The following is a 57025-nucleotide window of genomic DNA, read 5'->3' as shown; positions in this document are numbered from 1 at the left end:
GCTGTGGGGCGAATCGCTCGATCAGGTGCGCGACATCACCACCCGCGTGCGGGCCGCCGCCGCAGTGCACGGCCGTACGCCACGCTTCTCCGTGTCGTTCCGCCCGGTGCTGGCCGAGACGGAAGCGAAGGCATGGGAACGTGCCGACAAGATTCTGGCGCAAGCCAAGGCGATCCGCGAAGCCGCCGGTGTACCGCAAGGCTCGGCGCTGCAAAGCGAAGGCGCACGACGTCTGCTCGCGGCGGCCGACAAGGGCACGCGTCTGGACAAAGTGTTGTGGACGGAGATCGCCAAACTGATCGGCGGACGCTCGAACTCGACGGCCCTCGTCGGCACGCCGGAGCAAGTCGCCGACGCCCTGCTCGACTACTACGACCTCGGCGTGACCACGTTCCTCATTCGCGGCTTCGATCCGCTGGGCGACGCCATCGACTACGGCCGCGAACTGATTCCGCGTCTGCGCACGCTGGTCGCCGAGCGCGACCGTCAGAACGACGCCACGCGCCGCGCTGCCTGAGCGGCGTCCCCACACAACACGGAGAAAACACAATGGCTGCCGTTCTGCCCGTCGACACACACAGTTTCGGACGTACCACGTCCACCCTACCCGCCCAGACCAGGACCACGCCCACCGGCCTCGTGCTCAACGCTGCGCCGCAGCAGCGGTTCTGGTTCGACGCACCGCCCGTGCGCAACGACATCCTCACTGAGCGCCGCCATCGTCAGACGCGGCTCGCCGCAGCGTTCCGAATCTTCGCGCGTCACGGCTTCGACCTCGGGCTCGCCGGTCACATCACCGCGCGCGATCCCGAGTTGCCCGATCACTTCTGGGTCAATCCGCTGGGCGTGCACTTCTCGCGCATCAAGGTCTCCGATCTGCTGCTCGTGAACGCCAAAGGCGAGACCGTGGTCGGCGACCGTCCCCTGAACAAGGCGGCGTTTGCCATTCACGCGGCGATTCATGAAGCTCATCCGCATCTGGTCGCCGCCGCGCACACACACTCGACCTACGGCAAAGCATGGTCGACGCTGGGTCGTCCGCTCGATCCGCTCACGCAGGATTCCTGCGGCTTCTTCGAGGACCACGCGCTGTTCGACGACTTCACCGGCATGGTGGTCGACGGCAGCGAGGGCGACCGCATTGCGCAGGCACTGAACAAGCCCGACGGCAGCGGCACAGTCAAAGGCGTGATCCTGAAAAACCACGGCATTCTCACCGCCGGTCCGAGCGTCGAAGCCGCCGCGTGGTGGTACATCGCGCTGGAGAACGTGGCGCACACGCAATTGCTCGCCGAGGCGGCAGGCACGCCGCAGCCCATCGACGAAGCGACGGCACGTCACACACACAGTCAGGTCGGCGGCCCGGAAGGCGCGCTGTATTCGTTCGAGAGCCTCTACGAAGGTCTCGTCGAAGCCGAGCCCGATCTACTCGACTGAGGTCATCGACTGAAGCGCCAGACACATAAACATCAGAAATCAACAGGGGAGTCTTACCCATGAAGTTCCGCCACACCGACAAGACCACCGGCATTACCGGTATCAGCAGCACCGCCACCAAGGCCGACGTGCACGCCGGTCGCCGCAAGGTGCTGCGTGCGGGCACCGCTGTCGCGCTTGCCGCGCCCGCGCTGCTACTCGGCCGTCAGGCATGGTCGCAGCCGAAGAAGCTCACCTTCGCGTGGAACCAGAACTCGTTCTGCCTGACGCCCATCGTCGCCGCACAGGAGCGTGGCTTCTTCGAGAAGAACGGTCTGCAAGTCGACCTGATCAACTACAGCGGCTCGACGGACCAGTTGCTCGAATCGATCGCTACCGGCAAGGCCGACGCGGCCGTGGGCATGATCCACCGCTGGCTCAAGCCGCTCGAATCGGGCTTCGACGTGAAGATCATCGGCAGCTCGCATGGCGGCTGCGTGCGCCTGCTCGGCTCGAAGGCGGCGGGCATTACGTCGCTCGCCTCGCTCAAGGGCAAGACGGTCGGTGTGTCGGATCTGGCCGCACCGGGCAAGCACTTCTTCCAGATTCTGCTGGCAAAGAACGGCATCGACGCCGAGCGCGACATCACATGGCGTCAGTACCCGGCCGACCTGCTCGGTGTCGCCGTCGACAAGGGCGAGATTCAGGCCATTGCCGACGGCGATCCGAACCTCTATCTGCTGGAGAAGCGCACCAACGGTGCTTACGTCGAGCTGGCGACGAACCTCACCGGCGAGTACGCCCGCAAGGTGTGCTGCGTGATCGGTGCGCGCGGCGATCTGGTGCGCAACGACCGTGCGGCCTCGAGTGCGCTGGCACGCTCCATCGTGCAGGCCACCGAGTTCGTCAACGAGAACCCGAACGAGGCCGCAAAGATCTTTGCGAAGTATTCGCCGAAGATCAGCCCCGAGGATCTGCGCCGCCTCTACGCCACGCTCACCTATTCCCATCACCCGACCGGCGTGGACCTGCGCGATGAGATCGCGTACTTCGCCGACGACTTCCGGCGCATCGGTGTGCTCAAGAAGTCGACCGATCCGCAGAAACTCGCGCAACACGTCTACGCCAACGTGCTGGGCTGAGCGCACCTCCCGGACAAGTGATCATGAGTGCCATTCTCGACAACGCCGCACTGCGCGGTGCATCGCCCGCCAGTGCGCTTGAACTGACGGAACAGACCGAAGGGTCCGCGCTGCGGACAAGTGCAGCGAGCGCCGCTTCCGTGCCGCGCATCCCGGCCTTCGACGAAACTGAGATCGACCAGTTGTTTGCCGCCCCGCGTACGTCTGCGCTGTGGGGTGTGGGCTTCGCCGCCGCGCTGGCGTGGGCGGCCTTCGGCACGCTCACACTGCGCTGGCCGAACAAGGTCGTCGGCTTCTCCGACTGGGCCTTCACCGACGAGTTGGGCGTGTTCGCACTGGCTGTGGCCGCCCTCCTCGCCGTGCTGTCGGTTGCTGGCCGCGCAACGCCGCCGCTGCTGCGGTTGCGTGAGGCCCTGACGGGTGCGGGGCCGTGGCTTGTGGCCATTGCGGTGGCGCTCTCCGTCTGGGAAATCCTCACCGCGAAGACCGGCTCGCTGCCCACGCCGTTCTTCGCACCGCCGCAAGCGCTCATTGAGGTCTACACGGAGGACTGGCGACGTCTCGGCGACAGCGCCGCGAACACGCTCAAGCTGCTCGGTCTGGGCTTCGGCTTCGGTGCGATTGCAGGCTTTCTGATCGGCGTCTCGATCGGATGGTCGCGCGCCATTGGCTACTGGGTGCATCCGGTGCTTCGTGTGCTCGGCCCCGTGCCCGCTACGGCACTGTTGCCGCTCACGTTCTACTTCTTCCCGTCGAGCTATTCGGCGGCGGCCTTCCTCATCGCATTGTCGACAGCCTTTCCCGTCGCCGTGCTCACGTGGTCGGGCGTCGCTGGCGTCAACAAGAGCTATTACGACGTGGCACGCACGCTGGGCGCGTCCGAAGCGTTTCTGGTGCTGCGCGTGGCGATTCCCGCCGCACTGCCGAATGTCTTCGTCGGCCTGTTCATGGGGCTGGGGGCGTCGTTCTCGGTGCTGGTGACGGCCGAAATGATGGGCGTGAAGTCCGGTCTCGGCTGGTATCTCACGTGGGCGCAAGGCTGGGCGTCGTACGTGAATATGTACGCCGCGCTGATCGTCATGGCCCTGCTCTTCTCCGGCGTCATCACGCTGCTCTTCACCGTGCGCGACCGTGCACTCGCCTGGCAGAAAGGAACCGTCAAATGGTAAGCGCCGCCGCTTCTTCCCCAACTTCTTCCCCCACGTTCGCAGGTGCGGATGCCACTTTGACATCGCCGTCGATTCACGACGGCGCACACCCGGCCAACGATACCGGCGCGCAGATCGATATCCAGGGGGTGAGCCACTGGTTCGGCTCGCGTCAGTCGCCATTGCAGGTGCTCGACGGCGTCGACCTGAAAGTCGCGCCCGGTGAATTCGTCGCGCTGCTCGGCCCGAGCGGGTGCGGCAAGTCGACGTTGCTGCGCCTTGTCGCCGGTCTGGAGACGGCCACACGCGGCACCATCACGCAGGACGGCACGGCCATCACACGCCCCGATCCCTCGCGCATCGTGGTGTTTCAGGACCCGACGCTCTACCCCTGGCGAACTGTGCGCGACAACGTCTCGCTCGGTCTGCAAGCGCGCGGCGTGCTCGGGAAGGAACGTCATCGTGTCGATGCGGCGCTCGCGCGCGTGGGCCTCTCCGAGTTCGCGGACGCCTTCCCGCACCAACTCTCGGGGGGCATGGCGCAACGGGTCGCGCTTGCGCGTGCGCTTGTGAACGACCCGCGTCTGCTCGTGCTCGACGAACCGCTCGGCAAGCTCGACTCACTCACGCGGCTGGCGATGCAAAGCGAACTGGTCGAGCTTTGGCAGCGTGCGGGCTTCTCTTCGCTGCTCGTCACACACGACGTGGAGGAGGCATTGTTCCTCGCGCAACGCGTGATCGTGTTCAGCCCGCGTCCGGCAAAGATCGTGGCTGAGTTGCATGTAGACCTGCCCTATCCGCGTCATCGTGGCGACGCCCGTATCACCGAACTGCGCCACGAAGCGCTCCGACATCTGGGGCTCGATGCAAGCTGGTAATTCTGAATTGCGTGCTGTCGTTAGCCGAATGGTTCGCCGTACTGCGATGTCGTTGAAGTCGCCTCTGCACCGATGACCTCGCCGCCTTCCCATCTCTGGCTCAATGCGTTGCTGCAGACCTTGCAGTTCGTTCAATCGACGTGGCTCGGCACGCTCTATGCGCTCGGCATTACCGACGATTCGCACGGCGCGCCCGCGTGGCCGTGGGCCCAGCGCATCGCGGGTGAGAACCTCGTCATCGACGTGGCGCTCGCCCGACAATTCGCGTGGATGCTCGCCGCTATCGCGTTCGCCGTCGTCTGCCTGCTGCTCGCCGTGTGCTGGCGACGTGCGTGGCGTTGGCTGACGGTGGCGGCCATCGGTGCGCTCGTCCTCGCGCCGTGGCCATCGCCCCGGTTGTGGCTAACGGCAGCCGTGCCGACCAGTTTTCATACGAGTCCGACGGGCTTCACGGTCGACAGCATCGCGCGCGGCGCACGTATCTACTCGGCGCAATGTGCCGCCTGCCACGGCACGGATGGACGCGGCGAGGGACCGCTCGCCACCACGCTCAGGCGCTGGCCACCCACGATGGCGAGTGCGCTGCTGAGCCGTCGCGCCGACGGGGAGCTGTTCTGGCACGTGCTGTACGGCATGCGCGACGATCAGGGCGTCACCATGCCCGGTTTCCTCGGCCGTCTGAGCGACCGTGAAGTATGGGCCGCCCTCGATTACATGCGCGTGTTGTCCGCGTCCGCAGGCATGGCCGCCGGGGGTAGCTGGCCCGTGCCGATTGCGTTGCCGTCGGTCGCCGTGAAATGCGCGGGCCGTCCCGACCGTACGCTGGACGCATGGCGCGGCAATCAGCGCGTTCGTGTAGTCGCGGTCGACGCCGCCCATCCGCCGCCGTTCGAAGATCCCCGATTCCTCACGCTGCTGATCCGGCGCGACGATGTTCTGGCGACGGGACCGGCGGCCGTGTCCGTGCGCAAGGTGGCTACTGTGGCCACACCGCGCACGCCCGGCAACGTCACGCCGCTGTTCGGTACCCGTGCGGACTGTGTCGCCGATGCGGGCGAAGCGTGGCAAGTCTTCGCGCAGATCGCGGGCGCGTCGGCATCCGGTCTGGCGGGCACCGAGTGGCTGGCGGATCGCGACGGCTGGCTGCGCGCGCTCGCCCCGGCAGGACGTCGCGGCTGGGCCGACGGCGGCCTGATGTGCACGACGTCGACTTCGCTGCAAGACGGCGACAAATCGTCTGCACGCGACCCGCTCACCGCCACGCTGCGCGAGATGGATGGCGACCCGGTGCGCTTCGTCAAAGGCGGCTTCGTGCACTAACGCCCGTTTGCACGCACCGCCAACACCTCAACCTCAAGACCGTTTCGATCCATCACAGGCTTTCAACATGACGATTTCCCGACGCCGTTTCCTGCAGTACGTCACGACTTCCAGCGCCGCCGGTGCGCTGACCACGCTCGCACTGCCGGGCACCTCGTTCGCTCAATCGGGACGCCCTGTCCTCAAGGCAGGCGACCAGAAAGGCGGACTGCGCGCGCTGCTCGAAGCGGCCGACGAACTGAAGCAGTTGCCGTACGACATCCAATGGACGGAATTCCCCGCCGCCGCACCGCTGGCCGAAGCGCTCAACGCCGGTGCCGTCGACTGCGGACCGATTGGCGACGCCCCGGTGATCTTCGCGCTGTCCGCCGGTGCGGCCATCAAGATCATCGGCGCCAATCGCTCGGACGCTTTCGGCACCGCCGTGCTCGTGCGTCCCGACGCGACGCTGCGCACCGCCGCCGACCTCAAGGGCAAGAACATCGGCACGACGCGCGGCTCCATCGGGCACTTCGTCACGCTCAAAGCGATCACGGCGGCAGGGCTTGCGCCGAGCGACGTCAATTTCCGCTTCCTCCCTCCGGCCGATACGATCACCGCATTGGCGAGTGGCTCGGTCGACGCCTGGGCCACTTGGGAGCCCTATACAGCCGTCGCCGAGACGACCGGACGCGCACGGGTGCTGGTGAACGGTCGTGGACTCTGGTCGGGCCTGAGCTATCTCGCCGCGACGGACGCCGCCATCGCCGCCAAACAGGAAGTGCTGCGCGACTTTCTGGCCCGGGTGGTGCGCGCACAAGTCTGGTCGTACCAGCATGTGGACGCGTACTCGGCCGCAATGGCGCGCATCATCGGCATTCCCGTCGAAGCGGCGAAGCTCCAGTTCTCGCGGCGCGCGACGAAGTGGCGCAACATCGACGACGCACTCGTTGCCGAGCAGCAACGCACGGCAGACTTCTACGCGCAGGTCGGGTTGCTACGTCAGCCGCTCGACGTCAGGCCGACGTTCGACCGGCGCTTTCCGGTCAAGGTGTGAGGTGTAACGAGGCGGAACGCTTAGGCGGACGGGCGTAGGGCGGACCCACAGCGAACTGGCACGGTAGAAATCACGCGAACTGTCTATGGCGCGAGGCGAGGCGCGCCCCGACACTCTGACCATTCCCCATCAGAGTGCCCGTCTGCTTGCCCCTCACCGGGTATCGGTCATCGGGCTTAAGGTCCATAGGGTCCGCCATGATCGTCAGCACCGCGCTCTCCGCCCATCTTCTGGTCGCCTTCACGGCGTACTTCGTCAACGCCGCGAGTCCCGGTCCGAGCAATCTCGCGATCATGTCCATTGCCGCCAACCACGGTCGCCGTCCAGCGCTCACGTTCGCCCTGGGCGTCATGTCCGGCTCATTGTTCTGGGCGACGGTCGCCATGCTCGGCATCTCTGCCACGCTGCTGGCCTACGCGCAGTTCCTCGTCGCGCTCAAGCTCTTCGGCGGTGCGTATCTGCTATGGCTGGCGTTCAAGTCGGGGCGTGCAGCGCTGCGTCCGTCAAAGGCCGTAACGTTCGTGCCGACGGACGCCAATGGGGTGTTGTCCCTCAAGCGCCTCTATGTGCGCGGCACGCTGTTCCATCTCACCAATCCGAAGGCGGTGCTGGGGTGGATGTCCGTGGTCGCGTTGTCGTCCGGGCCTGACGGGAGCATGCCGGTGACCGTCGTGCCCGGTTGCGCGGTGCTCGGGCTGATGATCTTCTGCGGCTACGCGATGTTGTTTTCGACGCAAACCGCGCGGCGCGTGTACCTCAGAATTCGCCGCTGGCTCGACGGCTGTCTGGCCGTCGTCTTCGGTGCGGCGGGGTGGCAGTTGCTGACGTCGCGAGTTTGAGCTATACCTGCGCTCATGCTTAATTTCGACGCCGACGCGCTGATGCGCCTCGTAACCACGCCCATGCCCTACGGCAAGCACAAGGGCACGATGATCGCCGACCTGCCGGGCAACTACCTCAGTTGGTTCGCCCGCGAAGGCTTCCCGCCCAACGAGATCGGCCGTCTGCTCGCGCTGATGCACGAGATCGACCATAACGCGCTCGGCGACTTGCTCAAGCCGCTGCGGGCACGCGCGCAGGCGTCACGTCCTAAGTAGGACGTTTGCCTGCGCGACGTGTCAGCACCCTGCCAGCATCGGCGGCAAACGACGCCGCACCCACTGGGTCTGCTGCTCGTGCGCATGCGCGAGTTGCAGCACCGCGAGATCGGCCTGCGCGGGGCCGATAATCTGCAAGCCCATCGGCAGCCCGCGTGCGTCGAACCCGACCGGCACACTGATTGCAGGCAAGCCTGCGAGCGTCGGCCCGATCACGACCTCCATCCAGCGGTGATAGGTGTCCATCGACTTGCCTGCGACCTCGGACGGCCAGTGCGTCTGTGCGTCGAATGGGAACACCTGCGCCGACGGCAGCAGCAGGAAGTCATAACGCTCGAACAGACGCGCCAGCGACCGGTACCATTCACTGCGGTCGACGGATGCACGGAAGACGTCGGTCGCACGCAGTGACGCACCGCCCTCCACTTCCCATCGCGCTTCCGGCTTGAGCTTCTCGCGACGCGCCGGATCGGCGTACATCTCGCCGAGCGAGCCGTTCACCATCCAGTGACGCAGCGTGAGCCACGTTTGCCACAGCCGGTCCGGGGCAAAGTCGGGCGCGCACGCCTCGACTTCGCATCCGATCGCGCTGAAATCCTTCAGTGAGGCCTCGCACAGCGCCATCACACCGTCTTCCATCGGCAGATAGCCACCGTAGTCACCGAGCCAGCCGAGCTTCAGTCCCTTGACATCACGCTGCAAGGCACCGGCGAAGCGGGACGCGCCGTTCGCCATCGACAGCGGGCTGCGTTTGTCGTAGCCGGACTGCGTGTCGAGCAGTTGCGCGACGTCGGCGACCGTGCGTCCCATCGGTCCTTCGGTGCTCATTTGCTGTACGAAGACTTCCGGTGCCGGGCCGTACGGTACACGGCCTTGCGACGGCCGGAATCCGTAGACGTTGCCGAACGCCGCCGGGTTGCGTAGCGAGCCCATGAAGTCGCTTCCGTCGGCCACCGGCAACAGGCGCAGCGCCAGTGCGCTGCCCGCGCCGCCGCTGCTGCCACCGGCAATGCGCGTGGGGTCATAGGCGTTGCCCGTGGTGCCGAAAACAGGGTTGTAGCTGTGCGAACCGAGTCCGAACTCGGAGACGTTCGTCTTGCCAATGAAGATGGCCCCGGCCGCGCGAATGCGCGACACACTGATGCTGTCCTGCGTGTCCGGCGCGGCGGATGTCAACGGCGACCCCTTGCGCGTAGGCAATCCGGCGCACGACGCGATGTCCTTCACCGCATGCGGCATGCCGTGCATCCAGCCGAGCGATTCGCCACTGACCAGTTGACGGTCGCGTGCGTCGGCTTCGGCAAGCAGCGTCTGCGCGTCGCGCAGCGACACGATGGCGTTGACCTCGGGGTTGTACTGCGCGATGTGCGCGAGATACGCCTGCATCACCTCGCGGCAGGACACGCGACGACGGTGAATGGCGTCGGACAGCGCCAGCGCGTCAAGTGCGGCGATGTCGTTCAGGTTCGGCACGGCGGCCATGTCTCTCTCCTCGCTATCGATGGAATCGATGGTATCGACGTCGTCCGATGCGACGTCTCTATCTGATGCGTCATTGTCGGCCAATCCAGCCCCGATACCGAAGCGAAAAAATTATTTCACATATTCGCTATCTGAGTTTGCTCATCCGCACCGACGCTGCGAGGCACAAAAAAACGCGGCCCGACGTTGATCGGGCCGCGTTGGCTTTCCTGCGAAACAACCACCGAATCAGTGGGTCAGCGGATCAAGACCGGTCGATTCAACATCTTTCGCCACGGACGGTGCCGCCATATACGTCAGCAACTTCTTGCCTTCTTCCGGGTGCGGTGCGCTCACGGGTACACCACCGGCGAAGCGCGTGACCGATTGCAGCGACTCGGGAATCTTGCCCGCGAAGGCGATGCCCTTGACCGGCAGCAATTCGCTGACCTGTTGCAGACCCAGTGCGTAATCGCCCGCCGCCACTTTCTCTGCCACTGGTGTCTTCTGCACCATCACCGCCTTGCCTTGCATCTGCTCGGCAATACCCAGTTTCTTGAACAGTTCGCGCTCGACATAGACGCCGCTCGCGCTGTCCGAGTACGCGACCGATTTCGCTGCGAGCAGTGCAGCTTTCAGCTTTTCAGGCGTACTGACGTCGGGCACAACTTCACCGGCTTTGACCACGACGCCGATGCGCGAGTCGGCCAGATCGACGCGCGAGTCCGCACGCACCTTGCCAGCCTTGATGAGGTCGTCGAGCGCGTAACCGACCATGATGACCACGTCGGCCGATTCGCCGCGCGCGAGCCGGTTCGGGATCGCCTCGGGCGCCTTGCCCATCGACGGCCCCCACGCCGTGTCGACGTGATCGCCACTGGCCGCTTCGAACTTCGGCAGCAGCAACTTGTACGCCGCCGTGAATCCGCCGGAGTTCATGACGTTCAGATTTTCTGCGCTCGCCGGTGCAGCGGCGAGCGTCGCCGTCAGGACGATGCCCGCGCCTAGTGCGCTCAGCAGACGTCGCGTCGAAATGCCTTTCATGGTGTGACCTGTCTCTCGTTATTGTGAATTGGGACGATGCGGACGCCGTCGTTTTGCGGCGTCCGGTATCCGGTGATATCAGCCAGCCGCAAGGCCTGCGTTGTTCTTGCCACCACTGCGACCACGATAGAGCGCGAGCGTCGCGCAGATGGCGCACAGCGCGGCAAAGCTCATCCAGTAGCCCGGTGCGGCCTTGTCGCCCGTCGCGTGAATCAGGTACGTCGACAGGGCAGGCGTGAAGCCACCGAAAAGCGCCGTCGCGAGGCTATACGCGAGCGAGAAACCGGCGACGCGCACGTCCGGCGGCATGACTTCCGTCAGTGCCGGGATCATTGCGCCGTTGTACATGCCGTACAGGAACGAGAGCCACAGCAGGGCGACCAGCATGCGCGTGAAGCTCGGGGCCTGCACGAGGAACGACAGCACCGGGTAAGCCGTCAGCAGTGTGAGGCCTGCGAACAGCAGCAACACCGGACGACGGCCGATACGGTCCGACAGCGTGCCGCCGATCGGCAGCCAGATGAAGTTCGACACACCCACGCACAGCGTGACGAGCAGCGCATCGGCGCTCGACAGGTGCAGCACGCTCTTGCCGAACGTCGGGGCGTAGACGGTGATGAGGTAGAACGCCGTCGTGGTCAGCGCCACGAGCATGGTGCCGCCGATCACGACGCCAAGGTTCGCCGCCATCGAACGGAACACTTCGCGCACGGACGGGTGACGCTTGCGTGCCTTGAACTCGTCGCTTTCCTGAAGCGAGCGGCGCAGTGCGAAGATCACCGGCACGATCATGCAGCCCACGAGGAACGGCAGACGCCAGCCCCACGCCGCGATCTGTTGTGCGGTGAGCGTGAGCGACAGCGTGAAGCCGAGCCCCGCCGAGACGACGATGGCGACCTGCTGGCTGGCCGACTGCCAGCTCGTATAGAAGCCCTTGCGGCCCGGCGTCGCGATTTCCGCGAGATACACGGACACGCCGCCGAGTTCGGCACCGGCCGAGAAGCCTTGCAGCAAGCGGCCGATCAGCACCAGCACGGGGGCGGCGAGACCGATGGTCTCGTAGCCAGGCACGAAGGCAATGAGGATCGTGCCGCTCGCCATGATGGCCAGCGTCGTGACCAGCCCTTTGCGGCGGCCGACGTTGTCGATGTAAGCCCCGAGCACGATGGCGCCGAGCGGACGCATCAGGAAGCCTGCGCCGAAGACGGCGAAGGTCAGCATGAGCGACGCAAACTCGCTGTCCGTCGGGAAGAAGACGCGGGAAATCTGGGTGGCGTAGAAACCGAACAGGAAGAAATCGAATTGTTCGAGGAAGTTACCGGCGGTGACGCGAATGACCGCGCCGACTTTCGAGGGTTGACGCGAAACCGCATCTTGGGGGCGCTGTGACATGCGCTGTCTCCGTGTTGCCTGCGGCCCGGGGGGTCGGGCCGAGATTAATCGTCGCACTGCGTCTCTGCCAGGGACGTGTCGAGCCGTCACGGACGCTTGATGAAGCCGCTAATGTTGCGCCGGAAGTTCCGCGCTTGTGAATTGCAATTTTTGGAAAGATTGATGCGCATACGCTATCAATGGCAGGATGCTTATGCACCTACCGAGCGGTAACACGTTACACTCTGCGCCGCACCGGTATCTGCCCTCGCTCCCTTGCCATCAAGGGTTTCAGGGTCCGTCGTGTGCTTGTACGGCATTCATCCCCTCATGTCATGGCGATCAACTTCGATCTGAACGATCTGCAGGCCTTCCGCGCAGTCGCGCAACTCGCGAGCTTTCGTCGCGCGGCCGAGTCGATCCATCTCTCCCAGCCCGCGTTGTCGCGTCGCATCGATAAGTTAGAGGAGGCCTTGGGCGTCAAACTCTTCGAGCGCAGTACGCGCCGCGTGGCGTTGACCAACGTCGGTCGTGCTTTCGCCCGCGATGCGGAACGGATCCTCGACGACCTCGACAATGCGCTGCTGGGCATTCGCGACGTCGCGTCTTCCAGTCTAGGTCACGTGACGATTGCCTGCGTGCCTTCGGCCGCCTACTACTTCATGCCGCAAGTGATCTCGCGCTATCACCGTGCGTTCCCACGCATTCGTGTGTCGGTGCTCGACGCGAGCGCCAACGAGGTGCTGGCGGCCGTGGTGAACGGCGATGCCGATTTCGGGCTGAATTTCATCGGCAGTCAGGAGCCGAACATCGAGTTCAAGCTGCTGTTGCAGGAGCGGTACGTGGCGGCGTGCCGTCGCGATCATCCGCTGGCGGGCAAGAAGCGGGTGACGTGGCGTGAGCTATACGAATACGACTACATCACCGTCGGCAAGGCTTCGGGCAACCGGCTGTTGCTCGATCAGGCGCTGACCGGGTTGCCGCAACGTCCGCCGAGCATTTGCGAGACGCAGCACGTCACGACGATGATCGGGCTGGTGGAAGCGGGCCTCGGGGTCGCGGCAGTGCCGACGATGGCGATGCCGGGCGGCGGTCATCCGCTGCTCACGAGTGTGCCGCTGGTCGATCCGGTGGTGACGCGCCGCATGGGGATGATTCGCAGCAAGGCGCGTCCGCTCTCACCGGCGGCGGCGCAGCTGTATCGCTTCGTGGCTGAAATGAGGGTGGCGTCGCGACGGCGCGCGGGCGCAACGGAGACGCCCGACGTCGATGGCACCGAGAACGGCGATAGCGTCGATGTGACGTGATTGCACGCACCGAAACACTTTGTTACCCGTCTTACGAGAAGTGAAACATTGGGGAGACGGCGGCGCGGCGGGGTCTCTTTATACTTGCGTCGCGTTAATCCGAATTCTCATCAAGACTCATGTTCAAGCGAATTTTTCCGATTGTGGCGATGGCCACGCTGGCTGCAACGACTTCCCTGACGGCAAGCGCCAGCGATATGAACAATGCCCTCGGCGGTGCGCTGGGCGGCGTAGCAGGCGCGGCCGTGGGCGGCGCGCTGGGGGGTAGCACCGGTGCGGTGCTGGGCGGTGCGGTCGGCGGTGGCGCTGGCGGCGCAATCACGTCGAACCGTCGTGAGCGCACGGGCGCAATCCTCGGCGGTGCCCTGGGTGGCGGCGCAGGCACGGCCGCAGGCAATGCCATGGGCGGACGCTCGGGCGGCCTGATCGGCGCGGCTGTCGGCGGCGGTGCCGGTGCGGCACTCGGCGGCAACATGTCCCGCTCCAGCTCGTACGACGACGATCACTATCGCGGCAAGCGTCGCGGTCATCGCAAACACCATCATTGATGCTGGCTGTCGGGCGTGTCTGATCTCAGACCGCCCGAACCTCAAGTCGTTTTCCTAGTACCGCGAACGCGGACTCCACGGCATCGAGTCGCGATGCATATCCGAGCTTTAGCAGGCGATCCACTTGCACCTGGTTCACGTGCATGCGTCTGGCCAGCTCGGCCTTGCGCACATTCTGGGCAATCATCTCGTTGGCAAGCAGGACTTTGATCGACGCCATGATCGGCAGCGTAATCGTCGCCTGCCCCCGCTTCGGACGTGACGGCCAAGGAATCGGCGTCTTCTGTGCGAAGTAGAACTCCAACGCCGCTTCAAGCGCTTCGAGCGCTTGTTCGCGCGCGTCCGCTTCGTTCTCGCCGACCGTAATCGCTTCAGGCACGTCAGGGAACGTCACCAGCAACGTGCCATTGGTATCTCGCTTAAGCGTGATGGGATAGGTCAACATGGTGCACCTCGAATGTATGTTGTGCCCTCAGGGTGTTTGCCGGACTCACTTCAGCCCCAACTGCTTCTTGATGGCTTCCACGAGACCCCGCCCCATTTCCTTTGCTCCGTGATCGGGAAAGACCGTGGAACGTCCATTGAGCGTCACGCGAAAATGGCTGGAACCGGCTCGATGCTGTTCGAAAGTGGCCCCCTGCCGACGGAGCCACCTTCTGAACTCGCTGTACTTCATAAGTCACCCGCGATGGATTTGAATAATACAACAGATTTGTTGCAATTTTTATCGTGAAAACAGCAACACATTTGTTGTAAATCCGTAGAGCGCCGCTCCTGCCCACTGGGACAGGCCGGTGACATCATCTCCGACCGTCGGCTGCCAAGGTGCGGGGTCGTCGATTTATCGGAATGGCCCTACGGAAACGAAAAAAGCCGCAGCGGGTAGCTGCGGCTTTTCCGATTGACGCGAGTGTTGGCGGTGTTAGCGGCCGCCCGGCTCAGGCAGGTACGGACCGATGCCCGTGGGGTAGCTGCCCGGGATCAGCATCGACGGGTCCAGTCGGTCGACGGTCGTGCGACCCGTGAGCGCCATCGTCACGTCCATCTCCTTCGCGATCACCTCCAGCGCACGGCGCACACCGGCCTCGCCCATCGCGCCCAGACCGTACAGGAACGGACGCCCGATCAGCGTGCCCTTCGCGCCCAGCGCCATCGCCTTGATCACGTCCTGCCCCGAACGGATACCGCCGTCGAGCCAGACTTCCGTATCGCGGCCCACCGCCGCGACGATGTCCGGCAACGCACGGATCGACGACATTGCACCGTCGAGTTGCCGTCCGCCGTGATTGCTCACCACAATGGCGTCCGCCCCGGTGTCGCGTGCCGCGCGCGCATCCTCCGGATCGAGCACGCCCTTGAGCACCAGCTTGCCGCCCCAGCGCTTCTTGATCCACTCGACGTCGTCCCACGACAGACACGGATCGAACTGCGCCGCCGACCATGCGGCCAGCGAACCGATGTCGTCCACCCCCTTCGCATGCCCGACGATGTTGCCGAACGTGCGACGACGCGTGCCCAACATCCCCATGCACCAGCGCGGCTTGGTCATCATGTTGGCGATGTTCGGCAGCGTGAGCTTCGGCGGTGCCGACAGCCCGTTCTTGATGTCCTTGTGACGCTGGCCGCTGATCTGCAGATCCATCGTCACCATCAACGCCGAACATCCGGCCGCTTTCGCCCGGTCGATCAGACGCTCGATGAAGTCGCGATCGCGCATGACATACAGCTGAAACCAGAACGGCGCTTTCGTGTGCGCCGCCACGTCCTCGATGGAACAGATCGACACGGTCGAGAGCGTGAACGGCACACCGAAGGCTTCCGCCGCGCGTGCCGCCAGAATCTCCCCGTCGGCATGCTGCATGCCGGTCATGCCCGTGGGCGCCAGCGCGACCGGCATGGCCACCGGCTGGCCGAGCATCGTCGTGCCCGTGCTGCGATGCTCGATATTGACCGCCACCCGCTGACGGAAACCGATGCCACCGAAATCGTCGGCGTTGGCCCGATACGTGGACTCGGTCCACGAGCCGGAATCGACATACTCGTAAAACATGCGCGGTACGCGCCGCTGCGCGAGAACCCGCAAGTCCTCGATGGTGGTGATCACTGCCATGCTGCGTCTCTTCTTTTAAGAATTCTCTCTCGTACTTTGAGAATAGTTAATATGTTCTAGATTTTTTATTTCTGCTTCACGAGGTCGACAAGCGACTGTGTGTTCTTGATTGTCTTTAGGACAATGTTCGATTGAATTGACATAACGGCCGGTGCGCGGTACAGCTCATTGACGATAAAGTCGGAGTAATGCGCGAGGTTGCGCGCTCTTACCGTCAAGATGTAATTCGCCGATCCGGTGACGATGCGCGCGGTGACCACTTCGGGCCAGTTCTGCACGGCCGCAAGAAACTTTTCGTGCCACTGATCGACGTCCGGACGCAGCGTGATTTGCACTAGCGCTTCGAACTCCAGCCCGATATGCTGTGCGTCCACGATGCAGCGGTATCCGGAAATCACTCCCCGATCCTCCAGCAATTTCACCCGGCGCAGGCATGCCGACGGCGACAGGCCGACGGCGTCCGCCAACTCCTGGTTGGATATACGGCCATTGAGTTCGAGATGGCGGAGGATGCGCAGATCGGCAAGGTCGAGGTTCATCGGCAGAATCCATCAAGTTTCCCAGGATTCTGGCAGATCCTTCGATTTACCGCCAGTTGCTTGATAGAAATAGCAAGCAAATTCAATTTTTGCGTTGATATGATAGCCCTCGGCCCCGCGCCGGGAGCTTGAGACATTCCCGGTCGGGTGCTTTCAGATATTGCAGTCGTCGTGCCGAGAAGAATCCGCTGTCTCCTATATCGGAAGGAATGGCGGATCGTTTTAAAGAGCATTCATAAAACGTCTACAAGGCGTCACCAGGAGACCCATGAAGTCTGCAATTCCGGCCAGTCTGGCCATCCTCTCGGCCGCTTGCGGCCTCGCCTTCAGCACCACCGCCGCAGCACAAAGCTCGGGCAACGTCACCCTGTACGGGATCGTCGACCAGAGCGTGCGCTATCAGACCAACTCGAACGCCAATAACGACGCCCTGTGGCAAGTCGCCAACGGTGCCGTGACCAACAGCCGCTTCGGCTTCAAGGGCACGGAAGACCTCGGCGGCGGCATGAAGGCGATCTTCCAGTTGGAATCGGGTATCAATCCGCAAAACGGCACGCTCGCCAACGGTCCGCGTCTGTTCGACCGTTATGCGTTTGTCGGCCTGCAGAACCAGTACGGCACGATCAAGATCGGCCGTCAGGCCACCGAGGCGTTCAACGTCTACGGCGACTTCGACCCGCTCACCATCGGCAACTACGCGAACAACTCGTGGATGTACAACATCACGCGCGGTCGTGTGGATAACGCCGTAAGCTACGCCGGTACGTTCAGCGGCCTGTCGGTCGGCGCAACCTACGGCTTCGGCAACACTGCGGGCACGATGGCCGCCAGCAACTACTGGGGCGCACGCGCCGCGTATGCGATGGGTCCGTTCCAGGTCGCCGGTGTGTATCAGCAAGCGCGCGACGCAGCCAAGCGTGTGCAGCAGATGTGGGGCCTCGGCGGTATTTACAGCGTCTCCATCGCCAAGGTGTTCGTGGGCTACATGGGCGGACGCGATCGCAGCGGCTGGCTCGACGGCACGCTCAACGATCCGGCGCACACGGTCACGACGGGCAACCTGAACGACAACCCGCGCAAGGACACGACGTTCTACCTCGGCACGACCATTCAGGCCATGCCGAACCTCGCGATCACTGGCGCGGCGTACTTCGACGACATCAAGAACATCAACGCACAAGCGGGCGATGCCGGTTCGGGTCGTCGCTACACGTATGTGCTGCTCGCCGAGTACGCGCTGTCCAAGCGCACGCAACTCTACGGCACGGTCGATTACAACAAGGTCAGCGGCGCAGCGCGCGTCGAACTGCCGGGTAACTCGACGCAAGTCGGTGTAGGCACGGGTATCCGCCACATCTTCTAAGCGGCAGGCGCGAGCGTCGTTCTGTTTCGGACGGGCTCGCGCCCTCCCTCCTCCCCGCAGCACGCTTCAACTTTTTGTAGTGAAAGGTGTGTCATGACGCGTACTCCCCAGCCCCCTTCGTCTTCGTCCCCCTCGTCCGGCAAGCGCGATTTTTCGCACATCACGCGCCGCGAACAAGGCTTGCGACGCTCCCTCACCGCCAGCCAGATGGCCATGATCGCCATTGGCGGCGCCATCGGCACCGGACTCTTTCTCGGCAGCGGTTTCGCCATCGGCTTCGCCGGGCCGAGTGTGCTGATCTCCTATGCCATCGGTGCGCTCATCGCGCTCATGCTCATGGGATGCCTTGCCGAGATGACCGTCGCGCATCCGACGTCGGGCTCGTTCGGCGCTTACGCGGAGCATTACATCGGACCGTGGGCGGGTTTTCTCGTGCGTTATGCGTACTGGTCGTGCATCGTGCTGGCCGTGGGCACCGAGGTCAGCGCCATCGCCGTCTACATGAAGTACTGGTTCCCGCAGGTACCGGGCTGGTATTGGGTCGCCGGTTTCTCCGCCGCGCTCGTGCTTGTGAACGCCATGTCGGTGAATCTGTTCGGCGCGATCGAATACGGCTTCTCACTCATCAAGATCACGGCCATCGTCGTGTTCATTCTGATCGGCGCTTACGTGGTGTTCATTGCACCGGGTTCCGTGGCCGACGGCGCGCATTCGCCCGCCGGATTCGCGAACTACACCGCACATGGCGGGTTCTTCCCGAAGGGACTCTGGGGCATGTGGGTGGCTGTGATCATTTCGATCTTCAGCTACCTGTCCATCGAAATGATCGCCGTGGCCGCCGGTGAAGCCGAGAACCCGGAACGCGCCGTGACACGCGCCTTCCGCTCGACGGTCGTGCGCCTCGTGCTGTTCTATCTGCTCACGCTCGCGCTGATGCTCGCCATCGTGCCGTGGACCGCCGCCGGACAAGACGAAAGTCCGTTCGTAAAGGTGATGCAGGCCATCAACATTCCGGGCGCCGCAGGCGTGATCAACTTCGTGGTGCTGATTGCAGCGCTCTCGTCGATGAATAGCCAGCTCTACATCACGACCCGCATGATGTTCTCGCTCTCGCGCGCCGGTTACGCCCCTGCCCGCTTCGGTGAAGTGAACAAGCGCGGCGTGCCGCTGGCCGCCCTGCTGCTCTCGACGGTCGGCATTGCGCTGGCGACGCTCGTGAACTTCCTGTACCCCGAGTCGTCGTTCACATTCATGATGGCGATCTCGATGTTCGGCGCAATGCTCACGTGGATGATGATCTTCGTCACGCACTTCTTCTTCCGTCGCGCATGGCGACGCGAGAACCACCCGCCGCTGGCGTTTCGCATGTGGGGTTTTCCGTGGCTCACGCTGCTGGGGGCCGCACTCATGGCCGCCATCATGCTCACGACGCTCCTGACCGGCGTGTTCCGCATGACGATGATCTTCGGTGTGCCGTTCGTGGCCGCCGTGCTGCTGATCTACTTCCTTTGGTATCGCAAGCGCGACGGCGAGCCGCAAGCGCGCACGGCGACGCAATCGTAAGCGTTCACCGCACGCAGAGATGAAAAGAGACGGGGCACCTATGGGTGCCCCGTCTCCTTTTCGACTCACGCACTGCAACACGCATCGGCGCATGTTGCGCCGCTCAGCCCATCACGACTTCGCGGCAGCCTTGCGCTGCCGCACCGTGCGCTCCAGCAAGTAACGCGTCTGCTCCAGCACGGCTTCGCGCACCATCCGGTTGCGCTCCGGATTCGGCTCCGAGTCCCATCCCATCGAGCTGTCGACGGAACGGCGCATCACACGAAACGCCATCCCGAGCGTGCTGATGCACACGGCGCGTATCCGCATGGCCTCGTCGTCGGGCGCAACGCCCGCGAGCCGCGTCACGATGTTCGCGCCAACCGACGCCAGACGGCGTGAAAAGCGATCGTGAAACACCTTGAATCCCGCCTCCGGCCCGAGCCCCGCCTGCTCGCGGGCCATGAACATGTTCCAGCCCTCGATCTCGGGCACTTCTTCCATGAAGCCCGCTTTGCGATTCTGTAACTCGCAGAAGGCGTCGATCAGTTGCTTGTCGGTGGCGTCGGGATCGGCCATCACCCGCTCAGCCGACTCGATGGCCTCACCCATCTGCCCGAGCACCAGCCCCAGGATGTACTCGACGCACGCCTTGTACACCCCTTCCTTGTTGTCGAAGTAGTACTGAAGCGCAGGCGCGTTCACGCCCGCCACGTTCGCGATGTCGCGCGTGGACGCCCCGGCGAAACCGAACTCGCCGAAACACTTGATCGCCGCGAGGATGATGCGCGCACGCGTTTCCTCGCCGCGCTGATAGCCGGTATCGACCGCATGCCGCGGGCGCGTGGCTGTGCTCTGCATGCGAACGCGCCCGGCACGTGATGTCCCTGTCATGACTCTCCTTGCTTCCCAAAACTTTCGTCAAAAATATAACACTTGACATAAATCGATCAACTGGAATAATTCTGCCAATTGGAATAATTTGGGGAATTTCCCATGAATACGGCAACACAGGTCAAACCGTCGGAACCGGTCCACACGATGGAGCGTCCGGCAGACGCCCCCACCGCCAAAGCGATGGAAAGCGCCGGAAAGCCCGGCCAGACGAAGGCCCCGGCCAATCCGCGCCGCAAGAAACTGCTGCTGGGCGCGCTTGCGCTGGGCGTCATTGCGGGTCTGGGCTGGGGGGCGCACTGGTGGCTGGTTGGCCGCTTCATTGAATCCACCGACGACGCCTATCTGCAAGCCGACAGCATGACCGTCGCGCCGAAGGTCGGCGGCTACGTCACCGAAGTGTTGGTGCGCGACAACGAAACGGTGACGGTCGGACAACCGCTGGTGCGGCTGGACGGGCGTCAGTATCAGGCCGCGTACGATGAGGCGACGGCGACCGTCGTGGCGCGTGAGGCGGACGTCGCTCGTGCGCAGGCCGAGCTTTCGCAACACGCTGCGACCATTGCGCAAGCCCGCGCCGAACTCGATAGCGCAAAGGCGAACGCCGCTTACTCTGCCGGTCAGGTCAAGCGCTACGCCCCGCTCGTGGCCACCGGTGCGGAGACGGACGAACGTCTGGCCGAGCTGCGCAACACCAGCACCCGTGCCGACGCCTCGCTCAAGAGCAACGAAGCCAGCCTTCAGTCGACCGAACGTCAGACCGATACGCTGACCGCGGCGCTCGCTCAGGCCAAAGCTCAACTGGCCGTGGCGCAGGCCAGCGCGCGCAAGGCCGAGCTCGATCTCGCCGACACCGTGGTCAAGAGCACGCTGGCCGGACGCGTCGGCGACCGTGCCGTTCGCGTGGGTCAGTTCGCGCAGCCCGGCACCCGCCTGCTGACGGTGGTGCCGGTGCAGAACGTGTATCTGACGGCGAACTTCAAGGAAACGCAGGTCGGTCATATGCGCCCCGGTCAGCCAGTGTCGATTCACGTCGACGCGCTCCCTGGCGAGCCGATCCACGGCGTGGTCGATTCCGTCTCCCCGGGCACCGGCTCGCAGTTCGCGCTGCTGCCCGCCCAGAACGCGACGGGTAACTTCACGAAGATCGTGCAGCGCGTGCCGGTGCGTATCCATCTCGACGCGCCGGAATCGCTGCGCGCCGTGCTACTGCCGGGACTGTCGGTCACGGCAGACGTCGACACGCACGCAACGCCCCAAAAGACCGCGTCGACGCCGACGAAGGTGTCGCTCAGCGCACCGCTCGGCTCGGGCGTCGGTCCCGCGATGACCATGCCGTCGAACGCCAGCACGGCGCCGGCCAACGGAGTCCAACGTGGCTAACGCCGGTGCCGCTGGCATCGCCAGCGCAGCAGCCAAACCGGCCAACGCGAACGCGTCGGACTGGATCGCCGTCGCCGCCGGGGCGCTCGGCGCACTGCTCGCCACGCTCGACATTTCGATTACCAACTCGGCACTGCCACAGATTCAGGGGCAGATCGGGGCGTCGGGCACCGAGGGCACGTGGATTTCCACGGGCTATCTGATGTCCGAAATCGTCATGATTCCGCTCGCCGCGTGGCTCACACGCGTGCTCGGATTGCGTCGCTTTCTGATGCTAAATGCCGTCTTCTTCACGCTGTTCTCGATGATGTGCGGTGTGTCGAGCAGCCTGACCGAGATGGTGGTCGGCCGCATCGGCCAAGGCTTCGCAGGCGGCGCGATGATTCCGACAGCGCAGATGATCATTCGCACGCGTCTGCCCCGGCATCAGATGGGGGTGGGCATGGCGATGTTCGGCCTGATCGTGTTGCTCGGCCCGTTGCTCGGTCCGGTAGTGGGCGGCTGGCTCACCGAGAATGCGAACTGGCGTTGGTGCTTCTTCCTGAACCTGCCGCTCTCCGCTGCCATCGTGACGTTGCTCGGGCTGGGTCTCAAGCGCGAACCGACCAACTTGCAGGCCTTCCTCAAGGCAGACTGGCTGGGTATCGTGGGGCTGACCATCGGCTTGAGTACGCTCACCGTCGTGCTCGAAGAAGGACAGCGCGAGCGCTGGTTCGATTCGCACATGATCATCTGGCTGTCGGTGTTCTCAGTCATCGGCATCGGCATGATGCTCGTGGCGCAGTTCACCGCCGAGAAGCCCATCGTCAAACTCGCGCTGCTGCGCAACAAGAACTACGCGAGCGTGATCTACATCGTGTTCACCGTTGGCGCGGGGCTTTATGGCGTGTCGTATCTGTTGCCGCAATTCCTCGCCACGATTGCGGGCTACAACGCACAGCAGTCCGGCAACATCATGCTGCTCTCCGGGTTGCCTGCATTCTTGATGATGCCGTTCTTGCCGCGCCTGATCAGTCGTGTGGACATCCGTCTGCTGGTGATCATCGGGCTGCTCTGCTTCTTCGCGAGCTGCATGCTCGACATCGATCTGACGGCGCAAAGCGTAGGGCACGATTTCACGTTGTCGCAATTGCTACGCGGCGTCGGACAGATGCTCGCGATGATGCCGCTCAATCAGGCATCGATGGCGGCAGTGGCAGCAGAGGACGCCGGTGACGCCGCAGGGCTCTACAACATGGCGCGCAACCTCGGCGGCTCGGTCGGCCTCGCGCTGCTGGGCACGCTGATCGATCGTCGCACGGACTATCACGACGCCGTGCTGCGCGAGTCGCTCACCGCCAATAATCCGATGGGACAGGAACATCTCGCGGCCAACGCGGCGGGCTTTTTTGCGCAGACGGGCGACATGGTGCACGCGCAATTGCAGGCGACGGCGCAACTTGCCGCCGAGATCGCCAGACAAGCCAGCGTCATCACGTTTTCCGAGACCTTTTACGCATTGGGGATCGCGCTGCTGCTGTGCGTGCCGCTCGCTCTGATGCTCAAGCAACCGGCCGGTTTCAGCTCCGGCGGGCATTGAACGATCATGACTTTTCATCTCAGAACGCTGGCCGTGGCGGCCACCTTTCTCGTCGCAGGCTGCACCGTCGGCCCCGACTATCGCGGTGCGCCCGAAGTGGCTGGCGACGCGCTGAGCACCGGTGCGACCTTCGCTCACGCGGGCGAAGGCGTCGAAGCGCACGCACCCGGTGTAGCGCGCTGGTGGACAGCGCTCGACGATCCGCAACTCACCGCGCTGATCGACGACGCCATCGCCCATAGCCCCGATATCCGCGCGGCGCAGGCCAAGGTGCGTCAGTCGCGCGCCAGTCTGCGCAGCCATCAGGCAGACCTGCTGCCGAAGGCCACCGTCGATGCTGCCATGCTACGCACACGCTCGCCCGATCTCGGCATGCTGACCGGCAACGGCGGTGGTAGCGGACGCGGACCACTCGACCTTTACGTCGCCGGTTTCGACGCCAGTTGGGAAATCGATCTGTTCGGCGGCACGCGTCGTGCGGTGGAAGCCGCAAGCGCCGATGCCGACGCCGCGTCGGAAGACCTCGCCGACGCGCACGTGCAACTGGCGGCGGAAGTTGCGCAGAACTACGTCGCGCTGCGCGATCAGCAGGCCCGGCTTGCGCTGGTGCGCGACTCGGCCCAGCTCGAAGGTGAGATGCTCGAACTCACGCGTCAGCGTCGTGCGGGCGGTGTCGCCTCGGAGCTGGACGTCGAACGACTTTTCACGCAGGTGGAACAGACCCAATCGCGCGTGTTGCCGCTGGAAGCCGACGTCATCGAGTCACTCGATCAACTGGCGCTTCTGACGGGACGTGCACCAGGCTCACTGGACGACACACTCAAGTCGCCCAAGGCGTTGCCCAGTGTCCCCGCGAAGGTGGCCATCGGCGATCCGTCGGCGTTGTTGCAAGCGCGTCCGGACATTCGTGCAGCCGAGCGACGTCTGGCCTCGCAGAACGCGCAGATCGGTGTACAGACCGCCAACTGGTTTCCGAAGCTCTCGATCATGGGCGAACTCGGGTATTCCGCGTTCGATCCGGGACATCTCGTGCGCAAGGACAACTTCAGTTGGATGACGCTGCCGCGCCTGCAATGGAACGTGCTCGACTTCGGACGCGTGCAAGCAGGTGTGGACGGCGCAAAGGCGGGGCGCGATCAGGCGCAGGCCAAGTATGAAAGCGCGGTGCTCACGGCACTGCGCGACGCCGACGTCGCACTCGCACGCTACGGTCATCAGCGTGAGAACGTCTACCGTTTGCGCAGTGTGGAAGCATCGGCCACGCGCGCGGCAACACTCACACGTCAGCGTTATCGTGCGGGCACAGCAAGCACGCTCGACTGGCTCGACGCCGAACGCACGCGCTTCTCTGCCGAGCAGGATCGAATTGCAGGTGACGCACAACTGCTCAAGTCGTTCGTGACGTTGCAGAAAGCGCTGGGACTGGGTTGGCAGGTGGGACAGACGACGAGTTGATCGTCGTTGCGGTGACGGCATTCGCGAGAAGGATGCCGTCACACGCTGTGGATGTGGAAAACGAAACGTAAACGAAAAACGCTCCAGAAGCTTTCGCCTCTGGAGCGTTTTTGCCAACTGAGTTGGCGCGGCTGGCAGGATTCGAACCCACGACCCCTTGGTTCGTAGCCAAGTACTCTATCCAACTGAGCTACAGCCGCACTTACTGCACGAGATACCGATCAGACGATCCTGCTGCTGTCGGCTTACCTTTCATCGATACTGACCGGTGCATGACACTCGGTGCATCAACGGAAGGACTCTCCCGAAAAACTAAGGGTCTCCCCGTGAGGAGACCCTCGAAATAGATGGCGCGGCTGGCAGGATTCGAACCCACGACCCCTTGGTTCGTAGCCAAGTACTCTATCCAACTGAGCTACAGCCGCGCTGTGAGAACAGAATTATGTAAGAAACCAACTCACCACGCAAGTGTTTTTTGCAATTCTTTTGTCATATCCCCAGTTTTCTCGCCGCATCGGGCAATTCATGCGGGATTAGCGCGGAATCCCCCTCACTGGCAAGCCTTTGCCGCTAGAGCAATTACTCCACGCAAACCCGCATCAAATCAGGGCTTTCCATGTGCTCGCGCCGGAGACGGCACGGTATGCTACGGCTTTTTGCAACGCATCGAATGGCGCACCCGCTGCGCACGCGAGGCAGAATCGGGCAAGGAGACGCCCCGCTCGCACCCCCACACGACATGCGATGAAACGATGCATCGGTCGCCCTGTACTTTTTCACTGGTACTTCCCCCGGCGCGCCAGATGCGATAAAAACCAGTCCAAGGAGGCGCTCATGGATAAAGTCTGGCTCAAAAGCTATCCGCCCGGCGTACCGGCAGAGATCGACGTCAACACCTATCGTTCGCTGAACGATGTGTTCCTGCAAAGCTGCCAGAAGTTCGCGAATCGTCCGTCGTTCACCAATCTCGGTGTCACGCTGACCTTCGCCGACCTCGAGCGCAAGTCGCGCGACTTCGCCGCGTATCTGCAAAGCCTGCCCGGATTGCAACGCGGTTCGCGTGTGGCCATCATGTCGCCGAACCTGCTCCAGTATCCGGTAGCCGTCTTCGGCATCCTGCGCGCGGGCATGGTCGTCGTGAACGTCAACCCGCTCTATACGGCAGGTGAACTCGAACATCAATTGAAGGACGCGGATTGCGGCGCGATCCTCGTGATCGAGAACTTCGCCGCCACGCTGCAAAAGGCGCTGCCGAATACACCGGTCAAGCACGTCATTACGACGGCCATCGGCGATATGGTGCCCGCACCGAAGCGCTGGATCGTGAACTATGTCGTGCGTCACGTGAAGAAGATGGTGCCCGAGTGGAATATTCCGCACGCTGTGCCCTTCCGCACTGCCATGGCACAAGGCGCGCGCGCCAAGCTGGACGAAGCGCAGCTCGGTCACGACGACATCGCTTTCCTCCAGTACACCGGCGGCACGACCGGCGTGGCCAAGGGCGCGATGCTCACGCACTACAACATGATCGCCAACATGTTGCAGGCACGCGCGTGGATCGGCTCGGGTCTCGAAGAAGGCAAGGAGATCATTGTCACGGCGTTGCCGCTGTATCACATCTTCTGTCTGACGGCGAACTGCCTGGTGTTCCTCCAGCTCGGCGCACTCAACCTGCTCATCACCAACCCGCGCGACATGCCCGGCTTCGTGAAGGAATTGGGCAAGTGGAAGTTCACGTTCATGACGGGCGTGAATACGCTGTTCAACGGCTTGCTCAACACCCCGGGGTTCGATCAGCTCGACTTCACCGCGCTCAAGTGCGCACTGGGCGGTGGCGCGGCCGTGCAGCGCGCGGTGGCCGAACGCTGGCAGAACGTCACGGGGCACCCGCTGATCGAGGCGTACGGGTTGACGGAGACGTCGCCTGCCGTGTGTATCAACCCGCTCGGCAGCGAGTTCAACGGCTCCATCGGTCTGCCGATTTCGTCGACCGAAGTCAGCATTCGCAACGATGCGAATGAAGCGCTGGGCTTCGGCCAGGAAGGCGAGATCTGCGTGCGCGGCCCGCAAGTCATGAAGGGCTACTGGCACCGCCCCGACGAGACAGCCAAGACCATTACGCCGGACGGCTGGTTGCGCACCGGCGACATCGGCACGATCGACGAACAAGGCTACGTGCGCATTACCGATCGCAAGAAGGACATGATCATCGTGTCGGGCTTCAACGTCTATCCGAACGAAGTCGAGAGCGTGCTCGCGATGTGCCCGGGCGTGCTGGAATCGGCAGTCGTTGGGGTGCCGAGCGAGCGGACCGGTGAGGCGGTCAAGGCGGTGATCGTCAAGAAGTCGCAGGACCTGTCGGAGAAGGCCATCATCGACTTCTGCCGTCAGCATCTGACGAACTACAAGGTGCCGCACGTCATCGAGTTCCGCACCGAACTGCCGAAAACGCCCGTCGGCAAAGTGCTGCGTCGCGAGTTACGCTGAGACGTTTTCATTGCGGCAGTGCCGCATTCACGTTGTGACGTTATGCATAACGAAACAACGCGCCACAAACAACAACGGCCGGAGATTCTCCGGCCGTTGTTGTTTTGGAAATCGAGAGACTGATCGAAAGGTATTTCCTACAAGCCGCTCAGCGCCCAGCCATCGATCGCTACCCTTTCGTAACTTTTGGTTACAGACGCCACGCGCGAGGCTTGGGAAAATCTCGGGCACGTGAGTGCCCGCACCGAACCCATTTCAACGTCCGACCTTCGTCACTAGCTTTAAAACGTGAGCAGCGGCTGCCATGCCGAACGTCGCTGTGACACACATGCTCGAACCGAAACCCGCGCAATTCAGGCCCTGCGGTCCCGTAGCCGCATCGGGCGTTTCGCCCGGCGCGCACACCGCTTCCGGATATTGCAGCGGCTCGTCCGAGTACACGGCCGGCACGTTGAACTTGGCTTTCGGACCACGGACAAATCCATGTTGCTTGCGTAATTGCGCACGCACTTTCGCAAGCAGCGGATCCTGGATCGTGCGGGCGAGATCGTCGATGCGAATCCGTGTCGGATCGATCTGACCGCCTGCACCGCCTACGGTGATCAGACGCTGCTTATGCGCCACGCACCATGCGATGAGCGCCGTCTTCACCCGAACGCTGTCAATGGCGTCGACCACCCAGTCGAAGCCACCGCCCAACATGGCGTCGAGATTTTCCAGTTCGACGAAGTCCTCGACGAGCGTAAGCTGGCAACCAGGATTGATGGCCATGATCCGTTCGGCCATCGCGGCAACTTTGGGTTTGCCGTAGTTGCCATCGAGTGCGTGCACCTGACGATTGGTATTGCTTTCGGCGACGTTATCGAGATCGATAAGCGTGAGTCGGCCCACAGCGCTGCGTGCCAGCGCTTCGGCGACCCACGAGCCAACGCCGCCGATGCCGATGACGGCCACGTGGGCTTCACGCAGACGCGCGAGACCGTCGTCACCGTACAAGCGCGCGAGGCCGCCGAAACGGCGGTTCGCGTCATAATCCTTCTCCGATGGCGTGGCAGGCACCGGAGCTACAACGATCGACGGGGTACTGTTCATGATGCGATGGGTAACGTCCTTGAAATGGCTGGCGATCACGATAGTCGCCATCGTGCTGGCATTCGCGGCGTTCATCACGTGGTTTGACTGGAACTACGCCCGGCCCTTTATCAACCGGGAGGTGAGCACCGCGACGGGCCGCCCGTTTGCCATCCGGGGCGACCTCTCGCTGCACTGGCTGGCCCCGAATGCGCAGGCCCCGGGTCTGGGGCGCTGGCTGCCGCGGCCTCGCCTGATCGCGAATGATATCGTGTTAGGCAACGTTGCGTGGAGTCAGGAGCCGAACATGGTCTCCGTCGGCCGACTCACGTTCTCGCTCGAATGGCTGCCGCTGCTCGACAAGCACATCGTGCTCCCCGAAGTGGCGCTGTCCGCGCCGAAGGTCGTCATAGAGCAGCAGGCGGACGGGCGCAACAACTGGACCTTCACGAAGGGCGACGGCCAACCGTCGCCGTGGAAATTCCGCATCGGACGTCTGATCCTCGAAGATGGCGTGGTGCGCGCCAATCTCGTGCCGCAGCAACTCGATCTGACGGCCAACATCGCGACCATCGACGGTCAGGCACCGTACGGCATCGGCGTCGCCCTGAAAGGCACGTTCCGCAAGGTTGCCGTCACCGGCAAGGGGCGTGGCGGCGACGTCCTTTCGCTCGAAGACTCGGGCGAGCCCTATCCGCTCGACGCGAGCGTGCGCATTGGTCGCACGCAGATCGCTGCCAACGGCACGTTCACGAACCCGGCCACCCTGTCTGCACTCGACATGCATCTGCGTCTGGCCGGACCGACCATGGCTGACCTTTATCCGATCACCGGCGTGCTGCTGCCGGAGACGCCGTCTTACGAGACCAACGGGCACCTGCTGCATACCGCCGGTGTCTGGCGATATGAGCGCTTCCAGGGCAAGGTCGGCCAGAGCGATCTCTCGGGCACGCTCGTGTTCCGTCAACGCCAGCCGCGCAACATTCTGCAAGGCGCGGTCGTCTCGAATCAATTGCGTCTGGTCGATCTGGGGCCAGCCATCGGCGGACAGAATCCGTCGGGCGGCAGCGACCTGTCCGGCAAGCCTAAAGCGCCGCCGTCCGACAAGGTGCTGCCGGTCGATCCATTCAAGACGGACCGCTGGCGCGCCATCGACGCAGACGTGCAATTCACCGGTCGCAAGATCATCAAGGACAAGAGCCTGCCGATCGACAATCTCGTCACGCATCTCGTACTGGACGACGGCGTGCTCTCGCTGCGTCCGTTGGAATTCGGCGTGGCAGGTGGGCGTATTACATCGACGCTCGTCCTCAACGGACAGGCCGAACCGATGAAGGTGGATTCGCAGGTCTCGCTGCGCCATCTGAAGATGAAGCAGTTGCTGCCCGACGTCGATCTGATGAAGACGAGTGTCGGCGAGGTCAATGGCGACGCGGCCCTCACCGCCACCGGCAACTCGATTGCAGCACTGGCGGGTTCGTCGAACGGCGAGATCAAGACGCTCATCGACCGTGGCTCGGTCAGCAAGCTGCTGCTGCAATACATGGGCCTTAACGTCGGCAACATCGTGCTGACGAAGCTCTTCGGCGACAAGCAGATCGAAATGCGCTGCGCCGCCGCCGACTTTGCCGTGCGCGACGGCCTGATGGACGCCCGCACTTTCGTGATCGACACCGACGACACGAGCATTGGGGTGACGGGTCAGGTGGACCTCAAGCGCGAACATTTCAACCTGACGATCCGGCCCGAGCCGAAGCACTTCGGCCTGCTGTCGTTGCGCTCGCCGCTGTATGTGCGCGGCACCTTCAAGCATCCGGACGTGGGCGTGAACGTGCCAACGCTGGTGGCCCGTGCGGGCGGCGCGATTGCACTGGGCGTGCTCGCCCCGTACACCGCGCTCGTGCCGTTGCTCGAACTCGGCCCCGGCAAGGACAGCCCTTGCGGCGAACTGCTGGCCAAGCTGCAACACCCGCCGAGCCGCAACCCCGCCAACGTCAAACCGGTGCCCGACGCCAATGGCACCGGCACCGGACCGGGCAACACATCCGGCAGTAAGTCTGGCGGCCGGGGGCGCACGCCGCAGTCGTCACCGTCAGCCGCCGCCGTCGGCTCTGGAAGCGAGAAACCCTGACCGCTTCGCGTTGCATGGGCATGGCACGGCCAACGGCACACAAAATTCTAAGCAATGCCCATGCCAACGTGATGGATTTGCCGTCGCCTTCCAGGGTGCTTTTCGGGACAGGGAGCGGCCCCCGACGGAAATACTTCACTCATTAAATATCAAGCACATAACGTGAGATGCCCATTCCACGGGGCATTCGGCGGATCGTTGCGCGCACGATGTGACAAATCGCCACGTGCGCAATTTCCCTAACTCTTCGCTATACTGTGTCGCAACCCCCAACGCACCAGACCGATTACGATCGTCGTGACCCAGACGCTTTCTCTCGCGGACCTGCGCAAAAACTACGCCCTCGGCTCACTTTCGGAGACCGAGGTCGCGTCCAGCCCGTTCGACCAATTCCGACTCTGGTTTGAGCAAGCGCTCGCCGCCCAACTGGCCGAGCCGAACGCCATGACGCTCGCCACTGTTACGCCGGACGGCCGCCCCGATGCACGGATCGTGCTGATCAAGGGTGCCGACGAGCGCGGGTTCACGTTCTTCACGAATTACGAGTCTCGCAAGGGTCAGGAACTGGCGGCCACGCCGTACGGTTGCCTGCTGTTTCACTGGATCGAACTTGAGCGTCAGGTGCGTATCGAGGGACGTGTCGAGAAAGTGAGCGCAGAAGAAAGCGACGCCTATTACCATTCGCGCCCGGTGGGTTCCCGCCTTGGCGCGTGGGCCTCGGTGCAAAGCGCCGAAGTGGCCGATCGAACCATCATCGAGCAACGCGAAGCGGATTTCCGGCGCCAGTTCGGCGACGCCCCGCCGCGCCCGCCGCACTGGGGTGGTTACCGGCTCGTGCCGGAAACCATCGAGTTCTGGCAGGGTCGCGAATCGCGCCTGCACGATCGCATCAAATTTTTCCGGCTTGCCGATGGAGCGTGGCGCATCGCGCGCCTGTCCCCCTGAACGTTGTTGTGTCGGCTACGCCGACGCGGTACGCCTGCCCGCCCGTTTGACGAGGAGACGTCACCGTGCCGACGGTACGGATGAAAGTTTTTTTGGTGACACTTGGAGCACATCCATGTTGTGGGAGAAAAAACTCGAAAACTGGGTCAGCGGCGTCAAGACCTCTTCGAACCTGCCCATTCGCCTCGCGCTTTGGACCGGTCAGCATTACGATTTTGGTGCCTTCGATAACCCCAGCGTAACGTTGCGCATCAATGGTCCTGCGGCCATGACGCGTCTACTGAGTCCAAGCCTCGACAATCTCGGCGAGGCGTATGTGAAGGGTGAGATCGATGTCGAAGGCCGGCTGGCCGACGTCATCGACATGAGCTACGCGCTCGCGGGCAGCAGTCTGACGACCCTCGGTCCGCTTGAGCGGGCCGTGCGTCACTTCAATCACTCCAAGAAGTCCGACAAGCGCTCGATCGAGTTCCACTACGACGTGTCGAACGAGTTCTACCAGCTCTGGCTGGACAAGAACATGGTCTATTCGTGCGCCTATTTCGAAAATGGCGACGAAGACCTCGACACGGCGCAAGAGAAGAAGATCGATCACATCCTCACGAAGATCGGACTTCAACCCGGCCAGACGCTGCTCGATATCGGCTGTGGCTGGGGTGCACTGGTGATTCGTGCCGCGCAGAAGTTCGGGGCGAAGTGCCTCGGCGTGACGCTCTCGGAAAATCAGTTCGCACTGGCGACCGAACGTGTCAAAAAGCTCGGGCTGGAAGACAAGATCGAGATCCGCATTCAGGATTACCGCGACGTGGAGGGTCAGTTCGACCGGATCACGAGCGTGGGCATGTTCGAGCACGTCGGGCGCAAGAATCTGAAGGACTACTTCGCGAAGATGGCTGCGCTGCTCAAGGACGACGGCGTCGCCATGAACCACGGCATCACGTCGACGGATCCCGACAGCGGCGAGACGGCGATGGGTGGCGGCGAGTTCATCGACAAGTACGTGTTCCCGAACGGCGAGCTGCCGCACATTAGCCTGGCATTGGAGTCGATGCAGCGTGGCGGACTGGAAGCAAGCGACGTGGAAAGTCTGCGCCGTCACTACGCCCAGACGCTCACGCGGTGGTCGGAGCGCTTCGAAGCGAATGCGCCGCGTCTGCGCGAACTGGCCGGTGAAGAGCGCTTCCGTGTCTGGCGCGTGTATCTTGCGGGTTGCGCCTATGCGTTCGAGCACGATCACGTCTCGATCTATCAGGTCGTGTGCCGCAAGGCAGGACAATCGGCGAAGCAGCTTCCGTGGTCGCGCCGTTACATGTACGAGAATCGCAACAATCCATGAGTCAGATCGATCTGTTCGGCACGCCGCCTGACGATCCGCCGCCAGGCGGAGGTGCCGGGCAGGTCGACGGCAAGTCCGCTTCTACTGCCGCAGCCCCCGGCGCCGAGGGTCGACGTCCAGGTCAACGCCCTTCACGCGGCGGCGTCGGCGCGGCCGACCTCCCGCCCGAAGTGCAAACGCTGGGCGAACGGCTGCCCGGCAACATCCGTCTTGGCACCTCGTCGTGGTCGTTCCCGGGCTGGAAGGGCATTGTCTGGGACGACGATTACAGCGACACCAAACTCTCACGTCAGGGACTCACCGCGTACGCCAGTCATCCCGTGCTGCGTTGCGTCGGCATCGACCGGTCGTTTTACAAGCCGATGTCGATCGTCGAGTACCAGAAGTACGCCGAGCAGGTGCCGAAGGATTTTCGCTTCCTGGTGAAAGCGCCGAGTGTCGTGACGGATGCCGTCGTGCGGGGAGAGAAAGGCGAAGGTCTCAGCGCGAATCCGTGCTTTCTCGACGCGCGCATTGCCGCCGAACAGTTCGTCGCGCCGTGCCTCGCGGGGCTGGGGCCGAAGGCTGGTGTGCTCGTGTTTCAGGTGTCCCCGTTGCCGACCGAGTTGCTGCGCGACATCCCCACGTTGATTCAACGCATCGAGGCGTTTTTCTCCGCCCTTCCCCCCTTACCTCAGGGCGAAACGCTGCCCGACGGGACGGCAGCGCCCGGACCGTGCTACGCACTGGAGATTCGCGATGGCGCACTGCTGACGCCACGTCTCATGCGCGCGCTGGGGCAACTGGGTGTGCGTTACTGCATCGGTCTGCATGCGCGCATGCCGCATGTGGAGCGTCAGGCCGCCGCATTGGCATTGCTTGATGAGATGGGCGCGGGACCGCTCGTCGTACGCTGGAATCTGAACAGCGGTCACAAGTACGAGCAAGCCAAAGCGAAGTACGCGCCATTCGACAAAATCGTCGATCCCGATCCGACCACGCGCGACGTGCTCGCCGCGTTGGCCGCGCACTATGCAATGGCCGGGCACCCCGTCTACGTCATCGTCAACAACAAGGCCGAAGGCTCGTCGCCGTTGTCGTGCAAGGCGCTGGCCGAGCGCATTTCCGAGTTGTCGCAGACGCCAGAAACGACAATGGCCTGACCCGGCAGTTACGCCGGGCTCAGGCCATCGTCATTCGAACGCGAAGCGCTTGAATCGCTTACGCGACGAGGTGCGGAATCGCGACGTCCGGATTCACGTCGGCGTCGTAGTCCACGCCTTCGATCTCGAAGCCGAACAGACGCAGGAACTCGTGCTTGTAGCCCGCGAAGTCCGTCAGTTCGTACAAGTTCTCGTTCGTCACCTTATCCCACAGCGCCGAGACTTCGCCCTGCACTTCCGGCGACAGTTCCTTCTGATCGGTGCGCACGCGACCTTCTTCGTCGAGCAGCGGCGAAGCGTTGTACAGGCTGTCCTTGTACAGACCGTAGATCTGTTCGATGCAACCTTCGTGCGTGCCCTGGGCCTTCATGACCTTGAACAGCAGCGACAGATACAGCGGCATCATCGGGATCGCCGAGCTGGCCTGCGTGACGAGTGCCTTGAGCACGGCAACGCGTGCATCGCCACCGCTCGGGGCGAGCTTCGCACGAATGCCCAGCACCTTCTCGTCCAGATCCTTCTTGGCCGCGCCGATTGAGCCGTTCCAGTAGATGTCGTGCGTGATCTTCTCGCCGAGATACGTGAAGGCGGTCGTCTTGGCGCCCGGGGCGAGCACACCGGCGTCGGCCAGCGCGTCCATCCACATTTGCCAGTCTTCGCCGCCCATGACGGCGACCGTGTTGTCGATCTCTTCCTGCGAGGCCGGTTCGAACACCGACTCCTTCACGACTTCCTTGTCCGTATCGATGCCGCGCAGCGTCACCGACTTGCCGACCGGCTTGAGCACCGAGTTGAACACCTGCCCCGTTTCCGGATGCGTGCGGCGCGGTGCGGCCAGGCTATACACGACCAGATCGACCTGACCGAGATCGTTCTTGATCGTCTCGATGGTCTTGGCCTTGATTTCCTTGGAGAAGGCGTCGCCGTTGATGCTCTTCGCGTAGAGGCCCTTTTCGGTGGCGAACTTGTCGAAGGCGGCGGTGTTGTACCAGCCCGGCGTGGCGGGCTTGGTCTCGCTGCCTGCGCGCTCGAAGAACACGCCCAGCGTGTCGGCGTTGCTGCCGAAGGCGGCGGTAATCCGTGCGGCCAGACCGTAGCCGGTCGACGCGCCGATCACGAGCACCTTCTTCGGGCCGTTCGCGATCGGGCCTTGCGCCTTCACGTACTCGATCTGTTGCTTGACGTTGGCTTCGCAGCCGACGGGATGGGTGGTGACGCAGATGAAGCCGCGCACGCGTGGCTTGATGATCATGGAAACCTCGTTCACAAAATTCGGTGATGCCGGCTCACCCGGCAAACACCGCGCATTGTAAACGAGGTCGGGCCGGGCCCGGCAGTTTGAGACCGTTTTGCCCGGTCTGCGCCCCGATTTCCGGCCACTTTCCGCCGTTCGGCAATGTCCGGTCGGACAGCGCCGAACGATATTCGGATGATTCCGGTGCTATTCCGGTGCAACGACGACCGTACGGTCGACCCGCTTGGGGAACTGAATCTGACGAATGCGGCGCACCAGCAAAGCCGCCACAATTGCGGCCACGCCCGTGAGTAGCACACCGGCGTGCACAGCGTTCACCAGCGTCTGACGTGCCGTTTCGACCAGAGGCAGGCCGTCGATGCCCATCGCACGCAAGTCCGTCAGCAAGTCGGCGCGCAACGCCGGATCGATCAGAATGCGCGGATCGAGGGCGCGCGCCACAGCGTGCGCTGCGGGCGTGCCGTCGTAGCTCGTCACGGCACCGGCCACACCGCGTGCGTACCAGTGATTGACCAGCGTACCGACAATGGTCGTGCCCAGCATGCCACCGACCATGCGCGTCGATTGCAGCAACGCGGTCGTGATGCCGAAGCGCTCGCGCCCCGCGATTTCCTGCCCGAACACGTTCATGTTGTTCAGGATGAAGCCGATACCGATGCCCGCGCAGGCCATCGCCAACGCAAGCAGGCCATGCGGCGTCGTGTTGTGCGCCAGCCCCACCCCTGCCGAAGCGACCGCCAGCAGGCAGAAGCCGATGACGAGCATGTTCGTCGGCCGCGCGAGACGCACCACCACCGGCGTGTTGATGAAGCTGCCCAGTGCGATGCACGCGGCAATCGGCGTCGCGATCAGCCCTGCGGCCTGCGGGCTGAGGCCGAAGCCGCCCTGCAACAACAGCGGCGCGAAGAAGATCAGCGAGTACATTACGAAGCCGATCAGCACGGAGAGCGTGAAAAGCACCACGAGCTGCGGGTGCCGGAACATGTCGAGCGGCACGATCGGATGCGTCGCGCGCCGTTCGGTGCGCAGCAACGCCCAAAAGCCGATGGCGACAGCTGCGATCAACGCGAGGTTGACCAGAGATGCGCCGTGCTCCGGCACGCTCTCGATAAACACCTGAAAACCGCCCAGCACCACCGCGATCCAGAGCGCGCCGCGCCAGTCGACGCGAACGTCACCCTTATGGGCGGGCGGGAATTTCGGCAGATAGCGCCACACGAAGTACAGCGCCGCCAGCCCGACCGGTAGGTTGACGAAGAAGGTGGACCGCCAGCCGAAATGCTCGGAGAGCAGACCGCCCAGCGACGGGCCAGCCGCCGTGCCGATGCCGTACGCCGTGGTGATCACCACTTGCCAGCGCACACGCGAACGCGCATCCGGGAAAAGGTCCGGAACCGACGCGAACGCCGTGCCGACCATCATCCCGCCGCCAATGCCTTGCAAGCCGCGCGCGAACACGAGGAACGGCATGTTGGGAGCGAGGCCGCACAGCAGCGAGGCGAACGTGAACGTCAGCACCGACGCGATGACGAACTTGCGTCGACCGAAGTAATCGCCGAGCCGTCCAAATACCGGCACGGTCACGACGGAGGCCAGCAAGTAAATGCTCGCAATCCAGGCGTAATACTCGAAACCCTTGAGCTCGGCGACGATGGAGGGAAGTGCTGTACTGACGACGGTCTGGTCGAGGGCGACCAGCATGTTGACGAGCGCGATGCCGATCATGGCCATCAACGCATCGCGGAAAGGCAGGGGGCGCACGGCAAACTACCTGAAGACTTCATGGAGGGGAGCCGCCATTTTATGCGAAAAATAATGAATATATGAACGGTTATGCATGGCGCGCATTTCCAGCCGGAAGCCCCCGGTACGCCTTGTTCTGCGTCGATCCCCCGCTTCTCCTTCTGTTGCGAAGTCGCCACCGAAAAAAATTCAACGAATATAGATAAAAAATTCAACAAAAGTCCGCTCCACGACTCGCATTGCCACCCATCCCCTCAAATCGGGGCATTGTCCGATCCCCCTTTCGGACGCGCCACAACCCCACCTCACCTCGCGGCGGGCATCATCGATGTGTCCTGGCCGGACGGCGCAACGCAGCAAATACGTCAATTCCCAGCGCATTCGCCAAAACCGCGCTTTAACAACGGCCGCACCATCGCTCGACGCTTCGGAAAGCGTCGTCGTCACTTTTCTGGAGATACGCCCATGAAACATCGCCCTGCGCGCGAAGACTACCGACGCTGGCTGAACGCACAACGCGGCGAGACATCGGCTGACGCACAGGAAGCGGTCCAGACAACGGCCGCACTTCCAGAACTTCCCGAGACATTGCCGTATGCCGGATACGTCGTCTGGTTTTACACAAGCCTCACCTATCTCGATATTCGTTTCGATCACCATCAATTCGCCATCGTCACGCAGCAAGTGCCCAGCCCGGCCGAAGCGTTCTACTTCGATCACTTCGACGCCGCTTATGGGCATGCCGCCGACGTGGGCGAACCCTGTCTGATCCTGTTCGCTTCAGTGACCGGTGGCGCGGCGAGCGTCGCCGGGTAGACGCTCGTGGGGTCCGCAGGTAGACGCAGCGGACTGTCGGCGTTCGCACTGCCCACGAGGTCCCGCCTCTTTCCCTCTCATCCTCCTCAACGATATGCACTCTCTCAGGGAGCTTTGACCATGCCGTTTATCGCTATTGGGATGTCGCTTTCGCAGGCTCGTGCGGCCAAAACCAACGTTGAGTTCGCCGTGCCGTCGGCCGCCATCGAAATGCAAGCAGTCAGGAACATCGACGCGTCGGCCACATCCCGTGCCAAACATGCGCCCCCGTCGACCGCCATCGAAATGCAGGAGGTCGACAACACTGCCTCGCTCACAGACAAGGAGTTGCCCACGCGTCAGGGAGTGGCTTCGGACAAATCAACTCGCCGCGCTTTCGGATGCCAGCCGACGCCGGTCGACACATACGTCGCCAATGCACTCGCCGAGTTCGTCACGCCACGTGGCGAATGCGCGCCCCGAACGTTCGCAAGCAATGCCGCGCTTCGTACAGAACTTGCCGACATGCTGGCCCTTCACCCGGACGGCGAAGGCGTGAGTGTGGCGGCACAACTCGAAGCGCTGGGGTTGCCCTCGTTGTTGGTCGACGACCGAAAATATTTGCCCGGGACGCTTGACGCGATGCGTTACGACGTAGGCGCCAACGCTATTCGTCTTGGGCGATTCAAATTCTCGGAGATCGACGCCTACGGCAAGGCCGCAGCATTTCGTTTTGCAGGCGAATGTGAGTTGGCACATCTTCACAAGGGCGACCCTGTCGCCGCGCTGGTCAGGGAGGACCACGCATCGATACTCGATTTCCACTACCGTGCCGCCGGAATGCGAGGCCACACGGCGCTACCTCCGACCGGCTATGTCAAAGCCGGGCAAGACGAAACGCAACTCTCGGATTTCACTGCACACCTCACGCGTTGCCGACGCCTGGGGCCCCCTCTTCGCTCCATCCGGGCCAGCGGATTGCGCGTGTATCCCGTCTCACCGCTGGACACGATGCAAACCGGTCCCTGCGTAATTCTCTGATGCTTCGCACGATCTCGCGAGCGCAGCGCCCCGTCGGGCGATTGCGTTACCGCAGCAACGACATACTTTGAGAGAGGACTACATGCCTGCCCCGTCACAATCACTCCCGAGCTATTGGCCGCAATTGTCGAACTGGCAAGTCCAGGCGGGCGAGGCACCCGGCAACGCCCGTGCGGCAACACAGTTCACCAGCATCAGAAATCGTCTGCCTGAAGGGCACGCGATCCGCACGGCGTCGTTGGCAAGGGAAAGTCAGGCCGTTCCGGCGGAAACGCCGTGTCAGGGCGTGCATTTGGATGACTACATGCACAACGTGCTCGCGGCATTGGTCACGCCTAAGGAGGGATGTCCGTCACGACGCTATGCGCGCAATGCGGAGCTTCGGCATTCGGTTGCGACCGCGCTGGCGTTGCATCCGGAGGGGGGCGCGGCGTTGCTCGAAGCGAGGCTGAAATCGCTGGGACTGCCCTCGTTGCTCCGAGACGAGCCGCAACATCTGCCGGGAACATTGGAGGCGCTACGTTATGACGTTGGCGCACAGATCGTGGCCATCGGGCGGAGCGAGTTGTCCGATCTTGCGGACGTCGATACGCCGGAGGATGGCGCCTTACATGAGGCAGGCGCGCGCGAACTGTCTTACCTCGACAACGACAGCCCTCACGCGGCGGAAGTCCTGCGCGACCACCGACGCATTCTCGACTTCCATTACAGCGCGGCGGGGGTTAATTCGTTTGAGGCGGATGAAGCCCTTCAGGCGCTTGAAGCCATGAGGCGCACGGCGTTCCCGTCGTCCGTACAACTCATGGCTCCCTTCAAGACGGAGGCAGCAGCCATCGCGGCTGCCGTGGCAAAGCCTGATGTGCCATTGGATCAGCGACTGAGAAATGCGCGGCACCAGCAACACCGTATCGCGACCTTCATCGGGCACATCGAACGATGTCGGCAGCGCGCAGAACCGCCGCCCTTACGAAGCCGTAGCGGGAGCGCGTGGGGCCGGATTCCGGTTTCGGTGGGGCCGGACGCACAGCGCGCACGTCGTACGGTAGCGGACAATGGTCCGCCGCCGCCTCCTCCGTATCCAGCTCATCCGCCGTCGCGCGAGCACGACCCGCTCTACAACTGCACGATCCTGTGAGCGGGATCGTCAGCGCGCGACCTGTTCCGCCAACGTATGCCGCCGACTTATGCCGCCGACTTCAAACGGCGGGCGAACTTCTCGCGGAATTTCTTGAGCTTCGGCGCGACGACATACGCGCAGTAGCCCTGGTCGGGATGCTGACGGAAGTAGTTCTGGTGGTACGCCTCGGCGGGCCAGAACGTCTGCGTCGCGACAACTTCGGTGACGATGGGATGCTGATACGTCATCTCCGCCATCAGTTCGGCAATGAGATGTTCGGCCGCCGTTTTCTGTGCGTCGTCGTGATAGAAGATCGCCGAGCGATATTGCGTGCCGACGTCATTGCCCTGACGGTTGAGCGTGGTCGGATCGTGGATCTGGAAGAAGACAATCAGGATTTCTTCGAACGTGACGACGTCCGGGTCGTAGGTCACTTGCACCACTTCCGCGTGGCCCGTGTCGCCTTCGCAAACCTGTTCGTACGAGGGATTGTCGACATGACCGCCTTCGTAACCCGAGACGACAGACTTCACGCCGTCCAGTTGTTGATAGCAGGCTTCGAGACACCAGAAACAGCCACCGGCCAGCGTGGCGACTTCGGTACGGGTATCGCTCGGGGAGTTCGTCTGCTCTGTCATCTTGACCTCGCTTGTCGACTGCGATTGTGCGCACTTGCGTCGGACCGGCATGCCGCAGTGCACCAAACAAATAGGGCGGGCGATCGAGAGTTCGATCGCCCGCCCTATTGTCGCGCAGAAGTCCCGCGAACGGCGCAAATAACCTTAGGCACTGCGCGGGGCGTGACGCCCCGCTCGCTCCGTAGCTACGCCGCTCAGCCCTGCAGCTGCGTGATCAGCGGATGCAGCAGACGTGCACCGACACGTGCCGTGAGGCCGTCGCGGTCGTACGTCGGGTTGTACTCGGCGATGTCCGCCACGCGCAGCTTGCCCGAACGACGCACCACGCCGATGAGCGCTTCCACCACTTCGAACGCCACGCCGTGCGCTGCCGGTGCCGACACGCCTGGGGCTTTCTCGCCCGGCAGCACGTCCATGTCGATGGTCAGATAGACGTGGCTCACCTTCGCCAGCTTCTTCTCCAACTGTTCGCACATTTCCGGCAGACGGTGCGCGAGCATCGTCGAGTCGAGCCAGTAGTCGACGTTCAGCGCGGTGGCGCGCTCGAACAGCGCGTCGGTGTTGCTGTAACGGCTCACACCGAGACATGCGTAATGGAACGGCGCCTGACGGCCCGCCAGCAACTGCGAGATCTGCCAGAACGGCGTGCCGGAGCTGGCCGTGGGCTGTGCGCGCAGATCGAAGTGGGCGTCAAAGTTGAGAATCAGAATCGGTTCGTCGCGCAGACGGTCACCGTAGTGTTCTGCCACACCCAGGAACGTGCCGTAAGCGATCTCGTGTCCGCCGCCCAACACCACCGGACGCGCCCCTGCCGCCAACACTTCGGCGACACGATGGCCCAGCGCGGCTTGCGCCGCTTCGAGCCGTTCGTCGGCACACACGATGTTGCCGCCGTCGAACACGGACGGCGTGCCCTGCACGGGCAGACTCGCCAGTGCCCGGCGCAGCATGTCGGGACCGGCCACAGCACCCTGACGTCCGTGATTGCGGCGCACGCCTTCGTCACTGCAAAAGCCCAGCACCACCGCGCCGCCCGCCACTTCCGATGCGTCGCAAGCATCGTAGTCGCGCAGCACCTGATGCAGACGCAGTGTGTGGCCCGTTTCGCCGGTATCCACACGGCCTTGCCAGACCGCTCGATCGATTGTCATACGTTTTCCTGCCTTGCCTTACCTGCTCGTAACCGTTTTACTTTGCGCTTTGCATCGACGAGCACCGGCGCTGCCGGTGCCGCCAGGTCGCCGGGTCATTACGCCGAACGCGAAATGACCGCTTGCAGGAATTCACGCGTACGCGCTTCGCGCGGCGCGGTGAAGATCTGCTCCGGCGAGCCGGCTTCGATGATGCGGCCCTGATCCATCACGACCACGACGTCAGCGACTTCGCGGGCGAAGCCCATTTCGTGCGTGACGACGAGCATCGTCATCCCATCGTTCGCGAGCGCTTTCATGACTTGCAGCACTTCACCGACCAGTTCCGGATCGAGTGCCGACGTCGGTTCGTCGAACAACATGACTTGCGGCTTCATGGCGAGCGCGCGGGCAATCGCCACGCGCTGCTTCTGCCCACCGGATAGCGTGCCCGGGTAGACGTCCGCCTTCGCGGCGAGCCCCACCTTGGTGAGCAGTTCGCGAGCGAGCTTTTCGGCGTCGGCGCTCTTCATGCCGCGCAGCTTGCGCGGTGCGAGCGTCACGTTATCGAGCACCGTCAGATGCGGGAACAGATTGAACGACTGGAACACCATGCCCACTTCCGTGCGCAGATGGTTCAGCGGGTTCTCGCCCATCATCTTGCCGTGATCGACGAGCTTCTTGCCGACGATCTCGATGGTGCCCTGTTCGGCCGTTTCCAGACCGTTGCAGCAACGCAGGAACGTGCTCTTGCCCGAACCGCTCGGGCCGATGACCACAACGACCTGACGCGGCTGCACTTCGAAGTCGATGCCCTTGAGCACCTGATGGCTGCCGTAAGCCTTGCCCAGCCCTTCGATCTTGAGGATCGGGGCGCCGTTGGTTGTCTTCACTTCGCTCATTGCACGGCACCTCCGGCACGCAGGGACTTCTCGGCACGCTGCAGCAGCAGCGTGGTGACACCGGTCAGAATCAGATAAACAAATGCAATCGCCAGATACACTTCCAGCGAGCGATACGACACGCTGATGATCTTCTGACCTTCGTGCATCACGTCATGGATCGTGAGCAGCGACACAAGGGCGGAGTTCTTGATCAGCGCGATAAATTCGTTGCCCAGCGGCGGGATCATGCGCACCACGGCCTGCGGCAGAATTACCGAGCGCATGGCCTGACCGTAAGGCATGCCGAGCGAGCGGGCGGCTTCCATCTGACCGCGCTCGATCGACTGGATGGCGCCACGCACGATTTCCGAGACGTAAGCACCGCTATAGATGCCCAGACCCAGCACGCCGCACAAAAACGCCGGCAGCAGAATATTGAACTGAGGCAGACCAAAGAACAGGATAAAGAGCTGCACCAGCAGCGGCGTGCCACGAATGAACGTGACGTAAGCGGTACAGATGCCGTAGCGAATGCGGTTGGCCGGGTTGAGTCGGCCCATGCCGACCAGCAAACCCAGGACACAGCCGAGGGCCAGGGCGCAGGCGGTGACTTCGACGGTCACGAGCGCGCCACGCGCCAGGTCCGTCCAGTTTGCCCACACCGGCGAAAAATCGAGTTCCATGCGTACTCCGTCAGTTGCTCTACTGCGCTATTGCTTTATTACTTGGGCAGGCGACGTCACTCCAGCAGAAGTGACGGCCAGCCCGCCCGGTATTGCTTAGGTCATACGTGATGCGACTAACTCGCGAATGACGCGACTTACTTCGACGTACCGAAGTACTTCGTCACCAGCGCGGCGTAGGTGCCGTCAGCACGCACCTTTTCCAGCGCCTTGTTCATTTCTTCGGTCAGCGCCTTGTCGTCCTTGCGCAGCGCGAAGCCATAACGCTCGATGGTCAGGGTCTTGTCGAGCACTTTGACGCTCGGGTTGGCCTTTGCGTACAGCAGCGCTGCGGGCTTGCCCGTCACAGCGGCGTCGGCACGGCCGATCTTCACGAGTTCGAACATCTGGTCGTTCTTCTCGACTTCTACGCGCGAGACCTTCGGGTAGTTTTCCGTCAGGAACTGCACCGACTTCGTACCGACCTGCACCGACACCTTCTTGCCGTTCAGATCGGCCGGTTCCTTGATGCTGGTGTTGTCAGCCTTGACCATGATGGCCAGACCGCCGGTGTAGTACGGGTGCGTGAAGTTCACGGCCTTCAGGCGTTCGTCGGTGATGTAGATCGCCGAAGCAGCCACGTCGACACGCTTGGACAGCACGGCCGGGATCAGACCCTTGAAGTCGATATCCGTCCACTCGACCTTCTTGCCCATGGCCTTGCCCAGCGCTTCGATCATTTCGACGTCGAAGCCGGTGCGCTTGCCGTTATCCACATATTCGAACGGGGGGAACGTGGCGTCGGTGGCAACACGCAGCACGTCGTCAGCAGCGAAGACCTTGCTCGAGCAGGTGACGGCCAGCGCCATCGTGAACAGGATGTGACGCAATTTCATCTGGTACTCCTTCGTGTAGTCTCGGTTCGGAAAAACCGGTTAAAAGTACTGCAATCGATTCGAAATACGCTCGGCTGCCGCCACCGTGAGGCGGATCAGCTCTTCGTGGCGCTGCGCCACACGCACGGCCGGCGCCATCAGCGTGATGGTGCCCTCCAGACGTTCCTTCGCGGCAAAGACCGGGGCCGACACGCCCCAGACGCCGAAATCTACTTCGCTCTCAGACACTGCATACCGTTGCTTGCGAATCTCTTCGATCTGCGCGGCCAGACGCTCTTGCGCAACCGGCTGGCCAGCCAATTGACGGCCGATCAGATTTTCGCGGGTGGTCTGGGGCAGGAAGGAGAGCAAGGCTTTGGCCGAAGCACCGTGCACCAGTGGGTGTGCACGGCCTTTTGCGAACGAGCAACGCAGCGATTGCTCGCTCTCGTGCATGTCGAGGCAGACGACCTGACCGTTAGCGGCGACGAGCAGACCGACCGTCTCCCCGGTGCGCTGCACCAGGGCGTCGATCTCTTCACGTGCCTGAGTCACAAGATGCGAGTTGTGGTCGAAACCCCACGCCAATTGCACGCCGACCGGACCCGGTTCGTAGAGCGCCTCATGGGCGTGCTCTTGTACCAGCCCCCACTTCTTGAGCGGAACGAGGTGGCGGTAAACCGTAGAGAGCGGCAGGCTCGTTTGCGCGGCGATCTCGCGTGCCGCGATCGGGCGTCCATGACGCGCTACAGTCACAAGGACTTGCAGTACGCGCTCGGAGACCGAATGAGCTTCGGTGGTGTCCATCGTCTTCAAAAACCAAAGAAAGCAAAAAAATCAGCAGGCTGTGCCGCTGATGACGACATGGGCGCTATCTTGCGATGCAATTCCCAAAGTAAAAAATGCGATTCTCATCGGATGGTAACAAATTGGGAGATTACGCATAGGGACTTTCCCTTATGCATCGCGGAAGACCATCATAAAAAAATGCCGGATCCCTTGTGTGACAAGGCATCCGGCGCTTTTGAGAAAGATTTGAATAAAGCTTCTGATTAGCGACTCTTGGTAGCCATTTGCGAATTCGCGGCGTCCGATAGCCACTCGATGAGAATCGGTTTTTGCACTTTCCCAAGTGCGCTCTTGGGCAGGTTCTCAAAAATGACGACGCGTCGCGGCAGTTTGAAGCGCGCGATGCGTGTGCCGAGAAAGTCGAGGACGGACGCCTGCGTCGCACCCGCTTGCGGGGTTGCCACCACCACGGCCACCGGCACTTCGCCCCAGCGTTCGTCCGGCACGCCGACCACCGACGCTTCGAGTACGCCCGGGCAATCGACCAGCGCGTTCTCGATTTCGGCGGGATAGATGTTCTCGCCGCCCGAGATGATCATGTCCTTGCTGCGGCCGACGACTTCGAAGCAACCGTCTTCGCGCAGGCGCGCGAGATCGCCGGAGTGGAACCAGCCGTCGGCGAACGACACATGATCGGGCGCACGCCAGTACTCGCGCATCACGTTCGGTGCCCGCACGAGAATTTCGCCGACGTCGCCGAAGGCTACGTCCTGCCCCGCCGGGTCGACGAGCCGCACTTCCACGCCGGGACACGCACGCCCCACCGCACCGGGATACGCCTTCGCCTCGCCGAAGCGCAAAGCGATGGACACCGGCCCCGTCTCCGTTGCGCCATACACCTGCCCGAGCGGAATACCGCGCGCGTGGAAGGCGTCGATGGCGGACATCGGCACGACGCTCGATCCCGCCATCACGCCACGCAGCGACGAGAGATCGCTCGTTGCCCACGCGGGGTGCGTCTGCACGGCGCGCATGGTGGCGGGCACCATTAGCGAGAGCGTCGGGCGATGCCGTGCGACGTCGGCCAGCCACGCCGCCGGATCGAAGCGCGGATGTAAGGTAACGCTCGCACCGCACAGCAGCGCGGGCAGCGTCTGAATGCACAGACCACCGACGTGAAACATCGGCAGCGTCGAAAGGATGTGATCGTCGGCACGCATGTCGTGCGACCACCAGCTCGCTTCGGCATTGGCCAGCAGCCCGGCCTGTGTATGCAACGCGCCCTTGGGTTCGCCGGTCGTGCCGGATGTATAAGCGAGCAGCACGGGGGCATCGGCTGGCACATCCGGGTAGTCGACCGGCTTGACCGACGGCACCGCAATCAGGCCGTCGATGGGCGCAATGGCTGGCGGCGGCAGATCGGTGATGGCGTCCTGTTCGAGCAGGTCGCGAATCTGACGCGCAGCGTCGCGATGTACAGCGTCGAACCACAGCACGCGCACGCCCGCGTGACGCACGATGGCGGCCAGCTCAGGCACAGCAAGCCGGAAGTTCAGCGGCAGAAAGATGGCACCGGCGCGCGCGCAGGCAAACAGCAGCGCCAGTTGCAATTCGTCGTTCAGACCGAGACAGGCGACGCGGTCGCCCGGCGCAATGCGCCACGTCTCGCGCAGATGGCCGCCGACGCGCTCGACGCGTCGCCACAGCGCGGCGTAATCAGTCGTGGCAGTCGTGAGGGCTTCGTCACCGAAACCGCAGCGCAGCGCCAGCCGTTTGGGCGTGGCGCGCGCATGACGGGCAAGCGCTTCTACAAAAGGCGTCAACTTCTTCTCCGTCACAAGAGAGACGGCGAGGTCATCGCCACCTGGCGACCTCGCCGATTCGCTGAACCACTGCATTCCGAATGGGCGACGCAATCGCCTCGCCCCGGGGATGACTTATTCGTCGCGCTCGCCCGGCTCGTACAGCGCCTCGCGACCGATACGGTCGAGGCACAGTTCGGCCGTCCACGGCAACATCAGCGCGCCGCAACGCGAATCGCGATACATGCGCTCCAGCGGCAAGGTCTTGAGCATCGACTGGCCGCCGCACGTGCGAATCGCGAGACGGCACAACTCGTTCGCATTCTCCATGATCGTGTACTGCGCCGCATACGCACGCAGACGCGCTTCCTTGCCCGGATCGGCCCGGCCGTCCTGCAAGGCTCGCAGGAACAGCGCACGCGTTTGCTCCAGCATGATGTGCATCTGTGCGACGGCGATCTGTTTCGTCGGATACATGCGACGCTTGACCGGCGCGCCCATGCCTTCGGCTTCGCCGCGCAGATATTTGACGGTGAAGTCGTACGCTGCCTGCGCGATCCCCATATAGGTCGGCGCGAGCGTCATGAACATGTGCGGCCAGCGGCTCGCCGCCTGATAGTAGACGCCGCGCGGCATCAGTTGCAGTTCGTCCGGGACGAACACGTCCTTGAAGAGCAGCGTACGCGAGACGGTGCCGCGCATGCCGAGCGGATCCCAATCGCCGGTGACGGTCACGCCCGGGGCGTCGCCCGGCACGGCGATATAGAACGTGTCCTTCATCGACAGCTCGGGCTTGTCTTCCGTGCACAACACGCCGTAGTAGTTCGCCGCGCCCGAGAGCGAGGCAAATATCTTGCGGCCGTTGATCATCCAGCCGCCGTCCACCTTCGTCGCCGTGGTGCCGAACGGCGCTTTGCCTGCGGCCGCCGCACTGCCTTCGGAGAACGGTTGCGCGTAGATCGCGCCGTCCTGAATCACGCGCTCGAAGTGATGCTTGCGATAGCCCGCATGCTCAGCGCGTTGCTCGGGCGTCATGTCGAGATCGTCGGACAAAATGCCGGTCCACATCATCGAGCACGTATGCATGTTGAACGTGAGTGCGGTCGCGCCGCAATGACGGCCCAGCTCGGCGGACACCATCATGTACGTGGCGAAGTCAGCGCCCAGCCCGCCGTCTTCTTCCGGGATGCACAACTTCAGCAGACCGGCGGCGCGCATGTCGTCGTAGTTCTCGAACGGGAACGACGCTTCGCGGTCCCAGCGCGCGGCGCGCGGGGCGAGCGACTCGCGGCCGACCTGTTCTGCCAGCGCCAGCAAGCGCCGCTGCTTGTCCGTGAGCGGGAAGTGCTCGCCGACGATCGAGGGGGGCTGATAGGCCACGGTTGTCTCCTGATGTTTGTTCTAGAGCGTTGCGAGGAAGGTGCGCCCCTCGGCGTCGAAGGCAGCCGGGTGTGTCAGATTCATGAGGTGGCCTGCGCCGGGCAGGCAGACGTAGCGCGCGTCGGGAATCGACTCGGCCATGCGCGCCATCACTTTCGGTGGCGCGTTGTTGTCGTGTTCGCCTGCGATCAGCAACACCGGCACGTTCAGACGCGCCAGTGCCGCGCGTTGCTCGAAGCCGACGAGTGCCTGCAATGCGGCCCGATAGGCGGACGGCGTGAGCGCGCCCATCGCGTCGACGGCCAGTGCGCGCGCGTGCGCGCGTGTCACGTCATCAGGCTCACCGAGCATGCCCGGCACGATCGCTTCGGCCATCTCGCGCAGGGTCTTGCCCGCGTCGAGCGGCGCGGTGCGCTGACGCACGAACTCGCGCTGGAAATCGCCGTCCGGTTTGCCAAAGGCCGGTGACGTGCCGCACAGAACGAGCGCGGCGACATCGCGGGTCGCGGGTGCGCCGCGCGCCATCAATTCCTGCACGACCATACCGCCCATGCTGTGTCCGATGAGGACGAAGCGGGATGCATCCGATGCGGGCGACGTCGTATGCAACGTATCGAGCAAGGCACGCAGACTATCGGCGAGCGCCGCCATCGTCGGTTCGGCTGGCATGGCGCTGTCGCCATAGCCCGGCATGTCCCACGCCACGACGCGGTAACCCGCTGCGACGAACGTATCGAACTGCGCAGGCCACACGTGACGGTTGCCGCCGATGCCATGCAGCAGTACGAGCGTAAGTGGCCCGTCACCAGCTTCGCGGTAGGCGGGCGCGGCCATCGTGGGTGACGTCATGATGCGAATTCGCCTTGCAGTTGCCCATCGCGCACGACGACGTCGCCATCGAGTGCAATCGTGCATTTGCGCAGCGGCAGATCGAAGTGGCCCAGCGTGTGGCGTCCTGCCACCTCGTTGGCCCCCGTCGAATAAAGGAAGTTGCCTGCGAAGGCGCGCTGCTCCGTGCCGTTGCAATCGCGCTTGTCGTAGCAGGCGAGTGCATCCCAGCGGGCGCGTGGGTTCAGGCCGAAGCCGACGTGCGACACGGCGTACGCCTCGCGGTCGCCCCACGCGGCGAAGTAGTCGCGCATGAGATCGACATCCACGCCCTCTCCGTCGATGGCCACGACATAGTCGTCCTCGACGGTGAGCGCGATGCGATCCCGCAAGTATTGTTTGAAGGTGAGATTGATGTCGCCCGGCGCGAGCACGAGCTGGCCGTTGACGCTATGCGCGGCCGGGAACGCCAGCGCGAGGCCACCGGGCCAATGCGCGACCTGTCCCGGTTTAGCGCACCAGCCCCAGACGCCACCGACGCGCGCGTCGCGAAGTCCGATGCGTAAATCGGTACCGGCGGCGGACGTCACATGCATTTCTGCTGCACTGCGCAAACGCTTGATCGCAGCACGCACTTTCGGCTCCAGCGCCGGGTCGGTCGCGCAGCGCTCCAGAATCTCGGGATGTTCGTTGGACACCATCAGCACGCGCGCGCCGCCGCCCAGAATCTCGGGCAGTTCGGGGGCGTGCAGGAGGCCTTCCACGGTGCAGTCGACGACGAGCGTCGCCGCCTTGAGGGCGGCCACGACAGGGGCCAGTTGCCCCAGCGCGTCGCTTGCCCCGGTCGAGCGCACCGGCACCGGTGCACTGACACGGGGACTGGGCACCACAAGCCGGAACGGCCTTGCGCCAAGCGCCTCGGCGGCCAACTGGGCCAATTCCACATTGATAGGCCGGGATTGCGTTTCAGCTACAATCGCCACCACATCACCGGGTTGTATGTCGCAGCGCCGCAAGGTCTCGGCAAATACGTCGATCCACTTATGCTCGATTCGCTCGATCAGCATATCGTCTCCTGAGCGTCTGACCCTTGCGCCCTTGCCGGGCAACGTTGGCCGTCACGCGTCTTGTCGATCTGTTGTTCGTGCCATAGTATATGAATATTCATACAAATCAACCCGATCAAATTAGCCGGACGGGAGTGCAGGGAAAGTGAACGCCAATCGCGCCTCGGCGCCTGAATTCGACAGTGCAGCTTTTCGCAGTGCGCTCGGTCAATTTGCGACCGGTGTCACCGTGATCACCACGCGGGCCGACGACGGCTCGCTCATCGGCATCACCGCCAGTTCGTTCAATTCGGTGTCGCTCACGCCGCCGCTTATCCTGTGGAGTCTTGCCACGCGTGCGGGCAGCATGCCCGTGTTCCGTGAAAACACACATTACGCCGTGAACGTGCTCGCTGCCGATCAGCTCGATCTGTGCAAGCGCTTCGCGACGATGAAGGGCGACCGGTTCGCGGGCGTGCCTTACACGTTGTCGGCGTCGGGCACGCCGGTGCTGGACGGCGCGCTTGCCTGGTTCGAATGCCACAACCGCAGCCGTTACGACGAAGGCGATCACGTCATCTTCGTGGGTGAGGTCGAGCGTTGCGGCGTGCATCCGGATGTTGCAGAACGCATGCCCCTGATCTTCCACGCAGGCGGCTTCCACAAGCCGCAGTCTCTGGGCTGAGGCACATCATGTCCGCTGCGCGGCCAGCCACCCCGGCATCCTCCGACACGCCGTTCGTCGACGACTATCTGCTGTATTTGCTCGCCCGCGCGAGCGCGCTCGTGTCGGACGAGTTTCACCGCGAAGTGGCCGCCGCAGGACTCGGCGTACTGGAGTGGCGCGTGCTGGCCACGTTGTCCGACGGGCAGGCGCGCACCATCAATCAACTGGCGGACATCGTGCTCGCCAAGCAGCCAACCGTCACCAAGGTCATCGATCGGCTCGAAGCGTCGGGCGACGTCGTGCGGGGCGAGAGCGCCACTGACCGTCGACAATCGCTGGTCTCGCTCACCGACGCGGGCGTCGCCCACGTCACCCCGCTGCTGGCGGGTGCGCGACGTCATGAGGCGAGTGTGCTCGCGCGATTCGGCGAGCCGCAGTCGGCCCAACTCAAAGAAGCGCTGCGTGAGCTCATCCATCAGATGACGCATCGACGCTAGTCGCCCTCCCCGCTCACTCCCCTCGCATTACCCCGCCGACGAATTCGGGCGAACTCGCATCGAATTCGATCAAATTCGCAAAACTTAAAAGAATCCACCGAAAAATCAGCATAAATGTCGGCCTGATTTCAATTCCGGCTGCCCGGCCATTCGAATACGCAAGCACCTGCGGCGAAGAATTTCCTACACTATCTGGGATTTCTTCTTCCACAAAACGCGCTTTATCTAGCGCTTGCGTATGAACGTTTCGAACGCCCCGGAAGCACCGATTACGGCGGCCAACACCGCAGATGTAGCCACCACGACCGAACGTCGCGTGTGGGACATCAGCGCGCCCTTGTCCGCAGACACGCCGGTATGGCCCGGCGACACGCCGTTGACTGAAGAAGCCGTGTGGCAGATCGGGCCCGGCTGCCCAGTCAACGTCGGCCGCATCACGCTCTCGCCGCACACTGGCGCGCATGCCGATGCGCCGCGTCATTACGACGACGCGGGCGTTTGCATCGGCGAAGTCGACCTTCAGACGTATCTGGGGCCGTGCCGCGTGATCCATTGCATTGGGGCGTCGCCGGTTGTCACGCCGGAGATGGTTGCGCCGCACCTCGCCAGCGTTCCGCCGCGCGTGCTGTTGCGCACGTACACGCAAGCGCCGGTCTCGCGCTGGGACAGCGAGTTTTGCGCGGTTGCGCCGGAGACAATCGATTTGCTGGCGTCGCATGGCGTGAAGCTCGTGGGCATCGATACGCCCTCGCTCGATCCGCAGCAGAGCAAGACGATGGACGCCCATCACCGCATTCGTGCGCATCGCATGGCGATCCTCGAAGGGCTGGTGCTCGACGCCATCTCCCCGGCCGATTACGAACTCATCGCGCTGCCGCTGAAGTTCATGCGGCTCGATGCGAGTCCGGTGCGCGCAGTGCTTCGCGCACTCTGAGCATCGCGGCACACACGGTATTCTTTTTTCATCCAACGCTTTTACTCATTACTCAACTACGCAAACCATGACGTCTTCTCGCAACGATTGTCTGGCCCTCGACGCGGCCGATGCCCTTGCTCCGCTGCGCGCGCAATTCGACCTGCCCAAGGATGTGATCTACCTTGACGGCAACTCGCTGGGCGCACGTCCGATCGCGTCGGCCAAACGCGCGCAGGAAGTGATTACCGGCGAATGGGGCGTGGGCCTTATCCGCAGCTGGAACGAAGCCGACTGGTTCGCACTGCCGCGCACGCTCGGCGACAACCTTGCCCCGATCATCGGTGCAGGCAAGGGCGAAGTCGTGGTGACGGACACCACGTCGAGCAACCTCTTCAAGGTGATGGCCGCCGCGCTCGACGCGCAGCGTCAGCGTTCGCCCAAGCGCCGCGTCGTGATCTCCGAGCGCAGCAACTTCCCGACCGATCTGTACATCGTGCAAGGGCTGACGCGTCTGCTCGACGACGGTTACTCGCTGCGTCTGATCGACTCGCCGGACGAGTTGCAAAGCGCGCTGGGCGATGACGTCGCCGTGGTGCTGCTCACGCACGTGAACTACCGCACTGGCGCGATGTACGACATGAAGGCGCGCACGGCCGAGATTCATGCGAGCGGTGCACTGGCGGTGTGGGATCTGTGCCACTCGGCGGGCGCTGTGCCGGTCGATCTGAACGGTGCTGACGCCGATTACGCCGTGGGTTGCACGTACAAGTATCTGAACGGCGGCCCGGGTTCGCCTGCGTTCGTGTGGGTCAACAAGAAGCATCAGGACACGTTCTGGCAGCCGCTGTCGGGCTGGTGGGGCCACCGCACCCCGTTCGCGATGACACCGGAATACACGCCGGATGACGGCATCGGCCGTTACCTGTGCGGCACGCAGCCGATCGTCTCGCTGTCGCTGGTGCAATGTGGTCTGGACATTTTTGCGCAGACATCGATGGACGCACTGCGTCGCAAGTCGCTCGCGCTGACCGACCTGTTTATCAAACTGGTCGAAGAGCGTTGTGCCGAATTCCCGCTGACGCTGGTGACGCCGCGCGATCACGCGTCGCGTGGTTCGCAGGTGAGCTTCGAGCATCCGGAAGGTTTCGCCGTGATTCAGGCACTGATTGCGCGCGGCGTGATCGGCGACTATCGCGAGCCGCGCATCATGCGTTTCGGCATGACGCCGCTGTACACGAGCTTTGCCGACGTGTGGGATTCGGTCGAGATTCTGCGCGACGTGCTGAGCACCGGTTCGTGGGACAAGCCCGAGTTCCATCGCCGTGGCACGGTGACCTGAGCAAGGAGTTGTCAGCATGACCAAGCCGTCCCCCAAGGCTACGACCCCGACGTCCGACTCGTCCACCTCGCCCGCACAGGGCGGGTGCCCGTTCGGGCATGGAAGCGAAGCGAGCGGCGGTGCGTCATCGACGCCCGCCAGCACGTCTGCCAACGCCACGCAGTGGCACGACGCGCAGCTCGATTTCTCGAAGAGCATGAGCTATGGCGACTACCTGTCGCTCGATCCGATTCTGAATGCGCAGCATCCGCGTTCGACGGATCACAACGAGATGCTGTTCATCATTCAGCATCAGACGAGTGAACTGTGGATGAAGCTCGCGCTGTACGAGTTGCAGGCAGCGCGCACGGCGGTTCACAACGACGAACTGCCGCCAGCGTTCAAGATGCTGGCGCGTGTGTCGCGCATTCTCGAGCAGTTGGTGCAGGCGTGGAGCGTGCTGGCGACGATGACGCCGTCGGAGTATTCGTCGATGCGTCCGTCGCTAGGTAGTTCGTCGGGCTTCCAGTCGTATCAGTACCGCATTCTGGAGTTCATGCTGGGCAACAAGAATGCAGCGATGCTGGCACCGCATTCGCATCGTCCGGACCTGTATCAGCAGGTCGAAGCTGCGCTCAACGCACCGTCGTTCTATGACGAAGTGGTGCGTCTTTTGGCGCGTCGCGGCTTTGCGATTGCCCCGGAGCGTCTGGAGCGCGACTGGACGAAGCCGACGCCGCACGACACGACCGTCGAAGCGGCATGGCTTGAGGTGTATCGCAACCCGTCGCAGCATTGGGAGCTATACGAGATGGCCGAAGAACTGGTCGATCTCGAGGACGCTTTCCGTCAGTGGCGGTTCCGTCACGTGACCACAGTCGAGCGCATCATCGGCTTCAAGCAAGGGACTGGCGGCACGAACGGCGCGCCGTATCTGCGCAAGATGCTCGACGTGGTGTTGTTCCCCGAGCTTTGGCACGTGCGCACGTTGCTGTGATGTTTTGGTTGGAACCGGTCGCTTAGATTCGGTGAGCGCCCTTGTCCGATGCCCGGGCAGCGGCGCTTTTTCGTTTACCCAATCGTTTGAATACGGTTGGTACCCTTGGCTCATGCCCGGGGCAGCGACGCTTGCCCGGCCCCTGACTCCGCTCCAAGACCTTTTAAGTCGCTACGTCAGGGGCCGGACAACCACCGCCATCGAATGTCCAGAGACCCGGCAAGGTCGCCGTCCCCTCGGTGTCGTCGCATCGATAGTGGTGACGAATCGGGTTGGGTGTCGCCCGCAGCGCGACTAAAAAGGTAGTGGAGTGCTGCGGGCGACACCCAAGCCGATTGACCACAGACCGATTAGGCGTTTCCGCTGAGACGAGCAGCCGACTGTTTCAATCGGCGTCCGACCTCGTCCCAAAAACCCGGGGCAGTCATCAACCGCTTGGTGTCGTCGCATCGATAGCGATGAAGAATCGGGTTGGGTGTCGCCCGCAGCGCGACTAAAAAGGTAGTGGAGTGCTGCGGGCGACACCCAAGCCGATTGACCACAGACCGATTAGGCGTTTCCGCTGAGACGAGCGGCCAACTGTTTCAATCGGGGTCCGATCTCATCCCGAAACACCGAATCCGGAATCGAAGAAGACGGCCCGCTGCAACTGATCGCGAGCCAACGGTTCTGCCGGATGTCGCGAAGCGGCACGGCGACGGCGTTGACGCCTTCATGCCACTCACGAAACGAGTAGCAGAGCCCTTCCCGCTTGTACGATTCGATCCCTTTATCGACACCTGATTGCAGCGCGTCCCAGCCGACATTGCGCAGTGCGGCGGGATTGGCATCGTAGGCATCGTGCAGATCCGAGAGCATCGTCTCGCGCTCGGTCGGCGTCATGGCCGCGAGATAGACGCGCCCCATCGAACTGGTCAGCATCGACAGACGCGAGCCCGCCGTCAGACCCAGCGTGAGATGCGCGGCATCGCTGCGAATCGTCTCCAGATACATCATGTCCACGCCCTCGCGACAGCCGAGGGAGATCGAGCATCCCATCTCTTTAGCGAGCGCACGCATATGAGGACGCGCCAGCGTCAGCATATCGGTGCCGTTCAGGAAGGCGTAGCCGAGGGCCAGCACGCCCGCGTCCAGCGCATATTTGCCGAGGTCAACGTCGTAACGCAGGTAGCCGAGTTCGGTGAGGGTGTAGGCCAGACGGCTCACCGTCGCTTTCGGCAAGCCCGTGCGCGCTGCGAAATCGCGGTTGCCGAGCAGCATGTCGTCCGGCCCGAAAGCGCGCAGCAGTTCAAGGCCTCGCGCCAGCGCCGTAACGAACTTGCGCTCGTCGTGCGACGGCGATACACCATGAGCCGGCGCACCGGTAAGGGCAGACAGGGACGTTTTGATCACAGCCATCGCGCACTCCGCATCGACTTCGCAGTCACATTGAACGTACCGGGCAAACAGATTCGGCCAGCGCACGCACTGGCCGTTGCCCGGCGAAAAATTTTAGTGTTAAACTAACTTCGATTTCAGAACATTGTTCCGCATTACGGAACTTTCGTCAAGTTGATTGGAGGAGATGGGTCATGGCAGGCAATGCACAGTTTCACTGGGAAGATCCGCTGTTGCTCGACGCGCAGCTCACCACCGACGAGCGCATGATTCGCGACGCGGCCGCCGCGTATGCGAACGACAAGCTCGCGCCGCGTGTGCTCGAAGCGTTCCGTCACGAGCGCACCGACGCATCGATCTTTCGCGAGATGGGCGAGATCGGTCTGCTCGGCCCGACGATCCCCGAACAATACGGCGGCCCCGGTCTGAACTATGTGGCCTACGGCCTGATCGCCCGCGAAGTCGAGCGCGTGGATTCGGGCTATCGCTCGATGATGTCCGTGCAGTCGTCGCTGGTCATGGTCCCGATCTATGAGTTCGGCAGCGAAGCGCAAAAGCAGAAGTACCTGCCGAAGCTCGCCAGCGGCGAATGGATCGGCTGTTTCGGTCTGACCGAGCCGAACCACGGTTCGGACCCGGCGGGCATGACCACGCGCGCCAAGAAGGTCGCCGGCGGTTATGAACTGAGCGGCAGCAAGATGTGGATCACGAATTCGCCCATCGCCGACGTCTTCGTCGTCTGGGGCAAGCTCGCCGACGAAAACGGCGAAGAGAAGATCCGCGGCTTCATCCTGGAAAAAGACTGGAAGGGTCTGTCGGCCCCCGCGATTCACGGCAAGGTCGGCCTGCGTGCCTCGATCACCGGCGAAATCGTGATGGATCAGGTCTTCGTGCCGGAAGAGAACCTGATGCCGGGCGTCTCCGGCTTGAAGGGGCCGTTCACGTGCCTGAACTCGGCCCGCTACGGTATCGCCTGGGGTGCACTGGGCGCCGCCGAGTTCTGCTGGCATATGGCGCGTCAGTACGTGCTGGATCGTCAGCAGTTCGGTCGCCCGCTCGCCGCCAACCAGCTGATTCAGAAGAAGCTGGCCGACATGCAGACGGAAATCACGCTGGGCCTGCAAGGCTGCCTGCGTCTGGGTCGCATGAAGGACGAAGGCACGGCGGCGGTCGAGATCACCTCGATCATGAAGCGCAACTCGTGCGGAAAGGCGCTCGACGTAGCGCGTCTGGCGCGCGATATGCTCGGCGGTAACGGCATCTCGGACGAGTTCGGTATCGCCCGCCATCTCGTGAACCTCGAAGTGGTCAACACCTACGAAGGCACGCACGACATCCACGCCCTGATTCTGGGTCGTGCACAGACGGGCATTCAGGCGTTCTTCTGATTCCCGGAAGTTTGAGAAGTGGGGGGGGGGGGGGGGCCCCCCGCCTTTTGAATATTTTTTTTTTGGGGGGTGTGGGTGGGGGGAGGGGGGGGGGGGGGGGAAAAAAAAGAAGAGAGCGGGGCACAAAAAAAAAAA

52 protein-coding genes and 2 tRNA genes (1 of these 54 cut by a window edge) are annotated in these 57025 nt (G+C 63.1%); 30 read left to right on the top strand and 24 right to left on the bottom strand.

What is annotated here, in order from left to right:
* The 9 genes from ACIQWO_RS12680 to ACIQWO_RS12640 all read left to right on the top strand — a co-directional run.
* Positions 1-517, top strand: the 3' end of a protein-coding gene (locus ACIQWO_RS12680; protein WP_402824111.1) for an LLM class flavin-dependent oxidoreductase. It extends 581 nt beyond the left edge of the window; 517 of the gene's 1098 nt are visible here — the last part of the coding sequence; its start codon lies off the left edge, out of view; it ends in the stop codon at positions 515-517.
* Between the two features lie 32 nt (positions 518-549).
* Entirely contained in the window at positions 550-1437 is an 888-nt protein-coding gene (locus ACIQWO_RS12675; RefSeq protein WP_402824108.1) for a class II aldolase/adducin family protein, read from the top strand.
* Positions 1438-1496: 59 nt separating this feature from the next.
* Positions 1497-2558 carry an ABC transporter substrate-binding protein gene (locus tag ACIQWO_RS12670; protein ID WP_402824105.1) on the top strand — a complete coding sequence of 354 codons (1062 nt, stop codon included), beginning with the start codon at positions 1497-1499 and terminating at the stop codon, positions 2556-2558.
* A 23-nt stretch (positions 2559-2581) separates the two neighbouring features.
* The gene (locus ACIQWO_RS12665; protein WP_402824102.1) at positions 2582-3727 is read left to right on the top strand and encodes an ABC transporter permease; all 1146 of its coding nucleotides are present in this window, start codon (positions 2582-2584) and stop codon (positions 3725-3727) included.
* Positions 3721-4584, top strand: coding sequence for an ABC transporter ATP-binding protein (locus ACIQWO_RS12660; protein WP_402824099.1), 864 nt, complete (start codon positions 3721-3723; stop codon positions 4582-4584). Before ACIQWO_RS12665 ends, ACIQWO_RS12660 begins: the two co-directional genes overlap by 7 nt.
* 72 nt (positions 4585-4656) lie before the next feature.
* The gene (locus ACIQWO_RS12655; RefSeq protein WP_402824096.1) at positions 4657-5904 is read left to right on the top strand and encodes a c-type cytochrome; all 1248 of its coding nucleotides are present in this window, start codon (positions 4657-4659) and stop codon (positions 5902-5904) included.
* Positions 5905-5971: 67 nt separating this feature from the next.
* Complete coding sequence (locus ACIQWO_RS12650; RefSeq protein ID WP_402824093.1) at positions 5972-6940, top strand: ABC transporter substrate-binding protein; 969 nt, start codon at positions 5972-5974, stop codon at positions 6938-6940.
* Between the two features lie 197 nt (positions 6941-7137).
* Positions 7138-7779 carry a LysE family translocator gene (locus ACIQWO_RS12645; protein WP_402824090.1) on the top strand — a complete coding sequence of 214 codons (642 nt, stop codon included), beginning with the start codon at positions 7138-7140 and terminating at the stop codon, positions 7777-7779.
* A 15-nt stretch (positions 7780-7794) separates the two neighbouring features.
* A complete protein-coding gene (locus ACIQWO_RS12640) occupies positions 7795-8037 on the top strand; it encodes a DUF3820 family protein (protein WP_150665995.1) in 243 nt (80 codons plus the stop codon).
* A 21-nt stretch (positions 8038-8058) separates the two neighbouring features.
* On the opposite strand, the gene ACIQWO_RS12635 is transcribed toward ACIQWO_RS12640, so the two are convergent.
* The 3 genes from ACIQWO_RS12635 to ACIQWO_RS12625 form a co-directional block, all read right to left on the bottom strand.
* Positions 8059-9519: an amidase gene (locus tag ACIQWO_RS12635; protein ID WP_402824086.1), complete on the bottom strand. Its 1461-nt coding sequence runs from the start codon at positions 9517-9519 to the stop codon at positions 8059-8061.
* Between the two features lie 228 nt (positions 9520-9747).
* Positions 9748-10542, bottom strand: coding sequence for a substrate-binding domain-containing protein (locus ACIQWO_RS12630; RefSeq protein WP_402824083.1), 795 nt, complete (start codon positions 10540-10542; stop codon positions 9748-9750).
* A 78-nt stretch (positions 10543-10620) separates the two neighbouring features.
* Positions 10621-11934, bottom strand: coding sequence for an MFS transporter (locus ACIQWO_RS12625; protein ID WP_402824080.1), 1314 nt, complete (start codon positions 11932-11934; stop codon positions 10621-10623).
* 314 nt (positions 11935-12248) lie between these two features.
* Here ACIQWO_RS12625 and ACIQWO_RS12620 point away from each other — a divergent pair, with 314 nt between their 5' ends.
* Positions 12249-13220 carry a LysR family transcriptional regulator gene (locus ACIQWO_RS12620; RefSeq protein WP_402824077.1) on the top strand — a complete coding sequence of 324 codons (972 nt, stop codon included), beginning with the start codon at positions 12249-12251 and terminating at the stop codon, positions 13218-13220.
* A 119-nt stretch (positions 13221-13339) separates the two neighbouring features.
* A complete protein-coding gene (locus tag ACIQWO_RS12615) occupies positions 13340-13768 on the top strand; it encodes a hypothetical protein (RefSeq protein ID WP_039396756.1) in 429 nt (142 codons plus the stop codon).
* Between the two features lie 25 nt (positions 13769-13793).
* On the opposite strand, the gene ACIQWO_RS12610 is transcribed toward ACIQWO_RS12615, so the two are convergent.
* The 4 genes from ACIQWO_RS12610 to ACIQWO_RS12595 form a co-directional block, all read right to left on the bottom strand.
* A complete protein-coding gene (locus ACIQWO_RS12610) occupies positions 13794-14213 on the bottom strand; it encodes a type II toxin-antitoxin system HicB family antitoxin (RefSeq protein ID WP_402824072.1) in 420 nt (139 codons plus the stop codon).
* Between the two features lie 45 nt (positions 14214-14258).
* Complete coding sequence (locus ACIQWO_RS12605; RefSeq protein WP_402824069.1) at positions 14259-14444, bottom strand: type II toxin-antitoxin system HicA family toxin; 186 nt, start codon at positions 14442-14444, stop codon at positions 14259-14261.
* Positions 14445-14690: 246 nt separating this feature from the next.
* The gene (locus ACIQWO_RS12600; protein WP_402824066.1) at positions 14691-15878 is read right to left on the bottom strand and encodes an L-lactate dehydrogenase; all 1188 of its coding nucleotides are present in this window, start codon (positions 15876-15878) and stop codon (positions 14691-14693) included.
* A 65-nt stretch (positions 15879-15943) separates the two neighbouring features.
* Positions 15944-16417: an Lrp/AsnC family transcriptional regulator gene (locus ACIQWO_RS12595; RefSeq protein ID WP_039396747.1), complete on the bottom strand. Its 474-nt coding sequence runs from the start codon at positions 16415-16417 to the stop codon at positions 15944-15946.
* Between the two features lie 268 nt (positions 16418-16685).
* Between ACIQWO_RS12595 and ACIQWO_RS12590 the strand changes: the two genes are divergently transcribed.
* Positions 16686-17780: a porin gene (locus tag ACIQWO_RS12590; protein ID WP_402824062.1), complete on the top strand. Its 1095-nt coding sequence runs from the start codon at positions 16686-16688 to the stop codon at positions 17778-17780.
* 93 nt (positions 17781-17873) lie between these two features.
* On the top strand, positions 17874-19343 hold the full coding sequence (locus ACIQWO_RS12585; protein WP_402824059.1) for an amino acid permease: 1470 nt from the start codon (positions 17874-17876) through the stop codon (positions 19341-19343).
* A 111-nt stretch (positions 19344-19454) separates the two neighbouring features.
* Here ACIQWO_RS12585 and ACIQWO_RS12580 read toward each other — a convergent pair whose 3' ends face one another.
* A complete protein-coding gene (locus tag ACIQWO_RS12580; protein ID WP_402824056.1) occupies positions 19455-20216 on the bottom strand; it encodes a CerR family C-terminal domain-containing protein in 762 nt (253 codons plus the stop codon).
* A 147-nt stretch (positions 20217-20363) separates the two neighbouring features.
* Between ACIQWO_RS12580 and ACIQWO_RS12575 the strand changes: the two genes are divergently transcribed.
* Genes ACIQWO_RS12575 through ACIQWO_RS12565 form a run of 3 tightly spaced genes read left to right on the top strand, consistent with a single transcriptional unit; the run spans position 20364 to position 24633 of the window.
* A complete protein-coding gene (locus tag ACIQWO_RS12575; protein ID WP_402825328.1) occupies positions 20364-21599 on the top strand; it encodes an HlyD family secretion protein in 1236 nt (411 codons plus the stop codon).
* On the top strand, positions 21592-23178 hold the full coding sequence (locus ACIQWO_RS12570; RefSeq protein WP_402824053.1) for a DHA2 family efflux MFS transporter permease subunit: 1587 nt from the start codon (positions 21592-21594) through the stop codon (positions 23176-23178). Before ACIQWO_RS12575 ends, ACIQWO_RS12570 begins: the two co-directional genes overlap by 8 nt.
* A 6-nt stretch (positions 23179-23184) precedes the next feature.
* On the top strand, positions 23185-24633 hold the full coding sequence (locus ACIQWO_RS12565) for an efflux transporter outer membrane subunit (RefSeq protein ID WP_402824050.1): 1449 nt from the start codon (positions 23185-23187) through the stop codon (positions 24631-24633).
* A gap of 123 nt (positions 24634-24756) precedes the next feature.
* Here the strand turns inward: ACIQWO_RS12565 and ACIQWO_RS12560 are convergent.
* Together ACIQWO_RS12560 and ACIQWO_RS12555 are read right to left on the bottom strand one after the other, a co-directional pair.
* Positions 24757-24833 (bottom strand) — tRNA-Arg (locus ACIQWO_RS12560).
* A 148-nt stretch (positions 24834-24981) separates the two neighbouring features.
* Positions 24982-25058: transfer RNA gene (locus ACIQWO_RS12555), tRNA-Arg, on the bottom strand.
* A gap of 409 nt (positions 25059-25467) precedes the next feature.
* Between ACIQWO_RS12555 and ACIQWO_RS12550 the strand changes: the two genes are divergently transcribed.
* Positions 25468-27120, top strand: coding sequence for an AMP-binding protein (locus ACIQWO_RS12550; protein WP_402824047.1), 1653 nt, complete (start codon positions 25468-25470; stop codon positions 27118-27120).
* A gap of 255 nt (positions 27121-27375) precedes the next feature.
* Here the strand turns inward: ACIQWO_RS12550 and tcdA are convergent, their stop codons facing one another.
* Positions 27376-28212: a tRNA cyclic N6-threonylcarbamoyladenosine(37) synthase TcdA gene (gene tcdA / locus ACIQWO_RS12545; RefSeq protein WP_402824044.1), complete on the bottom strand. Its 837-nt coding sequence runs from the start codon at positions 28210-28212 to the stop codon at positions 27376-27378.
* Here tcdA and ACIQWO_RS12540 point away from each other — a divergent pair.
* From ACIQWO_RS12540 to ACIQWO_RS12525, 4 genes are all read left to right on the top strand, one after another.
* On the top strand, positions 28211-30322 hold the full coding sequence (locus ACIQWO_RS12540; RefSeq protein ID WP_402824041.1) for an AsmA family protein: 2112 nt from the start codon (positions 28211-28213) through the stop codon (positions 30320-30322). The two genes, tcdA and ACIQWO_RS12540, sit on opposite strands and share 2 nt — an antisense overlap.
* Before the next feature lie 297 nt (positions 30323-30619).
* Entirely contained in the window at positions 30620-31267 is a 648-nt protein-coding gene (gene pdxH / locus ACIQWO_RS12535) for a pyridoxamine 5'-phosphate oxidase (RefSeq protein ID WP_402824038.1), read from the top strand.
* 115 nt (positions 31268-31382) lie between these two features.
* Positions 31383-32603 (top strand): class I SAM-dependent methyltransferase, encoded by a 1221-nt coding sequence (locus ACIQWO_RS12530; protein ID WP_402824035.1) that lies wholly within the window; start codon positions 31383-31385, stop codon positions 32601-32603.
* Entirely contained in the window at positions 32600-33745 is a 1146-nt protein-coding gene (locus tag ACIQWO_RS12525) for a DUF72 domain-containing protein (RefSeq protein ID WP_402824032.1), read from the top strand. The genes ACIQWO_RS12530 and ACIQWO_RS12525 overlap by 4 nt, the downstream gene beginning before the upstream one ends.
* Positions 33746-33803: 58 nt before the next feature.
* Here the strand turns inward: ACIQWO_RS12525 and fabV are convergent, their stop codons facing one another.
* Both fabV and ACIQWO_RS12515 read right to left on the bottom strand, forming a co-directional pair.
* A complete protein-coding gene (fabV, locus tag ACIQWO_RS12520) occupies positions 33804-34997 on the bottom strand; it encodes an enoyl-ACP reductase FabV (protein WP_402824029.1) in 1194 nt (397 codons plus the stop codon).
* A 189-nt stretch (positions 34998-35186) separates the two neighbouring features.
* A complete protein-coding gene (locus ACIQWO_RS12515) occupies positions 35187-36725 on the bottom strand; it encodes an MFS transporter (protein WP_150739520.1) in 1539 nt (512 codons plus the stop codon).
* 483 nt (positions 36726-37208) lie between these two features.
* Here ACIQWO_RS12515 and ACIQWO_RS12510 point away from each other — a divergent pair, with 483 nt between their 5' ends.
* The 3 genes from ACIQWO_RS12510 to ACIQWO_RS12500 all read left to right on the top strand — a co-directional run bounded on the left by ACIQWO_RS12510 (position 37209) and on the right by ACIQWO_RS12500 (position 39714).
* Positions 37209-37559, top strand: a complete 351-nt coding sequence (locus tag ACIQWO_RS12510; protein WP_402824026.1) for a hypothetical protein — start codon at positions 37209-37211, stop codon at positions 37557-37559.
* Positions 37560-37679: 120 nt separating this feature from the next.
* Positions 37680-38579 (top strand): hypothetical protein, encoded by a 900-nt coding sequence (locus ACIQWO_RS12505; RefSeq protein ID WP_402824023.1) that lies wholly within the window; start codon positions 37680-37682, stop codon positions 38577-38579.
* A gap of 82 nt (positions 38580-38661) precedes the next feature.
* Positions 38662-39714, top strand: a complete 1053-nt coding sequence (locus ACIQWO_RS12500; protein ID WP_402824020.1) for a hypothetical protein — start codon at positions 38662-38664, stop codon at positions 39712-39714.
* A gap of 47 nt (positions 39715-39761) precedes the next feature.
* Here ACIQWO_RS12500 and msrA read toward each other — a convergent pair whose 3' ends face one another.
* The 10 genes from msrA to ACIQWO_RS12450 all read right to left on the bottom strand — a co-directional run bounded on the left by msrA (position 39762) and on the right by ACIQWO_RS12450 (position 49751).
* Positions 39762-40334 (bottom strand): peptide-methionine (S)-S-oxide reductase MsrA, encoded by a 573-nt coding sequence (msrA, locus tag ACIQWO_RS12495; protein WP_402824017.1) that lies wholly within the window; start codon positions 40332-40334, stop codon positions 39762-39764.
* A gap of 194 nt (positions 40335-40528) precedes the next feature.
* Positions 40529-41485 (bottom strand): formimidoylglutamase, encoded by a 957-nt coding sequence (gene hutG / locus ACIQWO_RS12490; protein ID WP_402824014.1) that lies wholly within the window; start codon positions 41483-41485, stop codon positions 40529-40531.
* A 98-nt stretch (positions 41486-41583) separates the two neighbouring features.
* Positions 41584-42366, bottom strand: a complete 783-nt coding sequence (locus tag ACIQWO_RS12485; protein WP_402824011.1) for an amino acid ABC transporter ATP-binding protein — start codon at positions 42364-42366, stop codon at positions 41584-41586.
* A complete protein-coding gene (locus ACIQWO_RS12480) occupies positions 42363-43031 on the bottom strand; it encodes an amino acid ABC transporter permease (protein WP_150577174.1) in 669 nt (222 codons plus the stop codon). Before ACIQWO_RS12480 ends, ACIQWO_RS12485 begins: the two co-directional genes overlap by 4 nt.
* A gap of 137 nt (positions 43032-43168) precedes the next feature.
* A complete protein-coding gene (locus tag ACIQWO_RS12475; protein ID WP_150739420.1) occupies positions 43169-43906 on the bottom strand; it encodes a transporter substrate-binding domain-containing protein in 738 nt (245 codons plus the stop codon).
* 39 nt (positions 43907-43945) lie between these two features.
* Positions 43946-44692: an IclR family transcriptional regulator gene (locus tag ACIQWO_RS12470; RefSeq protein WP_039396700.1), complete on the bottom strand. Its 747-nt coding sequence runs from the start codon at positions 44690-44692 to the stop codon at positions 43946-43948.
* 245 nt (positions 44693-44937) lie between these two features.
* On the bottom strand, positions 44938-46497 hold the full coding sequence (locus ACIQWO_RS12465; RefSeq protein ID WP_402824005.1) for a class I adenylate-forming enzyme family protein: 1560 nt from the start codon (positions 46495-46497) through the stop codon (positions 44938-44940).
* 114 nt (positions 46498-46611) lie between these two features.
* Positions 46612-47856: an acyl-CoA dehydrogenase family protein gene (locus ACIQWO_RS12460; protein ID WP_052252558.1), complete on the bottom strand. Its 1245-nt coding sequence runs from the start codon at positions 47854-47856 to the stop codon at positions 46612-46614.
* 21 nt (positions 47857-47877) lie between these two features.
* Positions 47878-48705, bottom strand: coding sequence for an alpha/beta fold hydrolase (locus ACIQWO_RS12455; protein WP_402824001.1), 828 nt, complete (start codon positions 48703-48705; stop codon positions 47878-47880).
* The gene (locus tag ACIQWO_RS12450; RefSeq protein WP_402823999.1) at positions 48702-49751 is read right to left on the bottom strand and encodes a peptidase M29; all 1050 of its coding nucleotides are present in this window, start codon (positions 49749-49751) and stop codon (positions 48702-48704) included. The genes ACIQWO_RS12455 and ACIQWO_RS12450 overlap by 4 nt, the downstream gene beginning before the upstream one ends.
* Positions 49752-49896: 145 nt before the next feature.
* On the opposite strand from ACIQWO_RS12450, the gene ACIQWO_RS12445 reads away from it, so the two are divergent.
* The 5 genes from ACIQWO_RS12445 (at position 49897) to kynA (ending at position 54125) form a co-directional block, all read left to right on the top strand.
* Positions 49897-50415 (top strand): flavin reductase family protein, encoded by a 519-nt coding sequence (locus ACIQWO_RS12445; protein WP_402823996.1) that lies wholly within the window; start codon positions 49897-49899, stop codon positions 50413-50415.
* Positions 50416-50423: 8 nt separating this feature from the next.
* A complete protein-coding gene (locus ACIQWO_RS12440) occupies positions 50424-50894 on the top strand; it encodes a MarR family winged helix-turn-helix transcriptional regulator (RefSeq protein ID WP_402823993.1) in 471 nt (156 codons plus the stop codon).
* A 238-nt stretch (positions 50895-51132) separates the two neighbouring features.
* Positions 51133-51828 (top strand): arylformamidase, encoded by a 696-nt coding sequence (kynB, locus tag ACIQWO_RS12435; protein ID WP_402823990.1) that lies wholly within the window; start codon positions 51133-51135, stop codon positions 51826-51828.
* Between the two features lie 67 nt (positions 51829-51895).
* Entirely contained in the window at positions 51896-53149 is a 1254-nt protein-coding gene (gene kynU, locus ACIQWO_RS12430) for a kynureninase (RefSeq protein ID WP_402823987.1), read from the top strand.
* Positions 53150-53165: 16 nt separating this feature from the next.
* A complete protein-coding gene (gene kynA, locus ACIQWO_RS12425) occupies positions 53166-54125 on the top strand; it encodes a tryptophan 2,3-dioxygenase (protein WP_402823984.1) in 960 nt (319 codons plus the stop codon).
* A gap of 549 nt (positions 54126-54674) precedes the next feature.
* On the opposite strand, the gene ACIQWO_RS12420 is transcribed toward kynA, so the two are convergent.
* Positions 54675-55523, bottom strand: coding sequence for an IclR family transcriptional regulator (locus ACIQWO_RS12420; protein WP_402823981.1), 849 nt, complete (start codon positions 55521-55523; stop codon positions 54675-54677).
* A gap of 173 nt (positions 55524-55696) precedes the next feature.
* Between ACIQWO_RS12420 and ACIQWO_RS12415 the strand changes: the two genes are divergently transcribed.
* Complete coding sequence (locus ACIQWO_RS12415; RefSeq protein WP_039396682.1) at positions 55697-56890, top strand: acyl-CoA dehydrogenase; 1194 nt, start codon at positions 55697-55699, stop codon at positions 56888-56890.
* Positions 56891-57025: the final 135 nt, after the last annotated feature.

This window comes from Pandoraea sp. NPDC090278, assembly GCF_044772185.1.
Taxonomy (GTDB): domain Bacteria; phylum Pseudomonadota; class Gammaproteobacteria; order Burkholderiales; family Burkholderiaceae; genus Pandoraea.
The sequence above is the reverse complement of the archived record's forward strand: the minus strand, read 5'-3'. Positions and strand labels throughout refer to the sequence as shown.

Bases quoted from the DNA above. Each gene is read 5' to 3' on its own strand.
- ACIQWO_RS12480 (WP_150577174.1), bottom strand. From the start codon at position 43,031: ATGGAACTCGATTTTTCGCCGGTGTGGGCAAACTGGACGGACCTGGCG.
- hutG (WP_402824014.1), bottom strand. From the start codon at position 41,485: ATGACAATCGATCGAGCGGTCTGGCAAGGCCGTGTGGATACCGGCGAA.
- ACIQWO_RS12650 (WP_402824093.1), top strand. From the start codon at position 5,972: ATGACGATTTCCCGACGCCGTTTCCTGCAGTACGTCACGACTTCCAGC.
- ACIQWO_RS12540 (WP_402824041.1), top strand. From the start codon at position 28,211: ATGATGCGATGGGTAACGTCCTTGAAATGGCTGGCGATCACGATAGTC.
- ACIQWO_RS12505 (WP_402824023.1), top strand. From the start codon at position 37,680: ATGCCGTTTATCGCTATTGGGATGTCGCTTTCGCAGGCTCGTGCGGCC.
- ACIQWO_RS12585 (WP_402824059.1), top strand. From the start codon at position 17,874: ATGACGCGTACTCCCCAGCCCCCTTCGTCTTCGTCCCCCTCGTCCGGC.
- msrA (WP_402824017.1), bottom strand. From the start codon at position 40,334: ATGACAGAGCAGACGAACTCCCCGAGCGATACCCGTACCGAAGTCGCC.
- ACIQWO_RS12615 (WP_039396756.1), top strand. From the start codon at position 13,340: ATGTTCAAGCGAATTTTTCCGATTGTGGCGATGGCCACGCTGGCTGCA.
- ACIQWO_RS12665 (WP_402824102.1), top strand. From the start codon at position 2,582: ATGAGTGCCATTCTCGACAACGCCGCACTGCGCGGTGCATCGCCCGCC.
- kynB (WP_402823990.1), top strand. From the start codon at position 51,133: ATGAACGTTTCGAACGCCCCGGAAGCACCGATTACGGCGGCCAACACC.
- ACIQWO_RS12600 (WP_402824066.1), bottom strand. From the start codon at position 15,878: ATGGCAGTGATCACCACCATCGAGGACTTGCGGGTTCTCGCGCAGCGG.
- ACIQWO_RS12670 (WP_402824105.1), top strand. From the start codon at position 1,497: ATGAAGTTCCGCCACACCGACAAGACCACCGGCATTACCGGTATCAGC.
- ACIQWO_RS12635 (WP_402824086.1), bottom strand. From the start codon at position 9,519: ATGGCCGCCGTGCCGAACCTGAACGACATCGCCGCACTTGACGCGCTG.
- ACIQWO_RS12485 (WP_402824011.1), bottom strand. From the start codon at position 42,366: ATGAGCGAAGTGAAGACAACCAACGGCGCCCCGATCCTCAAGATCGAA.
- ACIQWO_RS12580 (WP_402824056.1), bottom strand. From the start codon at position 20,216: ATGACAGGGACATCACGTGCCGGGCGCGTTCGCATGCAGAGCACAGCC.
- ACIQWO_RS12625 (WP_402824080.1), bottom strand. From the start codon at position 11,934: ATGTCACAGCGCCCCCAAGATGCGGTTTCGCGTCAACCCTCGAAAGTC.
- ACIQWO_RS12470 (WP_039396700.1), bottom strand. From the start codon at position 44,692: ATGGACACCACCGAAGCTCATTCGGTCTCCGAGCGCGTACTGCAAGTC.
- ACIQWO_RS12530 (WP_402824035.1), top strand. From the start codon at position 31,383: ATGTTGTGGGAGAAAAAACTCGAAAACTGGGTCAGCGGCGTCAAGACC.
- ACIQWO_RS12595 (WP_039396747.1), bottom strand. From the start codon at position 16,417: ATGAACCTCGACCTTGCCGATCTGCGCATCCTCCGCCATCTCGAACTC.
- ACIQWO_RS12645 (WP_402824090.1), top strand. From the start codon at position 7,138: ATGATCGTCAGCACCGCGCTCTCCGCCCATCTTCTGGTCGCCTTCACG.
- ACIQWO_RS12565 (WP_402824050.1), top strand. From the start codon at position 23,185: ATGACTTTTCATCTCAGAACGCTGGCCGTGGCGGCCACCTTTCTCGTC.
- ACIQWO_RS12510 (WP_402824026.1), top strand. From the start codon at position 37,209: ATGAAACATCGCCCTGCGCGCGAAGACTACCGACGCTGGCTGAACGCA.
- ACIQWO_RS12455 (WP_402824001.1), bottom strand. From the start codon at position 48,705: ATGACGTCACCCACGATGGCCGCGCCCGCCTACCGCGAAGCTGGTGAC.
- ACIQWO_RS12590 (WP_402824062.1), top strand. From the start codon at position 16,686: ATGAAGTCTGCAATTCCGGCCAGTCTGGCCATCCTCTCGGCCGCTTGC.
- ACIQWO_RS12500 (WP_402824020.1), top strand. From the start codon at position 38,662: ATGCCTGCCCCGTCACAATCACTCCCGAGCTATTGGCCGCAATTGTCG.
- ACIQWO_RS12675 (WP_402824108.1), top strand. From the start codon at position 550: ATGGCTGCCGTTCTGCCCGTCGACACACACAGTTTCGGACGTACCACG.
- tcdA (WP_402824044.1), bottom strand. From the start codon at position 28,212: ATGAACAGTACCCCGTCGATCGTTGTAGCTCCGGTGCCTGCCACGCCA.
- ACIQWO_RS12420 (WP_402823981.1), bottom strand. From the start codon at position 55,523: ATGGCTGTGATCAAAACGTCCCTGTCTGCCCTTACCGGTGCGCCGGCT.
- ACIQWO_RS12475 (WP_150739420.1), bottom strand. From the start codon at position 43,906: ATGAAATTGCGTCACATCCTGTTCACGATGGCGCTGGCCGTCACCTGC.
- ACIQWO_RS12450 (WP_402823999.1), bottom strand. From the start codon at position 49,751: ATGCTGATCGAGCGAATCGAGCATAAGTGGATCGACGTATTTGCCGAG.
- ACIQWO_RS12515 (WP_150739520.1), bottom strand. From the start codon at position 36,725: ATGATCGGCATCGCGCTCGTCAACATGCTGGTCGCCCTCGACCAGACC.
- fabV (WP_402824029.1), bottom strand. From the start codon at position 34,997: ATGATCATCAAGCCACGCGTGCGCGGCTTCATCTGCGTCACCACCCAT.
- ACIQWO_RS12605 (WP_402824069.1), bottom strand. From the start codon at position 14,444: ATGAAGTACAGCGAGTTCAGAAGGTGGCTCCGTCGGCAGGGGGCCACT.
- ACIQWO_RS12640 (WP_150665995.1), top strand. From the start codon at position 7,795: ATGCTTAATTTCGACGCCGACGCGCTGATGCGCCTCGTAACCACGCCC.
- ACIQWO_RS12620 (WP_402824077.1), top strand. From the start codon at position 12,249: ATGGCGATCAACTTCGATCTGAACGATCTGCAGGCCTTCCGCGCAGTC.
- ACIQWO_RS12630 (WP_402824083.1), bottom strand. From the start codon at position 10,542: ATGAAAGGCATTTCGACGCGACGTCTGCTGAGCGCACTAGGCGCGGGC.
- ACIQWO_RS12415 (WP_039396682.1), top strand. From the start codon at position 55,697: ATGGCAGGCAATGCACAGTTTCACTGGGAAGATCCGCTGTTGCTCGAC.
- kynU (WP_402823987.1), top strand. From the start codon at position 51,896: ATGACGTCTTCTCGCAACGATTGTCTGGCCCTCGACGCGGCCGATGCC.
- ACIQWO_RS12550 (WP_402824047.1), top strand. From the start codon at position 25,468: ATGGATAAAGTCTGGCTCAAAAGCTATCCGCCCGGCGTACCGGCAGAG.
- ACIQWO_RS12610 (WP_402824072.1), bottom strand. From the start codon at position 14,213: ATGTTGACCTATCCCATCACGCTTAAGCGAGATACCAATGGCACGTTG.
- ACIQWO_RS12575 (WP_402825328.1), top strand. From the start codon at position 20,364: ATGGAGCGTCCGGCAGACGCCCCCACCGCCAAAGCGATGGAAAGCGCC.
- kynA (WP_402823984.1), top strand. From the start codon at position 53,166: ATGACCAAGCCGTCCCCCAAGGCTACGACCCCGACGTCCGACTCGTCC.
- ACIQWO_RS12655 (WP_402824096.1), top strand. From the start codon at position 4,657: ATGACCTCGCCGCCTTCCCATCTCTGGCTCAATGCGTTGCTGCAGACC.
- ACIQWO_RS12525 (WP_402824032.1), top strand. From the start codon at position 32,600: ATGAGTCAGATCGATCTGTTCGGCACGCCGCCTGACGATCCGCCGCCA.
- ACIQWO_RS12440 (WP_402823993.1), top strand. From the start codon at position 50,424: ATGTCCGCTGCGCGGCCAGCCACCCCGGCATCCTCCGACACGCCGTTC.
- ACIQWO_RS12660 (WP_402824099.1), top strand. From the start codon at position 3,721: ATGGTAAGCGCCGCCGCTTCTTCCCCAACTTCTTCCCCCACGTTCGCA.